Source organism: Yersinia massiliensis CCUG 53443 (assembly GCF_000312485.1).
Taxonomy (GTDB): domain Bacteria; phylum Pseudomonadota; class Gammaproteobacteria; order Enterobacterales; family Enterobacteriaceae; genus Yersinia; species Yersinia massiliensis.
The window spans coordinates 276238-327457 of record NZ_HE997646.1; the positions used below are offsets into that span (position 1 = coordinate 276238).

Here is a 51220-nt window from a genome sequence, read left to right on the forward strand (position 1 = left end):
TCACTAATTTATATTTGGATTTTTTAGGAAAAGATCGGAAAATGCATTTAATATTTTTTTGATAAAATTTTAATTTAATTAAAATTAAAAAGTAATAGACAAAAGAATAATTGAATTAAATCAATACAAAACAACAAGTTAATCACAACCACTCTAACTGAAAAATAGAATTAAAAATCAAATAAGTATAAATCAAAGTAATTAATGTTTTAATAACTAGGCTATAGACCTTTAATTCCTTATATTCCTCCCAACATTTTTACTTTGTTATTTTCATTAAGTCTTTCAAATTCACCTGTAAGTAGGAAATTATAAAACTATGTCTCATCGCAATACATTAAATACGCGCTTATTACCTTTATCTATTCTGATCTCTTCGCTGATAGCATCTGGAACAACTACGGCTACATCATCGATGCCTACAAAAAATAATATTTCTCCAAATGGCCCTCAGGTAAGTACAGGCAATGTCACTCAGGTGCCGACAGGCGGCTTTCAACGTATAGCTAATGGTGGAAGTTTCTTGCTTGGCTATAATCCGGTAGTGAGCACTAAATCTTCTACTGATGTACCAATGGAAGATATCTTCCCTGCCGGAGTGCCGATTACGCCCGAGATGATCGAAGAAGCTAAGCTTCAGATTGAGAAAGTAAAAGCGAGTAATGAGCGGACTATAAAAGATTATGAGAACCAATTATCCAAGTTAGCACCTAACGAGAAAGCACAAGCAACTAAAGACTTAGCCAAAATTAAAGATAGTCTTAATAAAAAAGTGGCGAATTTAGAAACTGCGCTGGCCTATGCAATAAATCCAAGCGATGAGAATAAAATTAAACTCACTGCAACTGCAAAAGATGTTTTTGTTGACAAAGTCAGTACCCAAGATGGGTTCACAACTGCAGAAGCAGAGTTGCTAGTTACCGCACACTTAGCCAATGATTTAACAGGACTTCCGTCAGAACTTAAACTGAAAGTAGAAGCCCTCCAAAAGCTGGATAACTATCTTAAGCAAGGTGTCATTACCCAAGAACAGAGAGAGAAGCTAGGCGCCAACTTAAATGATAAACAGTCAGCCATTGCAGATACTGTTGCCTTTGGTAAACAAGTTACCAGTGGTACCCACGATGTCGCGGATAAAAGTAAGATCATTGCCAGCGTTATTACAGACAATGGCAAAATAGACCTTGCAGCAGGTGCACATGCCTTTGAAACCGTGATCACCGAAGGCACCATGATTAGTCGCGGTGGTAAGGACTTCAACACGCTGGTTGGTGCTAAGGGCCTGTTAGAATTGGCAGGAACCGACAAAGATAACCTCGCTAAATCCATTGATGCGAAAGTACTTGAAGGGGGTAATGTCACGGTCGGTGAGTTTGCTCAAATTAATAGCCTGAGCAGTACGAAAGGTAAGATAGAACTTAAAACCGGTGCCAGTGCCTCTAATACCACTATTGATGGTGGTACGCTGACAATTGAAGCTGGTGCTAAAGCAGAAAAAACAACGCTAATTGACGCGGCTCTGGATTTGATTGAAGGCGCAACGGCTAACCAAACGATCATTGGCGCTGACAGTACTTTTACGCTTAAAAACAATGCGACCACCTCTGGAGCAATGTTGGAAGCTGACTCGAGTCAGTTTGTATTAGAGAGCGGTGCATCAGCCACTTCATCCACGCTAAATAACGGTACGATGACTGTTAAATCTGGCGCTAGTGCTAAAGATACGACTGTACAAGGTAGCGAAGGAAGTGAACTGATACTCGAATCAGGAGCCAAAGCTGAAAAGACGACAGTGCACGGTCGAGTGAACGCATTCATCATCCAAACAGGTGCAGAAGCACTTGACACTAGTTTGTATTTTGCCGAATTAAATCTAGAAAATGGCGCTAAAGCTGATGGTACCTTGCTGCTTGATGGCTCAAACTTCACTCTCTTCGACGGTGCAGAAACTAAAGATACCAAAGTTCATAGCGGGACGTTTACTGTTAATACGAATGCGACGGCCAACACCACCACGGTTAATCGCGGTAAGTTCGACCTTGCTGGTACGGCTAACGACACCCTACTCAACAACGGGGAGTTTAATGTTGCTGGTGGAGGCACTGCCAATAACACCACGGTTAAAGGCGGTAAATTCAGCGTGATGGAACGCGCTCAGGCCATGAAGCTTGAACTGGATGATGGTATTGCCATGATTGCCGGTCAGCTTAAGGACGCAACCTTAAATGGTGGTTCTGCTATCTTCGAAAAAACAGCGAAAATTAGCGGCACCATTGATAGCAAGGCAAACAGCGTTATTAGTGTGTATGAAGGCGCTAAAACAGCAGATGCCGACCTGAACTTAGGCGGTAACTTGCGGTTGATTGGCGCGAATGCACCACAGTCAGCGTTTCACCGTGCTGCAATGATAAATCCTGCACAGTTTGCCTTTAAAAATGTGACGCTGAACGGCGGCACGATTGATATGAGCAGTACCAATACTCAGTTGACCATGGCATCACTGGCAGGCAATGGTAACTTCACCCTCGCGTCATCACTGTACAACCAAGCAAATGCGCCACTGAATGTTTTGGGTAATGCTAATGGTACATTTGATATTCAGATTAAGGACAATGGGGTCGCACCAACTAACCTGAAACTTATTAGTGTACAGGGTGCAAACAATGCCCGCTTTACACTCGGCAACGGTGCAGTGAACTTGGGTAACTACCTGCACACACTCGTTAGCGATGGACAAGGTGGTTTTAAACTGGTGGCTGACCTCACCAAGTTGACGCCAAGTACTGCGGGTGTTTTGGCTGTTGCTAATACCTTGCCAGTTATCTTTAACGCGGAGTTAAGCTCGATTCAAAATCGTTTGGATAAGCAAAGCACCTCTGGCAATAAAAGTGGCGTATGGGTTAATTACCTGAACGATAATTTTAAAGTCAGTGGCACGGCAGCGAATTTCGACCAAAAACTCAGCGGTATGACCTTCGGTGGTGATAAAGCCATTGAAATTGGTGATTCAGTGCTAAACGTGGGCGGTTTCGGCAGCTACAGTAACTCAGATATCAAATCTGATTACCAAAGCAGCGGCAGTGTGAAAAGTAACTCACTGGGTGCTTATGCGCAGTATTTAACCAATAACGGCTATTACCTGAATGGTGTGTTGAAGGCAAACCAATTTAAGCAGAAGCTGAATATTGCCTCGCAGAGTCACAGCGCAAATGGTAATGCCAACATCTCCGGTCTGGGCATCGCGGTAAAAGCGGGCAAACATATCAATCTTGATGCAGCGTATATTTCGCCTTATGTTGCACTGAGCACCTTTACTTCAGGCAAGAGTTCGTCCGAGTTGTCTAACGGCATGAAAGTAGAGAATAAAGGTTCGAGTAACACAATGGGGACTATTGGTATGAACACTGGTTACCGCTTCGTATTGAACAACGGCGCTGAAATCAAGCCATATGCACTGTTGTCGTTTGATCAAGATCTGAAGGCGAGCAACGATGTGATGATCAACAACGAAATGTTTGATAACAGCCGTAAAGGAACTCGAATCAATGCCGGTCTGGGCGCTAACGTGAATGTGACGAAAAACCTGTCTGTCGGTTCTGAAGTTAAGGTGTCTAAAGGCAAAAACGTTGATACTCCGGTCACTATCAACCTCGGTGTCGCTTATACCTTCTAAATCGCTCACTAAGTTCTTCATGTAGCCATAAGAACTGAGTGTTGTCAGAACGATTGATTGTGATAAAACAATTTATTGTGATTAAAAAAGGGAGCCATGATGGCTCCCTTTCTATTGGCGCTTATTGGGCTAACCTATTTCTGATTGAAAATAGCACAGCCCTACTCTCCATTATTCCTAATGGCTAGTAGATGGAATCACATTCCTCAGCCAACTGCCCCATCTGCGTTGGTAAAATGCTTGGGTATGGGTCATCAGATAATGGCTGACACCACGCTCCTTCTCACTCACCAGACAAAAATCGACAGGGCTATCGTCCGGTGCGTGGTCGCTGGCAACATTGCCGGCCTCTTGAATCAACTGGTCAATCTCATCTTCAGGACCATCCACTTCTAGCCCAACCAGTAAGTTCGGTTTCTCGTCCACACTCTTATCATGCATCAGTGCCAAAAATGCTCGCCGCACAGGTTTACGCTGGCTGAATAGCTGTATTAGCGCGTCAACCATAGCTGAAGGGTACTCTTCTGGCTGCCCTAGCAGGATTTGACTCTCTTTATCGACAGTCATTTCAGCAGGCTGAGCGACACCACCATTTTCCAATAACATGGCGACTTCTTGCGGCCAAAACTCTTTGCCATGCTCTGATTTTGGATTCAAAAACAGGTGTGCGCCCTGTGTCATTTCGAATAACACTCGCACCGGCATCGCGATAAAAGGCTGTTTTTCGGCATTAAGAGGTTGGTCTTCGGCGAGATCCAGCGCCTGCTGCAACACCTCTATCGAAGTGAAGAAGGGAATGACAGATTCACCGTCCTGTTTTTCCCAATGCAAAATATTCACCCCATTAGCCGCCGTGAATGTCATCTCATCGTCTTCATCACTTTGCGCTGAGTTATCCACCAGCACTAAGACGGTGGCATCCAGTAAAGCGCGGAAAAAAGCGATGCGATGAATCGATGTCGTCGCGGCCAGTTTTAGCAGAGATTCTAAACTTTGGTCATCATCATGGTGGTGATGATCGTGGTTATCATCAATGGGGGGTTGCGGCAAACTCATGCTCTACTCCGGAGATTGACGGGGCGACTGCACCGATGGGCGCTCCGACGGCTCACGCCGTTACGACCCATCCGGCACATTTCCCCGCCGATTAACGTTGGTATCTGTCTGAGGGGCACAAAGCCGCCCCCGCTGATCTTTATAAAAAACTATTTTGCCTTCGCTAACAATAAATTGGCAATGGTACGCACCCCTAATCCTGTCGCACCGGCAGACCACTGATCAACTGCCCCTTTACGGTAAGTAGCTGAGCAATCAATGTGCAGCCAGCCTTGCTGGTAATTTTTCACAAAATGCGACAAGAAGGCTGCGGCAGTACTAGCACCAGCACTGTATGCGGCACCCGCCACATTATTCAATTCAGCAAAATTAGACGGTAACTGGCTACGATGGAATTCAGCCAAAGGCAAGCGCCAGAAGGGTTCATGCTCACTTTTCGCGCTGTTTAACAGCTCTTGCGCCAGCTCATCATCAAAGCTGAACAATGCATGATAATCATTACCCAAAGCGGTTTTCGCCGCACCGGTTAAGGTCGCTGCATCAATAATCAATGGGGCTTTTTGCTCAGAAGCATCAATCAGGCCATCGGCCAAGACCAAACGCCCTTCAGCATCGGTATTCATGATCTCGACCGTTTTGCCATTACGGTAACGAATGATATCGCCCAACTTAAAAGCATTGCCGCTCACCATATTATCTGCGCAACAGAGGTAGAGCTTCACACGTTCTTTTAGCCCGCGAGCCACCGCCAATGCCAATGCACCCGTCACGGTTGCTGCGCCCCCCATATCGGATTTCATGGAATCCATAAATGCGCTCTGTTTCAGGCTGTAACCACCTGAATCAAAGGTAATTCCTTTCCCCACCAAGCAGGCCATGACGGGCGCCTCTGGATTGCCGGTCGGGTTGTAGTCCAACGCCAAGAGTACCGGCGCACGATCAGAGCCACGCCCGACGGTATAAATCCCCGCGTAGCCTTGCTCGCGTAAATCTTCACCTTTAGTGATACGGTAGGTGACCGCATCGCAGGAAACAGCACACATCAAATCAATGGCATTTTTAGCCAGTTGCTCGGGACCTAAGTCTTCTGCTGGCGCATTAATGGTGTCACGTACCCAATCGATAATTTTAAGACGTTGTTCAAGTTCAGTTTTTTCATTCTCTGGCAGTTCTGCCCACTCAACGCTACGCTGACCTTTTGGTCCACGGAACCCTTGCCAAAATGCCCAGCTTTGCTCCAGCCCCCAGCCTTCACCGGCCAGCTTAACCTGCTTAATCCCTTGCCCATCAACCTTGCGGGCAGCACGTTGGATAGTACTTAACTTGTCGTTAGCACTCAGATGAATGGTCATGCCTTCTGTATTGGTACTGAGTAGCGCTTTCTCGCCCCAGCGAGCATCTGCTGGGCTATCGGATAAGGAGATTTGCATCATTTCTGTTGTCATAGACGACCTCGTCATTATTATTTTTTGCTGTTAGTCAGCTGATTATACGTGGCACTGTGTAAGCCACGGCGAAACAAAATTTTCTATCGAACGATCAAACTTTTCTAGCGAACACTTTACGCTAAAAAACGCCATCGGTTAGATATAAAGTAGCGGATAAAAAGTAACAGAAAGAAAAAAGTAGCAGAAAGAAAAAAGGCCGCTTACGCGACCCTTATCTGCTTACTCAAATTCATCTAACCAGACCAATAAGATAGCTTCTAGCACTTTTTCATTCGATCCCTGTGGATCGTCATCAAAATCTTCCAGATCACAAATCCACTGATGCATATCAGTAAAACGCACCGTTTTAGGATCGGTATCGGGAAATTGGTCGTACAGGGCTTCACCAATCTCGCGTGTATCTCGCCACGTTAAGCTCATTTTAGTGCTCCCGCGCATGGTTAATCGTATAGCGAGGGATCTCAACCACCAGATCTTCGTCAGTCACTCGGGCCTGACAGCTCAAGCGGCTTTCCGGTTCCAGACCCCACGCTTTATCCAACATGTCATCTTCCAACTCGCTGCTTTCTGGCAGAGAATCGAAACCCTCTCGTACCACACAGTGGCAAGTGGTGCAGGCACAAGATTTCTCACACGCATGCTCGATATCAATACCATTACGCAAGGCGACGTCCAGTATCGTCTCGCCTTGAGTTGCTTCCAGTACTGCGCCATCCGGGCAAAGGTCTTTATGGGGCAGAAATACTATTTTGGGCATGATTAAACCTCATCCACTGAATGGCCAGCCAAAGCACGGCGAATGGAGTCATCCATCCGGCGCGCGGCAAAATCTTGCGTTTGTGCATCTAACGCCTTGATCGCAGCTTCGATTGCGTTCGGGTCATTGCCCTGCATCTGCTGCTGTAATAACGTCATCGCTTGAGCGATAGCCGTACTTTCTTGCTCACTGAGTAATGCGGCGTCTTGCGCCAATGCGCCTTGCAAACTTTCCAGCACACGGGCGCCTTCGACGCGTTGTTCCGCTAACTTACGCGCACTGATATCTTCATGCGCATTCGCCATCGAATCTTTAATCATATTGGCAATTTCATCATCCGTTAGCCCGTAGGAGGGTTTCACCTGAATCGATGCCTCAACGCCAGTGGATTTCTCCATTGCCGTAACACTTAATAAGCCATCTGCATCCACTTGGAAAGTGACGCGAATATGCGCGCCACCCGCAGGCAGCGGTGGCAAGCCGCGCAAGGTGAAACGCGCTAATGAACGGCAGTCTTGTACCAGTTCACGCTCACCTTGCAGCACGTGAATCATCATCGCGCTTTGGCCATCTTTAAAGGTGGTGAATTCTTGCGCGCGGGCAGCAGGGATCGTGGTGTTACGTGGGATCACTTTCTCCACCAATCCCCCCATGGTTTCCAGCCCCAATGAGAGTGGGATAACATCCAGCAGCAGCATGTCGCTGTCGGGTTTATTCCCCACCAGAATGTCAGCCTGAATCGCGGCACCAATAGCGACCACTTTATCGGGATCAATGGAAGTCAGTGGCGTGCGGCCAAAGAACTGCCCTACTTGTTCACGCACCAGCGGAACACGGGTTGAGCCTCCCACCATAACCACTTGCAGTACTTCGTCAGCAGTGACACCTGCATCTTTCAACGTGCGACGACAAGCCATTAATGTACGTTTGACCAGTGAGGCGATCAAAGCCTCAAACTGTGCCCGCGTAACCTGTCCTTGCCAACCCGCCACAGAGACGTCGGCAACATCGGCATCACTCAAGGTAATCTTGGTCGCAATGGCCGCATCAAGGAGTTGCCGCTGGATACCATGATCAGCGCGGGAATCGATACCTGCTTGCTCACGTAGCCAGTCTGCCAATAGATGATCGAAATCATCACCACCTAATGCGGAATCACCGCCCGTGGCCAGCACTTCAAACACACCACGGCTAAGACGCAAAATAGAAATATCGAAGGTGCCGCCCCCGAGATCGTATACGGCAATCACCCCTTCTTGGCCTGAATCCAGACCGTATGCGATTGCCGCTGCCGTAGGCTCATTGAGCAAACGCAACACATGCAGCCCAGCCAAACGCGCGGCGTCTTTTGTGCCTTGACGTTGAGCATCATCAAAATAGGCAGGAACAGTGATCACGACACCATCAAGTAAGCCTTCCAACGCAGCTTGTGCACGCTGTGCCAACGCTTTGAGGATATCCGCAGACACTTGGATAGGATTGACCCATCCAGCCGCGGTCTGGATCATCGGTAAGCCGTTCTCGCTCGGTTGGAATTGATAAGGCAGATTAGGGTAACGCTGCACAATATCGGCCAAAGAGCGGCCCATCATGCGTTTGACTGAACTGATCGTATTGACGGGATCCTGCGCGGCGAACTCACGCGCATGCCAACCGACATCAATACCATTTTGTTGATAGTGCACCACAGAGGGCAAGAGGTCCCGCTGCTGTTCATCGACCAGCGTTTGCGCTTTACCGCTACGCACGGTGGCAACCAAAGAGTTGGTAGTGCCTAAATCTATCCCAGCAGCCAACCGACGTTGATGCGGGGCCGCCGTTAAACCAGGCTCACTAATTTGTAATAAGGCCATGTTGAGCTTCCATCAATCATGAGTCTATAGCTATACCGGTGATAAATTACAGGCCATATATAGCTATAAAAAAAACTGTCGCGACATGCTCTAATAAGAATTCATTCAGCATTTTGGTAACCAACAAATTGAATTTTATTTATTTTTATCAATATGTTGCATGCTATTTATGCATAAGCTGCTTACGCAAAATCATCAAACAACCGCTCTTCTAACTGTTCTACTTGCTGCTGCAGTTTATCCAGAAAACGTAATTTTCGGACTGTATCCGCCGCAGGTTCCCACTGCTGTTGAGCCAACTGCTCGACCATTTGCTGAGTACGTGTTTGTGTCATCAGAGCCAGTCGGTCGTTGAATGCCACGAGCTGGGCTTCGGCATCAGGTTGGCGTTCGATAGCATCAAGCTCTTCACGCAACTCCAACTGCTCCATCAAAAACGCAGTATCGCGCATGGTGTGCTGTTCGTTGCCTAAATCAAACCCCTGCAAAGATAGCATATACTCAGCCCGTTTTAACGGGTGCTTCAAGGTTTGGTAAGCATCATTGATAGTCGCGGCTTGTTGCAATGAAGCCAAACGCTCGCGTTCAGGCTGGTTTGCAAAACGGTCTGGATGGAATTGGCGCTGCAATTCTTGATAGCGGGTAGTGAGTTGGGTACCGTCAACCTGATAGCTAGCGGGTAACCCGAATAATGTAAAATAATCCATAGCTTGCTCTGGAGGTTGTCACTCTTCGTCATTAAAGCCGCAAGTGTTAGCTCGCGGCTTCACAGTCATACCAATGACGGCGAGTCGATGTAAAGCATCAAATGCCCGAGGCAGGAACGAAACCGAAATGAGGTTTTAACGCTTTCATGAGACGTTAAAGCATTGATTAGGCGTTAACGCTTTAATTAGACGTTAAAACTTTCGCCACATCCACACTCATTTGAGACGTTCGGGTTGTTGAACTTAAAGCCTTCGTTCAGCCCCTCTTTGACGAAATCCAGCTCAGTACCGTCAAGATAGACCATGCTTTTGCCGTCGATGATCACTTTCACGCCTTTGTCTTCAAAAACGATATCGTCATCGTTCATTTCATCAACAAATTCCAGCACATACGCCATTCCAGAACAGCCCGAAGTTCTCACACCCAAGCGCAGACCTAAGCCTTTACCACGGTGACTTAAAAAGGCGCTGACCCGTTGTGCAGCACTGTCGCTGATTGATATCGACATACAACAACCTCAACTCTGAAAACCCACTCATACCCTGCTCATCGTTCAAGTGACAGGTGTATTGGCGACTCTCGCAGCTCCGAATCACTGACTGATGCAAGCTCATCGGGTTATCTAACGTGTCGCCTTCCTGCCCCCTAAATCTTTTTGGGCATAGACTCAGTGAATGAATACTGAGTTAAGAATGAGCTAGTGATTAATGACCTATTTTACAACTACATGTTCGCAATTACTTTGCAGTATGTTTGCTTTTGTAGTCGGCGATAGCCGCTTTAATGGCATCTTCCGCCAGAATCGAGCAGTGAATCTTGACTGGCGGTAACTCCAGTTCTTCAGCGATCTGGGTATTCTTGATCGCTTCAGCCTGATCAAGAGACTTGCCCTTCATCCATTCAGTGACCAAAGAGCTGGATGCAATGGCGGAACCGCAGCCATAAGTTTTGAAACGTGCGTCTTCAATGATCCCGGCGTCGTTCACTTTGATCTGTAATTTCATAACGTCGCCGCAAGCAGGTGCACCGACCATCCCGCTACCAATCGTTGGATCTGCGTTGTCGAATGAACCGACGTTGCGTGGATTTTCGTAATGATCGATTACTTTTTCGCTGTAAGCCATGTGATTTCTCCTGAATCTTAAAGTCTGGAATTAATGGTGAGACCATTCAATGCTGCTGATATCCACGCCCTGCTTGAACATTTCCCACAACGGAGACAAGTCACGCAGACGGCCAATGGATTTACGTACCAGCGCAATGGCGTAGTCGATCTCTTCTTCAGTGGTGAAACGCCCCAGAGAGAAACGAATTGAACTGTGAGCCAGTTCGTCGTTCATCCCCAACGCGCGCAACACGTAAGAAGGTTCCAGACTCGCGGAAGTACAGGCTGAACCTGATGAAACAGCCAAATCTTTCAGTGCCATGATAAGCGACTCACCCTCAACATAGTTGAAGCTGACGTTCAGAATGCCAGGTGCGCCATTCTCTAAATCGCCGTTCAGATACACTTCTTCAATATCTTTAAGACCGTTCCACAGACGCAGACGCAGTGAACGTAAACGCGCAGCTTCGCTTTCCATCTCTTCTTTTGCGATACGGTAAGCTTCGCCCATACCCGCGATTTGATGCACTGGCAATGTGCCGGAACGCATGCCGCGCTCATGACCACCACCGTGTTGTTGTGCTTCAATGCGAATACGCGGCTTACGACGAACAAATAGCGCACCAATACCCATCGGGCCATAAACTTTATGGGCAGAGAAAGACATCAGATCGACTTTCAGTTTGCTCAGATCGATAGGTAATTTACCGACGCTTTGTGTGGCATCGACATGGAAAATGATCCCACGGCTGCGGCACATTTCGCCAATTTCAGCGATATCCTGCACCACACCGATCTCATTATTCACATGCATGATAGAAACCAAAATGGTGTCTTCACGCATTGCCGCTTCAAGCTGTTTCAGGTCGATAATACCGTTAGGCTGCGGTGCCAAATACGTCACTTCGAAGCCTTCACGCTCCAATTGGCGACAGGTATCCAGCACAGCTTTATGTTCGGTTTTACAGGTGATGATGTGCTTGCCTTTCTTCTGATAGAAGTTAGCAGCACCTTTGATGGCCAGATTATCGGACTCTGTTGCACCGGAGGTGAAGACAATCTCGCGAGGGTCAGCACCAACCAATGCAGCAATATCATTACGTGCAATATCAACAGCTTCTTCTGCCTGCCAGCCAAACTTATGTGAACGAGAGGCGGGGTTACCGAAAATGCCATCCAGAGTCAGATACTGCATCATTTTTTCAGCGACACGAGGATCAACTGGGGTCGTTGCTGCGTAATCCAAATAGATCGGTGTCTTTATTTTTGATTCGGTCATTGCTCTTATGCTCCGTACATCACTTCCAAAACGTAAAATTCCGCAGATTCTGCTTATGCGCGCAGATTGACGTTGATCGTCTCTTGCGGTCGGCCATTAGCCGTACGGCGCGTATCGTTATTCTGACGATCCGCAACCTCTAAGATATCTTGGTTATTCACCAGTTCTGCCAGTGTGATGTTATTGAGGAAGCTGCTGATGCGCTCGCTCAAATCACGCCATAATGTATGAGTCAGGCAACGATCACCGCCCTGACAACCTTCTTTACCCTGACAACGGGTGGCATCGACAGATTCGTCAACAGCGGTAATCACAGCACCGACTGCGATTGCTGATGCATCTTTACCCAGCAGGTAACCGCCACCTGGACCACGAACGCTGGCGACTAAGCCATTTTTGCGTAACCGTGAGAAAAGTTGTTCCAAGTAGGATAACGAAATCCCCTGACGTTCAGAAATATCGGCCAGAGGAACTGGCCCGTCATGGGAATGTAATGCCACATCAAGCATGGCGGTCACGGCATAACGGCCTTTGGATGTCAGTCTCATAGCTAAAATTACCTGTTGGCGAAAACAAGCCAGAAGTCTGACATTCTTGAGTGTTTTAGTCAACTATTTAACCTAGTAATTCACTCAAGTATTATTGACCTATTCCATTCTCAATAATATGCCGTGAAAATTATAATAACCATTTGATATAAGGCATTAATTTTTATTATTTTCAGCTGAATGATTGGCGTCACGCTGTGGGTATTTATCCTGCTTTTCAATTGACGTCAGCATGCCACGTAAGATATTCAGCTCTTGGGCCTCAGGGCGCGCGCGGGTAAACAAGCGGCGTAATTTGCTCATAATCTGGCCCGGATGTGCCTGGCGGATAAAACCAGTATGAGACAGCACCTGTTCCAGATGCAGATAAAAGCGCTCCAAATCATCCACCAATGGATATGGGGCTTCTTCTTCTATTATTGGTGCAGCCGCTTGTTGGCGATCAAGGAATGCCACCCGCACTTCATAAGCTAAGATTTGAACGGCCATCGCCAAATTTAGCGAGCTGTATTCTGGGTTTGCGGGGATCGCCACATGATAGTGGCATTTCTGTAACTCATCGTTCGTCAGACCGACTCGTTCACGACCAAACACCAGCGCGATAGGGGCATGTTCTGCTTCACGCGCACTGCGAACACCGCATTCACGCGGTTCCAGCATTGGCCAAGGTAGTGTACGGGAACGAGCACTGGTGCCGACAACCAAACTACATCCGGCGAGCGCCTCATCCAAAGTATCGACGATAGTGGCATTACCTATCACATCACTGGCACCGGCAGAAAGCGCGATCGCCTGAGAGTCCGGTTTTACCAAAGGATTGACCAAATATAAATTGGTTAATCCCATTGTTTTCATGGCCCTAGCTGTCGAGCCCATATTGCCAGTGTGTGAAGTCTCAACCAAAACGATACGAATATTGTGTAACATACAAACTCTGAGGATAACGGGTAATCGCCATATCTTAACACAGACATATACCCAAGCTACTTTGAGATTTAGGTAGGCGGCAACTGAATGAATCCCCGGGAACTCAGATAACTAAGTGACTGGGGTGAGTAAGGGCAGCCAACACCCCTGCATCTTGAAGGACAACGGGTATAGGCATTTATCGGATCCCCTGCTATACTATGCGCCGTTTCTCGTTCTTTAACATCCTAGTGGAAGATACCCATGCATCCGATGCTGACTATCGCCATACGCGCTGCGCGTAAGGCCGGTAACCTGATTGCCAAAAATTATGAAACTCCGGACGCTGTCGAAGCGAGCCAGAAAGGCAGTAATGATTTTGTTACTAATGTAGACCGCGATGCTGAGCATCTGATCATCGACGTTATCCGTAAATCTTACCCAAAACACACTATTATCAGTGAAGAATGCGGTGAGTTGCTCGGCGAAGATTATGATGTGCAATGGGTTATTGATCCACTGGATGGCACCACCAACTTCATCAAACGTCTCCCCCATTTCGCTGTTTCTATCGCTGTGCGCATTAAAGGCCGCACCGAAGTCGCTGTTGTCTATGACCCAATGCGTAACGAGCTATTTACAGCAACCCGTGGTCAAGGCGCTCAGTTAAACGGTTATCGTCTGCGCGGCACCAATGCCAAAGAATTAGACGGCACCATTTTGGCGACAGGCTTCCCATTCAAAGTGAAACAACACGCACCTGCTTATCTGCGTGTCGTGGGTAAACTGTTTGAGCATTGTGCAGACTTCCGTCGTACCGGCTCAGCCGCGCTGGATCTAGCCTATGTCGCTGCGGGCCGCGTTGACGGTTTCTTTGAAATTGGCTTGAAGCCGTGGGATTTCGCGGGTGGCGAACTGTTGGTTCGTGAGTCTGGCGGTATCGTGACTGACTTTGCTGGCGGCCATAATCATTTTAGCTCTGGTAATGTCGTCGCGGGTAACCCACGTATTGTGAAATCTATCGTTCAAGCGATGAACGATGAAATTAGTGATGCATTGAAGCGCTAATTCTCTTTATTCGCGGTTTCAGCTAAAAAGCCAGTCAGAATTGAATGACTGGCTTTTTTTATCGCCAAACTTAGCGGCCGAAAGGTCGGATTCCCCCGATAAATTCAGGCTGACTGGAAAGATAAAGCAGCCCTCCTGCAAACAGTAAAATAATCCCGCCAGTTAGCGCCAACGTCGACCAAGCAATTGCTCCCCATGCGGCTGGGGCGCGTTTTCGACTTAATTTCACGGCCAATCGCCGCGCATAATGGACAAACAATGCCAGCAAAGAAATGGTAAGAGATGTCCCGACTGCCATAGCCAGCGCGGATAGTATCCCCCACCAATACACGCCGATGACTTTAGCAAACAGCAACACCATGATGGCACCTGAACAAGGCCGCATCCCCATCGCCAATACAATGGCCAATCGAGTACGCCAATCATTACCCGCTTGTAGCTCTTGCGCACTGGGTAAGTGGTGATGCCCACAGCCACAATCATCGCTATGGACATGATCGGCGGTGAAGGGTTGTATGCGCTGGATAGCTATTTTTTGCGGTTTTAACGCTTTTACCTGAATATAAAGCCGTTTTATCGCGCGATAGCACAGTAAAACACCTAACGCAGCCACGAGCAGGAAGCTCCCCTTTTCTAGCCAGAAGCTGCTTTGATGCAAATAACGGGAAGAGAGTTGCATTATCCCCAACAGCAACGTCACCAACATGATGGCGACACCACCTTGCAGTATCGAAGCCGCAAAGGTCAGTTTCAGACTACTTTTTAGCTGTGCTGGGTGAGTCGCCAAATACGTGACAATCACCACTTTACCGTGCCCTGGGCCGACCGCATGCATCACACCATAAATCAAACTGAACAGCATCAGCGTTAAGCCGGTCTGATGTGGATTGGCCTTGACCTGTTGGAGTAATTGAGCCATCTGTTGGTGCATGTTTTTTTGCCAAACCACTGTTTTAAAAAGCAGTTCAGGCCAATATAGCCACGCCAAATGGGTCGCGCCAGCCAGTAGCAACAGAAAAAGCAAAAGTGGCCAAAGATTTATCAACCAATGCCGCTGACGGGAAGCTACCTTGATACCTACTGACATTGCACTGTTATCCGCTGTGCAAATTGTTTTCCAAGTTCCATATCTTCTCCAGGAGAATCACTTTTATCCAACGACAGCGCATAAGCCTGCAATGAAGCATTGGGATTCGGGGTGAATAAGGTCAATTTGCAGATTTTTTCCATTTCTGGCGACAGCCTGACCGATTTGTTATCGGCATAGGTCATATCGACAAAATACGTAGGGTCATAAGTTGAAATAATGAACGGTTTACCGGCTAAGGGTTGTGGTTCAGCCAATGGCATCACAAACGTTAAAACAGCTTGATGGCCCTTGCGTGCTAGATGGTATTCCGTTGGTAAATTTTTATATTTCACTGGGCTGCCATCACGATATATATCGGTGAAGTAGTGTTGCCCCAGTACGTTAGCCATGACTTCTGCCGCCAGTTTCTTCCAGATTTCAGAATCACTTTTGGCATTTTCAGCGTCATATAACAGATCGGCTGATGTAATTTCATCCATCGTCCAGACCATTTTCATGCCAACCAACATCTGTTTATCACTGACGAAGGTGGCATCCATATCAATAAAGCTGTGCGGGTGGGCCTCAGCAAAATGGCTATAAATGAACGCCCCTCCTGCAATGAGCAGAATCATCAGGCGGTTAACGGCGCTTGTTTTATCACTCACGGTCGATTTATCAATCACAGCCAAACTGTGATGATATAACATTTCTTGCATTAATCAATCCTTGGAAATCATCTGATAGCCCAATGTCATTGGCACAGCTAACAACCCTGTAGCGCCAAATACGCAGGGTATAACGTGATGCATGTTGAAAGTCGACACAAAACCACGCCGCCTCGCTAAACCGAAAAGAATCTCTTTTGCTATGCTTAAACCTGATGAATAACGGCACATCCATCATGGAATGTTATATGCGCGTAGACACTTCCTCTGAATCTCAGTTCTCAAGTCAACCGCTATCTGGCCAGCAACGACGCTGCCATATGGTGCTGATGATGTTTATGCCTGCGCGCAGAGTAGAACTGAAGAGCATCAGCCAACTGAATGGCGTCGAGCCATCCATTACCCGGCAAGATATAGCTGAGGTTGCAAGTGAAATCCAGCGTTTCTACCATTTGCACATCAGTACTGATAACAATGAGTACTTCCTCATTCAGGGCAACCATCTTGATAAAAGGCTTTGCTTGATTCATTGGCTACGACGTGGATTGCGGTATTGCCCGCATTTCGTTGAGAATCAGTTTAGCCCTAGCTTGTTTGAAGCATTATCTTGGGATAACTCAGTCCTATCGCAGCATTTGCCGCAAATCATTAGTCAGTGTGAACCTCACCTTAATCGTCAACTCAATGACAAAGATCGCCAGTTTTTACAGTTGTATCTGGCCTATTGCGCTTGGGAAAACCTTCAGCAGCCCCCACCAGAACTCACTCTCATTCAGCAGCAGTGGCTAAAATGTAAACCTGCGTTATCGGCGGCTGATAGTTTGTATGATGCCTTTAACCCATTACTAGGCCATCCGTTAGCGGGCCAACCGCTGGATATCATTGAGCGAGATATTCTGATCCTGATGTTGACGATGATAAAAGCGCACAGCTACCACACGACGAGATCAACGGAAGATATCCGTTTGATCAACGCTATTCATCGGTTGGTTGAGGATTTTCAGCAGTATTCAGCGATGACCTTGAGCAATAGTGAGACATTAGTCAGCCAGCTTTTCGCCCACCTTGCGCCGGCCATTGAGCGCTGTTATTTCAATATCGGTATTGATAACTCATTGCTGGACGAGGTCATTCGTAAGTACCCTCTGTTGCTGCGAACCACCCAGCAAGCGCTTGTTCCTTTTGAACAAGAATATCAAATTCAATTTTCTACCGATGAAGTGGGCCTGATCGCGATTAGCTTTGGTGCCTGTCTAATGCAGGATAATGCATTACAGGAAAAACAGATTTTGCTGTTAACGCAGAACAATCCAGCACTAGAAGAACAACTGGAGCAGCAGGTACGTGAGCTAACCCTGCTGCCGTTGCACATTAAATATTTGCCCCATGACGTCTATCTGCAATCCGGCGCGCCTGCCGGTACAGCCGTGGTATTGACGCCGTATGCTGTGCAGCAATCGGCATCAACACCGTCACTTATTCAGGTGCAATTGCCGCTGAGTACAAAACAAAACAAGCAATTGCGCCATATATTAGAATTGCCTTAACCGGTGGTTTCACTCTAACTCGCTACGACCCGAGGCCGGATAAACAGTGCAGGAACCGCCACCAAAGCCATCACCCAAAATACACCGCCCTGATAATGTTCGAATAAGAAGCCAGAAATGATAGTCATCACCGCAATCCCGCCTCCCATTGCCAGCGCAGAATAAACTGACTGCAGGCGGATCACATCTGAACCATGTCGCGCCGCAATAAACCGCATTGCCGCTAAATGGCAGACGGTAAAGGAGCCACAATGCAAGATTTGAATGAAAATAAGCCAAGGGAGTTCTGTGGTTGAAGCCATCAAGCTCCAACGAATAATCCCAGAGATGGCAGAAAGTAGCAGTAGACCGCGTGCAGTCCAGCGGCGAAACAGCACATTGCTGAACGCGAACACCAGAATCTCAGCCACGACACCCAACGACCATAAATAGCCGATAGTTGCGGCAGAATACCCCGCCTCATTCCAATATATCGAGCTGAAACTGTAATAACCGGCATGTGCGCCTTGCAACAAAGTCACGCAAAGTAAAAAGCGCCATACTTGCGAATCAGACAGTAACTTCTTCCAGCTCGTGGCCGCGACATTCCGGTGCCTCACCTCTCCTTGAGGCATGACATTCGGTTTCAGTAAAGCGCCTAACAACATGGCTGAAACACCGAAAATCAAACTATAGAGAATGGCTGGATGGCCCCAAACAGAGACTAATTTGCCGGTTAATGCCGAACCAATCACAAAAGCCAACGATCCCCACAGCCGAACTTTGCCGTAATCCATGGTGATCTGCTTTTGCCAAGTAGCCGCTAATGCGTCTGTTAACGGTACTAGTGGGCCAAAAAATAGGTTAAAACCGGCAATCACCAACATTAACCATGCCCAGCCATGACCAAAACAAAAACCGACGACAAAGACTAACGCCAGCAGTGCCAAGATTCGCATCGCGGTGACCAGATGAGAGGGATCTTTCACGCTGGGGGCAATCAGCAGACTACCAAGGAAGCGTGCAATTAAGCCTGCCCCCAACAAAATCCCGATGGTTTCAGGCGGTATCCCTTCACCTTGCAACCAAATGCCCCAAAAAGGCAGGAAAATGCCATATGAAAAGAAATAGGTGAAATAGCTGAGCGACAGCCAGCGTGTTGATTGTAATACCATGAATCCCTCCGAGGTCAGCCGTCACTGTGACAGAGGCCCCGTCGGCTAGCAACTCTGCCGTACTACAAACATAGAGTTTGAGATTGAGTTCACACTTAGGCTGCAAGAGTGACAAAATACGGACAAGCCCTGCGCTCAGCCGCGCATTGTGCAATGGCTTCGGTTAACTGAAAAAAAATAAAAAAACCCGCATTTTGCGGGTTTTTATTCAGCTAAAGCTAATCTGACGAAATTATGCGTAAACCGGTAAGCGGGCGCAGATTGCCAAAACTTTTTGCTTCACACGCTCAATAGTGGCTTCATCGTTGATGTTGTCTAACACATCACACATCCAGCCAGCCAATTCGCGAGATTCAGCTTCTTTGAAGCCACGGCGAGTAATCGCAGGGCTACCAATACGCACACCTGAAGTCACGAACGGACTTTTCGGATCATTCGGCACGCTGTTTTTGTTCACTGTAATGTTGGCGCGGCCTAAAGCAGCATCAGCATCTTTGCCGGTGATGTCTTTATCCACCAAATCAAGCAAGAACAGGTGGTTTTCAGTACCGCCAGAAACGACTTTGTAACCACGCTCCAGGAACACAGACACCATGGCTTTGGCGTTTTTAGCCACTTGCTGCTGGTAAATCTTGAACTCAGGCTCCATGGCTTCTTTCAACGCGACCGCTTTACCCGCGATAACATGCATCAATGGGCCACCCTGATTACCAGGGAATACAGATGAATTCAGTCTTTTGTACAGATCTTCATCACCACCTTTCGCCAAAATCAAGCCACCGCGTGGGCCAGCCAGCGTTTTGTGCGTGGTCGTGGTCACGATATGCGCATGAGGAACCGGGTTCGGGTAAACACCGGCAGCAACCAAACCAGCTACGTGAGCCATATCGACGAACAGCCATGCATCGATGCTGTCTGCGATTTCACGCATTTTTGCCCAATCAACGATCCCAGAATAAGCAGAGAAGCCGCCGATAATCATTTTTGGTTGATGTTTTTCTGCCTGACGCGCCAAATCGTCGTAATCAATCTGACCAGATTCGTCGATGCCGTAAGGCACGATATTGTAAAGCTTGCCGGAGAAGTTAACCGGCGAACCGTGAGTCAAATGGCCGCCATGTGCCAGATTCATCCCCAGCACGGTATCACCTGGTTGTAGCAAGGCAGAGTAGACCGCGACGTTAGCTTGTGAACCGGAGTGTGGCTGAACGTTAGCGTAATCTGCGCCGAACAGCTCTTTAGCACGGTCAATGGCCAGTTGTTCAACAACATCAACATACTCACAACCACCGTAGTAACGCTTGCCCGGATAGCCTTCAGCATACTTGTTCGTTAACTGAGAACCCTGCGCCTGCATAACACGCGGGCTGGTATAGTTCTCAGACGCAATGAGTTCGATGTGCTCTTCCTGGCGCACCACTTCTTGCTCCATTGCACGCCATAAATCTGCATCATAATCGGCAATGTTCATTTCACGCTTTAACATCCGGCTCTCCTGACTTAGCTAGCAAAATATACCTTGAAGGTCACCCGTTCGGGTTCTGGCACACAGTGTAAACTGTTTCCCCCTTGTGATGATAGGTCTTGACAGAGGTTTTTACGCAAACGATTGGCTACTGATAGCGTAAGGCTTTGAGCTGTTATGGGTTCATTCACGGCAAGGGAATTATCCTCATATTCATTATGTGATTTTTTCATATTCTGTGAACTGACTCGCCACAACAATCCCCCACATAAAGAAAGTGCATTTACAAATCAGCATGCAAATTATAAGATGCATATTAAATGCATGTATTGGCGTGCATATAATAATACCCAACGTTATTTGGCAGTTTCATGACAAATACCAAGGGATCAAACGACCAAGGAGTCACCATGCTGGACCACCAAACCATCGCTACCGTTCAATCTACCATTCCGCTACTTGCTGCTACTGGCCCCAAACTGACTGCGCATTTCTATGATCGCATGTTCGAACATAATCCTGAGCTAAAACACATCTTCAACATGAGCAATCAAGTGAATGGTGACCAGCGTGAAGCGCTTTTTAACGCCCTTTGCGCTTATGCGGCAAATATCGATAATTTGGCGGCTTTGCTACCCGCTGTTGAACGTATCGCACAGAAACATACCAGCCTGAACATTCAACCTGAGCACTATGCGATAGTCGGCCATCACCTGATCAGTACGCTAGATGAAATGTTCTCTCCAGGTGAAGAAGTATTAGATGCTTGGGGTAAAGCTTACGGTGTATTGGCTGAGGTGTTTATTCAGCGAGAAAGTCAGATTTACCAGCAGAGTGAAACCAGCACTGGCGGTTGGCGGACCTTGCGCCGCTTTAGCATCATTAAAAAAGAGATGCAGAGTGACGTAATTTGCAGCTTCGTATTAGCGCCTGAAGATGGGGGCCGAGTCGTCGATTTCAAACCGGGCCAATATTTAGGTCTTTACATCGAAGACGAGCAGCTCGAATATCAAGAAATTCGTCAATACTCACTGACCGCAGCCCCTAACGGGAAGACATATCGCATTGCCGTTAAACGTGAGGAACAAGGCACGGTTTCTAATTATCTGCACCAACAGTTGAATGAAGGCGATATCGTACGTATCGCGCCCCCTCGCGGTGATTTCTTCTTGGATATCACACCGGATACCCCCGTGGCATTGATTTCTGCAGGTGTCGGTCAGACCCCAATGCTAAGTATGCTCAATACGTTACATGATCAGCAACATTCTGCCCCGATACATTGGTTACATGCCGCAGAAAACGGCCGTGTGCATGCATTTGCCAATGAAGTGACCGCTATTGCAGAGAATATGGCGAATCTCAGCCACCACGTGTGGTACCGCGAACCTATAGCGAGCGATAATAAAGGGGTGGATTACCATAGCGAAGGGCTAATGGACCTAGGTGCATTTGAGGGTTTAGCAGCAGAACCTAACCGACATTATTACTTCTGTGGGCCGCTGGGATTTATGCAATTTGCAGGACGTCAATTATTGGCGCAAGGGGTCTCATCCGACAGAATTCATTATGAATGCTTCGGTCCGCATAAAGTCATTTAATTATTGAATATTATATATCGTGAGAGGCCATCCGGCCTTTCACCTATTTAGACCCCCAGTTCCCTTCTAATTATTCTCCTTAAATGTGGTAGAACGTGATTTAGATCTCATATATCCTTACTCGAAATTGCCACGATGAGAGATTCGAATGATTGTCTCAATATTGATATAACTAAATATTATTAATGTGGCTAAAATTTCCCTTTCTATTTATTCCCAGCAACGCTGGGTAAATTAAGGCTGAATTAACCTACCATGAGTAAGAAATTCATAAAAAAAGAAGGGTTGGCATTAGTCTCTATGGCGCGCTATTTAATTGGTGAGCGTCCCGGCAATCGGCTTAAAACCATCGATGAATTATCCGAAGATTTTAGTATTTCTGTCGGTGTGGTGCAGCACGCATTAAAAGTGTTGGAAGCCGATGGGGCTATCATCGTTGAGCGTCGTGGCCGTAATGGCACCTTGCTAGTTGATCTGAATATGCCACTGTTATTACAGCAGGCTGATTTGGGAAATATGGTCTGTGCCATGCCGCTGCCCTATACCAAACTTTATGAAGGTCTAGCCAGTGGCTTAAGGGAACAATTTACCTTACTCCCTCTTTATTTCGCACATATGCGTGGAGCTGAAGTTCGTATCGAATGCCTGATAGACGGTGTTTATGATATGGCTGTGGTATCGCATTTGGCGGCGAAAAGTTATCTGGCTCAAGGGAAAGTGGCACTCGCATTAAATCTGGGAAATGGTTCCTATGTGGATGGCCACCAGCTTATTTGCCGTCGTGGTGAACAGCACAATATTCGTCGAGTCGGATTAGACCCACGTTCACCCGATCAATGCTTACTGACTGAAATTAAATTTGCTGGGCAGCCTATCGAGTTGGTCGAGTTACCTTATAGCGACTGTATCACGCACATTAATCGTGGCGATATTGATGCTGCCATTTGGAACTTGGCTGACGATGTTCCCCATGAACATTTACAAGCACTCAAACTACAAGGCGATGAGCGTTATATTCAAGCTTCACAAGCCGTCATTCTGATCCGGCCAGATAACCATCCCATTAAGTTACTCTTGGAAAAAGGGATTAATGAGACATTATTGCTTAGTCATCAGCGGGCAGTACAAAAGGGTGAGATAGAACCTCGCTATTAGTCTCGCGCTGTTAATGGAAATCTAACCTGTTGTTTCAATGAGGCGAATTCATTGGAGATTTGTATTGATCCGCGGCTTAATATTCTTTGTCAGTCAGGGGTTATCGATGCCGATATTGGCCAAGGCCTGGATCAGGTTATCAAGCGATTAGAGCACTTTTGGCGGCTACCCGTTCACACCGATCAAGGAGCGATGGCGATAACTCACATGGCAAATGCATTGATGCGTACCCGCCGTGGTGAAGCGATCAATGCATTAGACCCAGTGATTCTTGCAGAGATTATTCAAAACGAACATATTCACTATATTCGTGAAATTAATCAGGATTTATTGGCATTTTTTTCACTAAAGCCTGCAGAAAGTGAAATTGGGTATTTACTCGCGAACATATACGGTCTATACCTTTCAAGTGACTTGCCACCACTGCGTTAATGATTTATACGGGGCTGTTATTAAAATACAACACCAGATTTTTTTCTTATTAAATATTCAAAAAAATAATAATTTAACAAAAATAATTATGTCTCAATCACTTAGGACATCAAATGTTTTTAAAAACACTTTTAAAGCAAAATACTTTATTGGTTGATGCGGCTATTTCGTTCTGGCATCAGGGAAAAATCAGCCCAGATAGCTATGTTATTGATGTTGAACAAACCGAAGCGAATGCTCGTTTATTGCTAGAAACTGCGCATCATAGCCAGATAAAACTGTATTTGATGAGTAAGCAATTTGGGCGTAACCCAGAACTCTGCCGCCGCCTACTCGCCTGCCGTTACGAGGGGACAGGCTACCAAGGCATGGTTGCCGTTGATTTCAAAGAAGCGCGGCAACTTTATCATCACGATATCCCTGTCGCTCATGTCGGTCATTTGGTCCAACCTCCTTCAGGTATGGTTGCGGAAATAGTACGCAGGCAACCGGAGGTCATTACTGTTTTCTCACTGGAAAAAGCGCTGGAGATCTCGCAAGCAGCACACCAATTGCATATTACCCAGCCACTCATGTTGAAGGTTTGTCAGACAGGCGACTTACTGTATTCCGGACAAGAAGCAGGGTTTGAATTATCACATTTGCCCGCAGTCATTGCCGCCATTCGCAAATTACCGGCAGTAAGATTAGTCGGGATTACCCACTTCCCTTGTATGCTTTATGACACTTCTTCGCGCCAAACCTTGCCGACGGCGAATATGCACACATTGCTCGCTGCACGGGATATTTTGCTCGCAGAGGGGGTGGAAATTGAACAGGTGAATGCGCCTTCTGCGACCAGTTGCACCACGTTGCCACAAATGGCTCAACTCGGCGTAACGCACAGCGAACCCGGCCATGCCTTAACGGGAACTATCCCCGCCAATCAACATGGTGACCAACCAGAACAGATCTCCATGCTTTATCTATCTGAGATTTCCCATCATGTTTCTGGCCGCAGCTACTTCTTTGGTGGCGGATATTATCGCCGTAGCCATTTAAAAAATGCGTTGATTTACCACAACAACCAATTCAGCCAAAGTACGGTATTCCCCTTCGATGATAGCAGCATTGATTACTGCCTGTGTTTGGCCAACGAGTTCCCTATTGGTAGCCCAGTTATCATGAGTTTTCGGACTCAGATATTTGTTACCCGCAGTGATGTGGTGTTGATTGATGGCATTCAAAGCGGCAACCCCCGCTTACTTGGTCGTTATGACAGCAGAGGTAATCTACTGTCATAGCAAAACCAGATAATTATCAGCAATCCAATGCGTTAGCCGATGTAATATGTTCTCATATAGACGTTATCGAACAATATGATGGATAAGTGATTTTTTACTGTACTGATTGATTAATCTGCCGATATATTAGTTGCCGCCATCATAAGCAGCACTAATGAAATCAATCGTACAGTGATAAGTGACCGTCAATATTGGGTAACATTTGCCCCTATATTTACTTTCTTCGGAGCCTGCCCGATGATCAATCCTAATGGATATACCTACGCTCACGAGCATCTGCACATTGATTTATCTGGATTTAAAAATAATCTGGACTGTCGCTTGGACCAATATCAGCCCATTTGTGACGAAATGCGTGAATTAGTCAGTAAAGGGGTCGCGAATATCGTTGAAGTCACCAACCGATACATGGGCCGAAACCCTCAATTCTTATTGAATCTGATGCGTGACAGTGGCATAAATGTCATCGCTTCAACCGGTTACTATACCGATAGTTTCTACCCGCCAATGGTGCGAGAGAGCAGCGCGCAACAACTTGCACAGACCATGATTGATGAAATTGAAATAGGGATCGATGGTACGGATCTGAAAGCGGGTGTGATTGCCGAAATAGGTACCAGTGAGGGCGTGATTACCCCTGACGAAGCAAAAGTCTTTCACGCCGCAGCCCTGACCCATCATGCAACTGGCCTCGCCATCTCTACCCATACCAGTTTCAGCACCATGGGCTTGCAACAAATCGCCCTGCTTAAACAACATGGTGTGCCGTTAGATCGCGTGGTTATTGGTCACTGCGACCTGAAAGAGCAGCCGGACCTTATTCTAGAAATGATCGATATGGGTGTGTACGTCCAATTCGATACTATTGGTAAAAATAGCTATTTCCCCGATGAACGCAGGGTTGCCATGCTTGTCACCTTAGCAGAGCGTGGGTTGTTGGATAGAGTTATGCTCTCGATGGATATCACCCGCCGGTCACATTTGAAAGCGAATGGGGGCAGCGGATTTAGTTATTTAGTTGATTCATTTATTCCCATGTTACTGGCCGCAGGGATTTCCCACGCTCAGGTGGAAATGATGTTGCGCCACAATCCTAATAAATTTTTCGCCACGCAAGGAAAGTGATTATGAAGAAGATTGGCATTGCCGGGCTGCAACGAGAATTAATTCGCGAAATGATTGAGCAGACGGCACCGAATACCTTTGAGACATTTATTCTCTCGGACATGGATGCCGCCGTCAAAGTGAAAGAAGGGCAGTTGGATTATTATATCGGTGCCTGTAATACCGGTGCTGGAGCAGCATTATCAATGGCCATCGCAATTATTGGTTATAACAAAAGCGCGACAATTGCCAAACCCGGCATCAAAGCAAAACCTGAGCAAATAGAAAAAGTGGTGGCGGAAGGTAAAGTGGCTTTTGGCTTATCCGTCGAACATATTGAACATGCAATCCCATTGCTAATTACGCAACTGCGCTAAGGGGCCACCGTGGATTATATTCATATTGTTGTGGTCGCTCTGCTGACAGGGATGACCGCCCTACTTTCCCACCGTTCTGTCGCCGTATTCCATGACGGTATACGACCTATTTTGCCGCAATTGGTTGAAGGGAACATGACTCGCCGCGAAGCAGGCAGTATCGCATTCGGCCTAAGCGTCGGGTTTATCGCCTCGGTCGGTATTTCATTTACGCTCTCAACCGGTTTACTTAACTCTTGGTTACTGTTTTTACCAACTGACATCATCGGTGTCTTGGCGATCAACAGCTATTTAGCCTTCGCGCTAGGCGCTGCTTGGGGCATCTTAGCCCTCACTAGCTTGCCAGCGGTCAACACCGCGCTGACCTCATTGCCCGTTAACTTTATCGGCTCGTTAGGGGAACTCAGCAGCCCGGTTATTTCAGCTTTCGCCCTGTTCCCGTTGGTGGCGATTTTCTATCAATTTGGTTGGAAAACCGCGATTGTCTCAGCCTTTATTGTGCTGCTAACCCGCCTGCTAATTACCCGTTTTACCGGGCTGTTCCCTGAGTCCATAGAAATTTTTGTCGGCATGATACTGCTTATTGGCATCGCCATCGCGCAGGACTTACGCGCAAAAACCCATCTCGGGGGTGGTGGTGGGCACTCTGTTTTCGAAGAGCGAACCCAGCGCATTATTAAAAACCTCCCCATGCTGGCGGTTGTCGGTGGACTCATCTCTGCAGTAGCGAGTATGAAGATCTTCGGCGGCAGTGAAGTGTCGATTTATACCCTCGCAAAAGCCTATGCACCGGGTATTACACCGGAAGAATCATTGGCGCTGATCCATCAAGCCTCATTGGCTGAATTTATGCGCGGTCTTGGCTTTGTGCCACTGATTGCCACCACAGCACTGGCAACGGGCGTCTATGCGGTCGCGGGTTTCACCTTTGTCTTTGTGGTGGGTTATTTGGTGCCTAACCCATTACTCGCGGGCATCATTGGGGCGATCGTTATCTCATTGGAAGTACTGATGCTACGTTCCATCGGCAAGTGGCTAGGCCGCTTCCCATCAGTACGTAATGCTTCGGATAACATCCGTAACGCCATGAACTTATTAATGGAGTACGCACTGCTCATTGGTGCTATTTTCGCTTCAATCAAGATGGCTGGCTACACCGGTTTTACCATTACTACCGCACTCTATTTCCTCAACGAAGCCATTGGCCGCCCAGTCATGAAAATTGCGGCTCCTGTGGTGGCGGTGATTATCGCCGGTATTGTGCTAAATCTGTTCTATTGGGTAGGGCTGTTCGTTCCGGCTTGATATGCTGTTCATCATGCAGTTAGTGTCTCTTGAAGCATAAAAAAAAGCCCGTTCGTGTCAACGAAACGGGCTTTTTTGTGACGAGTAGTCTGCTGCTATCTTCTTGGATTGCAGATACGCAGCGGATTAAATCGCTTCTTCGTCCTGCTCACCGGTGCGAATACGCACTACGCGGGAAACATCAAATACGAAGATTTTGCCATCGCCAATTTTACCGGTCTGAGCGGTTTGCATAATCGCTTCGACACAGGTATCGACAATATCGTCTGCAACCACGATCTCAATTTTAACTTTAGGCAGGAAGTCCACCATATACTCCGCGCCACGGTACAGCTCGGTATGCCCTTTCTGGCGGCCAAAACCTTTGACTTCTGTCACTGTCATCCCAGTGATACCCACCTCGGCCAGCGCTTCACGCACGTCATCGAGTTTGAATGGCTTAATAATCGCGTCAATTTTTTTCATGGTGAATCCCTGTTTTACCAATTCTTGCGGCCAAAGCCTGATGTAATCGGATAGCGTCTATCTTTACCAAAATTGCGGGCAGTAATTCGTGGCCCGACCGCAGACTGACGCCGTTTGTATTCATTGATATCTACCAGGCGGATGACCTTACGCACGATAGTTTCATCAAAACCGTCTGCAACCAAATCGGCCACGGACTTATCCTGCTCGACATAGCCTTCGAGAATGGCGTCCAAAATATCATAAGGCGGCAGGCTATCCTCATCTTTCTGATCAGGTGCCAATTCTGCTGATGGCGGACGAGTAATCACTCGCTGCGGGATCACATAAGAAACCGTGTTGCGGTATTCCGATAGTTTGAATACCAATGTCTTTGGCACGTCTTTCAGCACATCAAAGCCACCCGCCATATCACCGTACAGCGTCGCATAGCCCACGGCCATTTCGCTTTTGTTACCGGTGGTTAATACAATGCTGCGGCGTTTATTGGACAACGCCATCAACACCACGCCACGGCAACGCGCTTGCAAGTTTTCTTCCGTAGTATCGCGCGCAGTGCCAGCAAACATCGGTGACAACTGTCCCATAAAAGCATCGAACATGGGTTCAATAGAAAGTACATCGAATTCAATGCCTAAAATTTCGGCTTCTTCTTTGGCGTCAGCGATACTGATATCGGCGGTGTATCGGAACGGCATCATTAATGCCTGAACCTTATCTTTACCCAATGCATCTACCGCGATGGCCAGCGTTAATGCCGAGTCAATCCCGCCAGATAAGCCGAGAACTGCGCCATTGAAACCATTTTTAGTCACGTAATCGCACACGGCTAATACCAGTGCTTCATAGACTTGCGCCAAAGGCGGTAATTCTGCCGCGGGTGCCATCATTGGCACGACTTCACATTCATTAAGCTGTAGTAACGTTGTTTGCTCCGCAAATGCCGCTAAACGATGAGTCAAGTTACCTGCCGCATCAAAGACTTTGGAACAGCCATCAAAAATCAGCTCATCCTGCCCACCAATCTGGTTGAGGTACACCAGTGGTAAACCGGTACGCTGACAATGTGCTGCCATCAACGTTTTGCGGATATAAGGTTTTTCACGGTTATACGGGGATGCATTGATCGACAGCAGTACTTCCGCACCCGCCGCTTTCACAGCATCAACGGGGCCGTCGAACCATAAATCTTCACAAATAAGTAAACCCAGACGATAGCCTTTCAGCTCAACGACACAACTGTCATGTCCGGCAGAGAAATAACGTTTCTCGTCGAATACACCATAGTTAGGCAATTGCTGCTTAAAATAGCGCGCTAGCAATTTCCCCTCAGAAAACAGTGACAGGGCGTTATACAGGTTACCGGCCTCACGCCATGGATGCCCCACCAACACCGCAATATGCTGCGTAGCGGCTTGTAAGCGATCCAATTGGGCTTCACAGCGCTGATAAAAATCATTGCGATACAGCAAGTCTTCTGGCGGATAACCGGACAAAGCCAGCTCAGAGAACATAACCAGATCGGCACCCGCCTTCTGCTGCTCATTGAGGGTTTGCAACATGCGTTCAGTGTTGCCTTCGATATCGCCCACCAGCCAATTCAACTGGGCTAACGCAACGGAAAGTGATCTGCTCATTGTATTTAAACTCAGTTATCAGTTTCATACCCGCTATCGTTCAAACTGCTATTGGGTATATCAGGGATATAGTGACTAACAATAATGACTGTTACTGCCAGTTATTCTTTAAAATCATTGGCATCCAGTTCATGGCGTGACAACAATTTATAAAATTCAGTGCGGTTACGCCCCGCCATCCGCGCCGCTTGGGTCACATTACCCTTGGTGATTTGCAGCAGTTTACGCAAATAATTCAATTCGAATTGATTACGCGCTTCTACAAAGGTCGGTAAAGCGGTGTTTTCCCCCTCCAACGCCTGCTCAACCAGCGCTTCACTGATGACAGGAGCCGAAGTTAATGCCACGCATTGCTCGATGACGTTGACCAATTGACGTACGTTACCCGGCCAACTGGCCGTCATTAACCGTTTCATGGCATCAGTTGAGAAGCTACGGACAAAAGGTTTATGCCGTTTGGCAGATTCCCGTAGCAAATGATTCGCCAACAGCGGGATATCTTCTGAGCGCTCATGTAGCGCAGGGATTTTCAGATTCACGACATTCAAACGATAGTAGAGATCTTCACGGAATTCATTTTTCGCCATGGCTTTTGGCAAGTCACGGTGAGTGGCCGAGATCACTCGGACATCAATGCTTAAATCACGATTACTGCCCAGCGGGCGCACCTTACGTTCTTGTAGCACACGCAACAGTTTTACCTGCAAAGACAATGGCATATCGCCGATTTCGTCCAAGAACAACGTGCCGCCTTCTGCGGCTTGGAACAGCCCCTCTCGGCTACTGACCGCCCCCGTAAATGCCCCCTTGGCGTGGCCAAAAAGTTCAGATTCGAGTAACTGTTCGGGTAACGCACCGCAGTTAATGGCGATAAAGGCTTTTTTCGCTCGCGGACTGGCGGCATGGATCGCTTGTGCCAAGACTTCTTTACCAGTACCACTTTGCCCGTTTATCAGCACACTGACGTCGGATTGCGCCACCATTTTGGCTTGCTCTAACAGGCGTAGCATCACTGGACTGCGGGTCACTATCTCTTCGCGCCAAGAATCATCACCGGCAGGAATAGAAAGCTCCAAAGCAGCATCGATTGCTTTATATAAGGCGTCACGATCAACGGGCTTGGTTAGGAAGCTAAACACCCCTTGTTGAGTCGCAGCAACAGCATCAGGAATGGAACCGTGGGCTGTCAGGATAATCACTGGCATACCGGGTTGATGCTTCTGGATCTCAACAAATAGCGCCATGCCATCCATTTCATCCATCCGCAAATCACTGATAACCAGATCAATCTTCTCACGCATTAACAGACGCAATGCTTCCTGACCGCTCTCAGCGGTGGTGACATTAAAACCTTCACTGGTTAACCGCATCCCCAACAGCTTGAGCAAGCTGGGATCGTCATCAACCAGCAGTAGATTGGCCGGTTTGCGTTGCGTCATGGGATTCCTTATTTGTTGCAGGAGAGACATCAGCAGGTGGCACCACTGGCGGAGCTGATTGAGGTGTTACAGATTCCGTCTCTACTGGCTTAGTTTCTGCTGGTTTAGCCTCAGCAGGTTTTGCTTCCGCAGGCTTCGTTTCTGTAGGCTTAGCTTCTGCCGGTTTGGCCTCAGCAGGTTTCGTCTCTGTTGGCTTCGTTTCTGCCGGTTTAGCCTCAGCAGGTTTCGTTTCTGCTGGCTTAGTTTGCACCGGTTTAGATTCTACTGGCTTCGTTTCTACCGGCTTAGCTTCTGCGGGTTTCACCTCTACCGGCGCTGCTGGCTGAGGTTGAACTTCCGCCGGCTTAGGTGCGGCTACCGCAGGTTTGCTGTCGGTGTCTGTTTCCGGAATTTCATTTTGCAACTGTTTGCGCGATGAAAGCTGCCGTTCAATGTCGGTCAAGTTTTCCAACTTACGGGTGGTATCCAATAAGTTGTATTGCAACCGAACTTGGCTTTCCCGCAGACGGTCAATCTGTGTATCCGATTCGTCTTGTAAACGCTGATAACGGGTGCGCTCTTCAGCAAGAGAGATGCGTAAAACTTGTTGCTCACGCCACAACTGAATCAATGGGCGCACAGCGCCAGGGATGGTTTGACTGAAACTGTTCAGACGCTCAACCACCTGACGCCGCTCTGCAATGGATGGCTCGGCGCTACTGATTAAAATCCCCTGCTTAAAGGCCGTGGACCACGTAGTGACCGGTAATGCTTTGGCTAACGCACGAGCCTGCGTAGAGCCTAAACGCTCAGCGCAATCCATCGCACGCAACCAGTAAAGTGAGTTTTCCAACGTCTCTTTATCTTCAAGACCCCACAGCACATCACAAGGTAACGTACGATAATCTACGATTTTCGTCTCAGGGATAACCATTTGAACCGCTTGCGAAAAGCGGCTGCTTGCTGGGTTATCCGTACACCCTGTGAGTAAAAGTGGGGCCAGCAATAAGGCTCGCCAAAAAATACCCGAACCAAGGCTACCAGCAGGCATCGCTGCCGTAGCGGGTGTCGGGCGTGATAAAAAGGCGGTCTTTTTAATGATGCGACTCATCGACCATTTGTACATTATTTATTCATTCTCGGCAGTTAATGGCAATTCAACACGGAAACAGACTGCGGCGTAATCCACTGACACCAGTTGCAAATCGCCCTGCATCCTTCTGATGCAGTCCTGAGCAATACTCAATCCTAATCCACTGCCTTTGACGGCCCCTTTCCGCTGATGGCTCCCCTGGAAAAAAGGCTCAAAGATCATTGTCTCTTCTGAGTTCGGGATCGGTGCTCCGGTATTGGCAATATCAATTTGTACGCGGTTATCTACCTGACGGCTACGAATCCAAATGGTACCGGATTCCTCGCCATAGTGCACCGCATTGGAGTAGAGATTATCTAATACCCGCATTAATAATGTCGGATCCGCCCAACAAATGTCCGCCTGCAAATCTTGCTCGGTACGGATCATCTTGGCTCTTGCCGGTAAACTGTGCGCAGCAATCACCTCTTCAACCATGTTAGGCAATTCAACATTTTCAAGCTCACCAGGCCCATCCGCTAATTTACGGTTATAGTCCAGCAATTGCTCAATCAACAGTTGCAAGTGGCGGCTGCTATTATCGAGGATAGCCACCACTTCTTTTTGGTCTTGGGTTAATGGCCCCGCCACTTCGTCAGCCAGCAGTTCGGTTCCTTCGCGCATACTCGCTAATGGGGTTTTTAATTCGTGGGAGATATGGCGCAAAAACTCATGGCGCTGTGATTCCAACCAAGCTAATCGTTCGCTAAGCCAAATAATGCGCTGTGCCAGCGAGCGTAGCTCTCTCGGCCCTTTAAAGAGCGCGGTATTACCTAACGAGCGCCCTTCCCCCAAGCGATTAATCATTCGCTCAATACCTTTAACTGGCCCGATGATCATGCGGGTAAAAAGCACAACCAATAGCACACTTACTAAAAACAGTAGCAGAGATTGCCAGCCAAAGAATTGCCCACGTTCAGCGATATCTTTTTGCAACTGCTGACCACGAGAGAAAATCACATCGCGGGTGGCTTGTACCATCTCAACATTAGAGCGAGAAAATTTCTCTAATAGCGTTGCGGCATTTTGTTCTGGGCCACTATTTTTACATTTAATATCAGAAAGTTGCGTAAGAAGCTCTTGCAGAGTTTGGTAATAGCGGGCATCCGGTAAGATTGATGCATGTGCTTCGAGCATTTGCGCATACTGTTTGCGCTGATGCTGGTACAGCGTAGCCAATGTGGGATCATCTAATACACAGTATTGGCGGTAACTTCGCTCCATTTCGAGTGCCACACTGGTCATTGCTTCACTTCGCCGGGCATCTGCCAGCGTGGTGCGGTTAATATCCGCCGCTTGAGTGCTCAAGTGATCCAAACTTTGATATGCCTGATACGCCAGTACCAATAGCGGCAATAGCACCAACAGAAATGCCATGAGCACCAGTTGACGTAAAGATCGGGGGAATAAACGCCATCTTTTCAACGAAATCATCTCATTACCTATCATTCTGTTGTGATGCTAACTGACTTTGCCAGGATTACAATGCCTGATGCCAAATTACTGGTCATCTTCCACTTGGTAGGGGGTGGGCGACAAGCTTACTACCTATCCGCATCATGAAATCTATTGGGAATGTGGCAAGGTTTAGACCTCTTGGCTGAGGATAAAAAAAAAGCACTCGCCAGAGGCTAAGTGCTTTAAATTGAATTTTTTGGCTCAAAACCGTCAGCATCATTATCAAATCTACCTGTTATACAGTGACGAAATGGCTAACTAAGAATGAGACAACGGAGCAATAAATGCCCCGTCGCAGAATATGTGGATGCCCTTAAAAATCGTCTCCAGTTTGATGAAGCCGAGGCAATCATCGGGAGGATGAGACGAATAGCATCCAGACATGTCCAATATTGATGAATTGTTCATCACAGCAGGACATAGGCGGTGCCTCACTCAACGTGTCGTCCGATGTTTGATAATGTGCATTCACACAATATCGGTTTAGGTGGACGATAGGCACCAGTCTTAGGCATCATTCGGTGGCTTATGAAGCGCATATTCCGCTTAACAGCGGGACTATCATAAAAAGGTGAATGAGCAACTGTATAAGATAATGCAGCTTGCGTGCCAACTTTTATAATTTCAATTCAACTAATTGATTTTAAATAAAAAAATAATTATCACTCTCAAAATAAAAAACCGCACTCAACCAATAATTTAGCAATCATTGACTCTTTGTCGCTTAATCACGACAGCAAAATCCCCATAAAATAAAATCGATGTAAATCAATAAATTAAGTGTCTCCAATTTGAGACATTCATTTTATGGTTTGTCGCGATTTGCCGACAAAAAATTAAAATAGTTTAAATTCAATAAGATAATTTCGTGTCATTGCGGATTAGCATGAAGTTTTTATCAAAAAAAGTATTAGATCCGTTCGAAAATTTCTACGGTGTTATAAATTATGCTATTTCATTTCCAATACAGATGATTCACGATCCTGCTTGAACTCAAACGCGACGACCAAAAAGAGGAATCCATAATAGTCCATGGAACAAGGATGATGCCGTTTAATCTCAACTAGCAGGTAACATCCATGAAAATAACTGCCATTGTTTTCCTTTGTACCCTCTTTATAGCTATGCCTTCATCAGCCATGTTTTCTTTGACGCAAAAGCCCTATCTTGCTTGGTTTTCTACCGTCGACTATCAAGATAATGATAACTTTCCAGAGTTTTCCATTGAGGACTTTAACGTGCAACAAAATGTCCCCGGTAGAGAGGCCGAAATTAAATTCACATTAAAAAGTAGCGGATTGTTGTACTACCATGTTTATCTGAAGGATAAAGATAATGAAGAAATCAAGGATACATCAGGCTTCGTTAACAACAACAGCCAGTATGTATCACTAAAGAAAACCAGCACTCAGCCTGGAGAATATAAAGTCACGATTGAGTTAGTCGATAACAATAAAATGACAGTAACAAGAAATTATCCTATTACGCTGGATTAAAAAAACTCAGGGGATCGCTCCCCTGAGCCTGCTTTTTATCACTGAAGAGATTAGCCTAGTTGCTTACGCGCATTGCGGAACATGCGCATCCACGGGCTATCCTCGCCCCACTCTTCTGGGTGCCATGAGTTACTGACAGTACGGAAGACACGTTCAGGATGCGGCATCATCACCGTTGCACGGCCACTGGTACTGGTCACAGACGTAATACCGTTCGCTGAACCATTCGGGTTAGCGGGATATTGCTCAGTGACTACGCCGTCATTATTCACAAAGCGTATTGCCACCAAGTTGTTCTGTTCCAATGCCGCTAAATGTGCCGCATCGCGTACTTCGACCAACCCTTCTCCGTGTGAAACAGCAATTGGCATACGTGAACCCACCATGTCCTGCATGAACAGCGACGGGCTATCTGCCACTTCAACCAGACTGAAACGCGCTTCAAAACGATCTGACAGGTTACGGACAAATCGTGGCCAATGCTCAGCACCAGGAATCAGTTCGCGCAGATTAGACATCATCTGGCAGCCATTACAGACACCCAACGCCAAGGTTTCAGGACGATGGAAGAAAGCTTCGAACTCATCACGTACACGGTCATTAAACAGGATGGACTTCGCCCAGCCTTCACCCGCGCCCAGTACGTCACCGTAAGAGAAACCACCACAAGCCACCAAGGTTTGGAAGGCTCGTAAATCCGTGCGCCCAGCCAGAAGGTCACTCATGTGCACATCGACAGCATCAAAACCGGCACGGTGGAAAGCGGCAGCCATTTCAACGTGGGAGTTAACCCCCTGCTCACGCAACACCGCGACTTTTGGTCGTGCTTGCTTGATGATGTATGGCGCGGCAATATCTTGCGCAGGATCGAAGGTCAATTTCACATTTAAGCCAGGATCGCGTTCATCCTTTTTCGCTTCATGTTCTTGATCCGCGCAGGCGGGGTTATCACGCAAACGCTGCATTTGCCAGGTGGTTTCTGCCCACCACAAACGCAGAGTGCTGCGTTTTTCGCGGTAAACCACGTCAGTGCCACTGCGAATATCGAAAGTATCCCCTTCAATCGCACGGCCCAAGAAGTGAACGCAGTCTGCCAAGCCGTGGTCAGCCAATATTTTTTCTACTGCAGCACGCTGCTCAGCACGGACCTGAATAACAGCGCCCAGCTCTTCATTGAATAGTGCTGCCAATGAATCATTACCCTGAGACTGGATATCAACATCTATACCACAGTGACCAGCAAAGGCCATTTCTGCCAGGGTGACCAACAAACCGCCATCTGAGCGATCGTGATAAGCCAGCAACAACTGGTCTGCCACTAAACGCTGCATGGCATTGAAGAAGCCCGCAAGTTGTTGTACATCGCGCACATCCGCAGGTTTGTCCCCTAACTGGCGGTACACTTGCGTCAGTGCAGTCGCACCCAGTGCGTTGTGGCCTGCGCCTAAGTCGATCAACAGCAGCGCATTGTCGCCTTTATCTGTACGCAGTTGTGGTGTCACGGTATGACGCACGTCTTCAACACGAGCAAAAGCGGTAATAACGAGCGAGAGTGGCGAAGTCATTTCACGCTGCTCGTCACCTTCCTGCCAACGTGTTTTCATCGACATGGAATCTTTACCCACTGGAATGGTAATTTCCAGCGCAGGGCAGAGTTCTTCGCCGACAGCGCGTACTGCGTCATACAAACCAGCATCTTCACCGGGATGACCGGCAGCCGACATCCAGTTAGCAGAGAGCTTAATGCGTTTCAGTTCACCAATTTGGGTAGCGGCAATATTGGTCAGTGCTTCACCGACTGCCAAACGAGCAGAAGCGGCGAAATCGAGTAAGGCAACGGGGGCACGTTCACCCAACGACATAGCCTCACCATAATAACTATCAAGGCTGGCACTGGTCACGGCGCAATCAGCGACAGGGATCTGCCATGGCCCCACCATTTGATCACGGGTCACCATACCGGTGACGGTACGGTCACCAATCGTAATCAGGAAGGTTTTCTCTGCGACAGCAGGCAAATGCATCACACGTTTTACGGCATCCGCAATCGAGATATCAGCACGCGCTAGCGCCTCACCTGCTGCCTGCAAGGTTTTCACGTCACGCAGCATTTTCGGGGTTTTGCCCAGCAATACATCTAATGGCATGTCGATAGGTTGATTATCGAAATGGCGATCATTGAGTGTGAGGTGCAACTCTTCTGTAGCTTCACCAATCACCGCATAAGGGGCGCGTTCACGGCGACAAATCTCATCAAACTGAGCCATTTGCGCGGGGGCGATAGCCATGACATAACGTTCCTGAGATTCGTTACACCACACTTCTAATGGGCTCATGCCCGGTTCATCGTTGAGGATATCGCGCAGCTCAAAACGGCCACCACGACCGCCATCACTGACCAGTTCTGGCATGGCATTGGACAAGCCACCCGCACCGACATCATGAATAAACAGAATTGGGTTGTGATCACCTAGCTGCCAACAACGGTCAATGACCTCCTGACAACGACGTTCCATTTCAGGGTTATCACGTTGTACTGACGCAAAATCGAGATCGGCATCTGACTGACCTGAGGCCATAGAAGAAGCCGCTCCGCCCCCCAGACCAATATTCATTGCTGGGCCACCAAGCACCACCAGCTTAGCGCCGACGGTGATTTCACCTTTTTGCACGTGATCTGCACGAATATTCCCGATCCCACCCGCCAGCATAATCGGCTTATGGTAACCACGTAACTCCATACCGTTATGGCTGTTAACACGCTCTTCATAGGTACGGAAGTAGCCCAACAGCGCAGGACGACCAAATTCGTTGTTAAATGCTGCGCCGCCCAGAGGGCCTTCGGTCATGATATCCAGTGCGGTAACGATGCGTTCAGGCTTACCAAAATTCTCTTCCCATGGCTGTTCAAAGCCAGGGATACGCAAGTTAGAAACGGAGAACCCCACCAAGCCTGCTTTCGGCTTCGCACCACGCCCAGTCGCGCCTTCATCGCGGATTTCACCACCGGAACCCGTCGCAGCGCCCGGCCAAGGTGAAATGGCCGTTGGGTGGTTATGGGTTTCAACTTTCATCAGGATATGCGCCTCTTCCTGATGGTAGCCGTAAACACCATTTTCTGGCGCAGCAAAGAAGCGCCCAACCTGTGAACCTTCCATCACGGCCGCATTGTCTTTATAGGCAGACAGCACGTAATCCGGCGTGTGTTCAAAGGTATTTTTGATCATTTTGAATAGAGACTTCGGTTGAGCAACACCGTCGATGACCCAATCCGCATTAAAAATCTTATGGCGGCAATGCTCTGAGTTTGCCTGAGCAAACATGTACAGCTCGATATCCGTTGGGTTGCGCCCAAGCCCAGTGAAGGCGGCCAACAGATAATCAATTTCATCCGATGCCAGTGCCAGACCGAGTTTTGTATTGGCCTGCTCCAGTGCACTGCGGCCCTGCGCCAGAATATCCACCCGTTGTACCGGGGCTGGCTGGTGATGAGAGAACAGTTGCTCGGCCTGCTGCAAATCAGTAAAGACTGTTTCCATCATGCGATCGTGCAGTAGCGCCGCTAATTGTTGCCATTGGCTTTCAGTCAAACTTGAGCCTTGAATATAAAAGGCTAAACCACGTTCCAGACGCAGAACTTGCGGCAAGGCACAGTTATGCGCGATATCCGTCGCTTTAGATGACCACGGAGAAATCGTCCCCGGTCTTGGTGTCACCAAGAGTAGACGCCCTTCTGGCGCATGTTCAGGGAGAGATGGTCCGTATTTCAGCAGCCGTTGGAGTCTGGCGTGTTCATCAGCACTCAGTGGTGCGCTAACATCGGCAAAGTGAACATATTCGGCGTAGATATCACTCACCGGTAAGTGAGCATCTTGGCAGCGGGACAGCAGTTTGGTAATACGAAAAGCCGACAAAGCGGGCGAACCACGCAGTATTTCCATAATCTTAGTTTCTCTCGTCTTCGAAGCGACTGGAACAGCACTTCATTGGGCGCAACAGGGGAAAACGCGCGCCATTATAGTGAATCTAAGCCGTCGACGAAACCGTTTGCGTAGCTATTATTCATAATTGCGTCAGAAACTGTGGTCAGGGTTATCGGTGGAGTACCGGATAAATAAGCTCGTAATAAAGTTGCACACTGACGATTTGTTGCGCAAAATGCCACTCCACTGGGGATTTAACCATGTCGATTTACGTTTCACGACACACCTATAAAGAGCGCTGCCGAGAGATAACTATTTGACGCGCATAAAATTAAATTACTTTGTTATCGGTGTAGTTGCCATGCTTCTGGCCCTCGCGCTGTGGCCCAATATTCCTTGGCGCAGTGGTCAAGAGGGGCAACTCGATCGTATAAAAGCCCGTGGTGAGCTGCGAGTTAGCACAATTAGCTCACCACTGATTTACGCACCCGGAAAAGATGGTCCTTCGGGCCTTGACTATGAGCTAGCGAAACGTTTTGCCGATTATTTGGGCGTCAAACTGATCATGACTCCGCGTCATAATATTGACGATCTGTTTGATGCTTTAGATAGCGATGACGCCGATATGCTGGCTGCTGGGCTGATTTATAATCGTGAACGTCTTAATCGGGCGCGCACGGGTCCTGCCTACTATTCCGTCTCGCAACAACTGGTGTACCGCCTTGGCTCACCACGGCCAAAATCATTCAGTGACCTGAAGGGGCAATTGATCGTTGCTTCCGGCTCAGCTCATATGACCACCCTTAAGCAGCTCAAACAGAGCAAATATCCTGACCTGAATTGGGGTTCTTCTATTGACCGTTCAGGTAAAGAGTTACTGGAACAAGTGGCCGACGGCAAACTTGATTATACCCTCGGTGATTCCATCACCATTGCCCTGCTACAACGTATCCACCCGCAACTGGCGGTAGCTTTTGATGTGACAGATGAAGAACCGGTGACGTGGTATTTCCCTAAAGGCAAAGATGACAGCCTGTATGCTGCCATGCTCGATTTTTACAGTCAGATGGTGGAAGACGGCAGTCTGGCGCGGCTGGAAGAAAAATATATCGGCCATGTGGGGAGCTTCGATTATGTCGATACCAAAACCTTCCTGTCTGCCATCGACAATGTGCTGCCAACTTTCAAGCCTTTGTTTGAAAAACATGCAGGCGATATCGATTGGAAGTTACTGGCCGCGATTGCTTATCAAGAATCTCATTGGAACCCACAAGCCACCTCACCGACCGGCGTGCGCGGCCTGATGATGCTAACGCGCGCCACCGCAGATGGTTTAGGGGTCAAAGACCGAGTCGATCCGGAGGAAAGCATCAAAGGCGGCTCCGTTTACTTGCAGCGGTTAATGCAGAAAGTGCCGGATACTATCCCTGAGGATGAGCGAATCTGGTTCGCACTGGCCGCATATAATATGGGCTATGGGCATATGTTGGATGCTCGTCGTCTGACCAAAAATCAAAATGGCAATCCCGACAGTTGGGTTGACGTCAAAATGCGCTTACCGATGCTGAGCCAAAAACGCTACTACCCAAGTACGACCTATGGCTATGCTCGGGGTCACGAAGCCTATAACTACGTCGAAAACATCCGCCGTTATCAGGTGAGTTTAGTGGGGTATTTGCAGGAAAAAGAGAAAAAAGCAGCGCAGCATGCCGCTATCGAAGCCGAACTGGGGAAAGCTTATCCTGTCGTCGGCCCTGGCTGGTCAATCAATAACTAGACTACATCAGTCATATAGACATTCCGTCGCGGGCTAAGGCTTTTCAGGCATTGCCCGCTGCGCAAGTTTCAACGCCTTCTGCTGCTCGCGACGTAAGCGAAAGAATGCGCTTAACTGATGTGAGCATTCATCTGCCAGCACACCTGAACTGATTTCTACCTGATGATTCATCCCTGGATGGCGCAAAATATCCACCAGCGAGCCAGCCGCACCGGTTTTGAGGTCATTCGCACCATACACCAAACGGCGTATACGGCTGTGAATCATTGCACCAGCACACATCACGCACGGCTCTAGCGTGATGTACAGCGTGGCTTCCAGCAGGCGATAATTTTGTACCGCTTGTCCACCTTGGCGCAGCGCCATGATCTCTGCATGGGCAGTGGGATCGTTATCGCAAATAGAGCGATTCCAACCTTCGCCGATCACTTTATTATCAAGCACCAACACGGCCCCGACGGGGACTTCACCTTCCTCTTGCGCACGTAAGGCCAGACTCAACGCACGCCGCATCCAGTACTCATCACTGTATTCAGCCGTTGCACCACGCTCAGTAGACGAATCGTTTTCAGCAAACGACTTATTTTCAGCAGACACATTAACCTCTCTGGCTTTTTTTGCGGCCTGCATTATACACAGCCGATAGCCTCTACACCCGCTATCCGGCCACCATGACAATAGATTTCACTCATTAGGGGCCGAACCGAATAGTGAGGCAAATACAGTCATCCTTGTTACTCTAATTGCTGCAGCTCGCCCGCTTTACTGACTCGCCAGCGATGCTCACAGAAAAACAACAGCGGGTTATCCTGCTTACTGTCGCTATATCCACTGTACAGTTTTAATGGCGAGCCCAAGCGTTGCTCTAATTGAACAACTTTCTCAGGCCCTAAACAACGCATCGGCAATACCCAACCGCCATTACGCCGTGCCATACGGCTTCCCACCAGCCGTAATTGATGAATAAACATGGAGTCATGATATACCTGCTCAACCAACCGCTGTGGCGAACCAGTGATGAGCCAAACCTCTGCGTCATTACTCTCCAAATATTGACGCAACCGCATCAACACCACTGGAAACTCAGTCACTTTCTGGCGAAATTCATTCACGAAGCGCAATTCCAAATCTTTCAGGTGTGCTTCAGGTCGCCCAAACGTAATCGCCCAAAGTAGGAGGCTCATCGGCCATCGAGCGCAACGCCCGCCCACCAATAATCCCAATCCGATGACGGGCAGCAGTGGGATCACTAATAGAAGGTTCAATGGCAAATGACGTATCAAAAAACGGACAAAACTGCCAAACATATCCTGCTGATGCAAAGTGCCATCTAAATCAAAAAAGACAACACGTTTGTTATCAGCATTTTGCGGCTCGTTTACTGACTTTGGGTTAATGTCAGCCTGCTCAGTGGCGAATGTCGACTGCTCTACGCTCAAAGGTCACTCCTCAGGATCATTGAATCCCATAAACCAGATAAATAGAAAACTGGCCGATATGGTGACAACCCTTATCATTAAATACAACATTACTTTGCCCGTTAGGAAGAGAACAAGCTGATCGTTAAGACGCCGTTAAATCATCCCTGATGGCTCGAACCGTGCCATTTTCTTGTTGTAATCATCGGTTGATCACAAAAAAAGGGTGCTATGCTTCCTAACTTAGCTTTTACCCTCCAGACGCTTTCGTAAAGAACATGGCGTTGCCGATAGACGATGAGCAAGCACCAGTGCGGAAGATAATAGGTGGATGGGTACTCTTAACTAACACAGCAGAATTTCAGGAACTGATTTATGAGCAGTCTTTTACGCATCCGTCAGCTCTACCCAACTCTGGCACAAAATGACCGTAAGCTCGCTGATTTCCTACTGGCGAATCCTGAACAGGCGCGCCATCTGAGTTCTCAGTTATTGGCACAGAAAACAGGTGTCAGCCAGTCTGCCGTGGTCAAGTTCGCCCAAAAATTAGGTTATAAAGGCTTTCCTGCCCTCAAGTTAGCACTGAGCGAAGCTGTTGCCTCCCCAATGCAACCTGTCACTCTCCATAACCAAATTTTGAGTACTGACAGCTTAAAAGCAGTGGGCGAGAAGTTATTGAGTGAAAAAACAGCCGCGCTGCGGGCGACGTTGGACATCAATAGCGAACAGCGCCTCACCCAAGCGTTAGAGATGCTGCGAGCTGCGCGATGCATTATCCTGACCGGTATTGGGGCTTCTGGGCTGGTAGCCAAAGATCTGGCCTTTAAGTTGCTAAAAATTGGCGTGATGGCGGTATCAGAAACAGACATGCATGCACAGTTAGCGGCCGTACAAGCATTAGATTCGCGGGATTTACTTTTGGCCATTTCCTTCAGCGGTGAGCGGCGCGAGGTCAATCTGGCAGCGGAAGAAGCCCAACGATGCGGTGCCAAAGTACTCGCATTGACCAGTTTCTCCCCTAACAGCTTGCAACAACGCGCAGACCATTGCTTATATACCATCTCCGAAGAACCTGTCATTCGTAGTGCCGCTATCTCCTCAAGCACCGCGCAGTATGCACTAACGGACTTGCTGTTTATGGCGATGATTCAACAAGATCTTGAAAGTGCACAGGATCACATTAAGCACAGTGCGGCACTGATGAAAAAACTGGTCTAAGGACTTGAGAGGCGTATAATCCTCGGCTGTTGAGAATGCCCGACCTAAGGTAAGAGAACCATGGCCCTGTTGATCACTCGTAAATGTATTAATTGCGATATGTGCGAGCCAGAATGCCCTAACGAGGCGATTTCCATGGGTGCAGAAATCTATCAGATTGACCCGATGCGCTGTACTGAGTGCGTCGGTCATTACGAAACACCGACGTGTCAGTTGGTCTGCCCTATTGATAACACTATTGCTATCGATCCCGCGTGGGTTGAGTCAAACGAGCAACTGTGGGATAAGTTTGTCCAATTGCATCACGCTGATCGTCTGTAATACTCCCCCAGCGCCGCATAAAAAAGGCGGCATTTTCATGCTCGCCTTTGATGCTACTTTTGTCCCGAAAACAGCCCAAGCAACGTTAGCTTTCAATAATGACTGTCGCGCAAGCGTAACGCCGTTCATCCGCTAAAGTGACGTGCAAGGATTTAACCCCTAGCTCAGCAGCCAATTCAGCCGCACGTTGATGCAGATGGAGTGTCGGTTTACCCAATGCATCGTTAACCACTTCAAACTGATTGAATGCCAAGCCATTACGGATACCGGTACCAAACGCTTTGGCCGCCGCTTCTTTCACTGCAAAACGTTTAGCCAGAAAACGGATCGGCTGCTGGTGTTGTTGATAATGTTGCCATTCTGATGGGCTAAGGATACGCCGCGCCAGCTTGTCACCACTACGATCAACCACGGCCTCTATTCTTGAGATTTCAACAATATCAGTGCCTAATCCAAGAATAGCCATTAACGGCGCGCTTCCCGCATCAAGACTTTCATATCACTTACTGCGGCGGCAAGACCTGTCATCACAGCCTGTCCAATAATCGCATGGCCAATATTTAGCTCGTGAATTTCTGGCAAAGCCGCGATCGGTTGCACATTGTGATAAGTCAGACCATGGCCAGCATTAACTTTCAGCCCTTTATTCGCCGCATAAGTCACTGCTTTCGTGATTCGCACTAATTCAGCCTGACGCGCCAAATCGGTAGTGGCATCCGCATAAGCACCGGTGTGAATTTCGATGTAAGGTGCGCCAACGGTAACCGCTGCATCAATCTGACGCATGTCGGCATCGATAAATAAGGACACCAAAATACCCGCGTCAGCTAATCGGCTGATCGCGACCGTCATTTTATCGATTTGCCCTGCGACATCCAAACCGCCTTCTGTTGTCACTTCCTGACGTTTTTCCGGCACCAAGCAACAAAAATGGGGTTGTAACTCACAGGCAATCCCTACCATTTCATCGGTCACTGCCATTTCCAGATTCATACGAGTCTGAATAGTTTGACGTAAAATACGTACATCGCGATCTGTAATATGGCGACGATCCTCACGTAAATGCACCGTAATACCATCGGCACCAGCCTGCTCAGCAATAAAAGCGGCCTGAACAGGATCAGGGTAGATAGTCCCACGTGCATTTCGTAATGTCGCAATGTGATCGATATTAACGCCCAACAACAAATCAGCCATGACAGCCCTCCAGTTATGGATGCATCTTGAATAGGTCAATAAGCACGCAAAAAGCCTGCTATGAAACGCATTAGTGCTTCGAGTTTACACTGAGTGAGCGGCTTGCGGATAGGTTGCAATAAGTGAAAATTGACGAGGGACAGCTTAAATATGGGAAGGTTGCCCTAAGTTAAGGGTTCCGCTGGCGGCTTAATGACAAATTGACGGAATAGTTCACGACTTTTTAGCGGTTTCCCGCCCAGATAGGGTTTCAGCGCGATACGAGTAAACCGCTTAGCGGCACGTAAAGTATCAGCATCAGGAAATTCGCGGTTAGCCAACGCTAACAATTGCCGGCCAGTAAAGCTGTAATGGTCAATAACCAGACTGGCGATAAAACCTTTTTCTTCTCGATAGCGGTAAGTCATCGTCTCCGACACGGGCTGCCCACTGCCAGCACAATGAAGAAAATCAACGCCATAACCAAGATGAGCCAATATCGCCAATTCAAATTGGCGCAAGGCATATTCAGGCGTCCCCTCGCTGCCCGCTAAGGCCTGCAAACAATGTAGGTAATCGAAGAATAAAGTAGAGTAATTAGTTTGGTGTTCCAACACGCGAGAAAGCAACTCATTGACATATAAGCCGCTGTATAACATAGAACCGCTTAGCGGAAGCGCTAACGACACGGCCTCGGCACTGCGTAAGGTTTTCACTTCACCACGCCCAGTCCAACGGACTAATAGTGGCGTAAAAGGCTGCAAGCAGCCTTTTAAATTAGAACGGCGACCTCGCGCACCTTTTGCTAACACCCGCATGCGGCCTTCCCCTTCAGTGAATAAATCCAGCATCAAGCTGGTTTCACTGTAAGGTCGCCCATGCAGGACAAATGCGCGTTGCCAACCGTCCATCGGCAGTCTTACTTCAAATCGTCGGTATAGCCTAAGCTGCGCAATGCACGTTCATCATCTGCCCAGCCTGATTTCACTTTCACCCACAACTCAAGATGCACTTTAGCCTCGAACATTTTTTCCATGTCCAAGCGAGCTTCAGTACCAATCACCTTGATTTTTGAACCTTTATTACCAATAACCATTTTCTTTTGGCCGTCGCGCTCAACCAAAATCAGGCCGTGAATGTCATAGCCGCCACGGTCGTTTGATACAAACTGCTCAATTTCAACCGTCACTGAGTAAGGGAGTTCCTCACCCAAAAAGCGCATCAGCTTTTCACGGATGATTTCAGACGCCATAAAACGCTGTGAACGATCAGTGATGTAATCTTCTGGGAAATGATGTTCCGCTTCTGGCATATGCTTGCGCACAATGCTGGCAATGGTATCAACATTCATCCCTTTCTCAGCCGAGATTGGCACAACATCCAGAAAGTCCATCTGCTGACTTAAGAACTGAATATGTGGCAACAGTTTGCTTTTGTCAGTGACGTTATCAACTTTGTTGATCGCCAATAAAACGGGGCAATTCAAGCTGCGCAGCTTATTCACCACCATCTCGTCATCGGGTGTCCAATTGGTGCCTTCGACGACAAAAATAACTAACTCCACATCACCCAGTGAGCTGCTGGCCGCACGGTTCATTAAGCGGTTAATGGCGCGTTTTTCTTCTATATGCAGCCCTGGGGTATCAACATAAATAGCCTGATAAGGCCCTTCAGTATGAATCCCCATAATACGGTGACGTGTGGTTTGCGGCTTACGTGAAGTGATGGAAACTTTTTGCCCCAGCAATTCATTTAGCAAGGTAGATTTGCCCACATTTGGGCGGCCTACAATTGCAATAAAGCCACAATACGTTTTTTCTACTTCGCTCATTCAAGCTCCAACTGTTTCAGCGCTTGTTCCGCTGCCGCCTGCTCGGCTTTACGTCGGCTTGAGCCAGTACCAATGACTGGTTCATTCAAGCCACTGACCTGGCAGTGGATAGTAAATTCCTGGTCATGTGCTTCTCCGCGAACCTGCACAACCAGATAAGAAGGTAATGGCAGATGACGGCCCTGCAAATATTCTTGCAAGCGCGTTTTCGGATCTTTCTGCTTATCACCAGGGCTGATTTCTTCTAAACGACTGCGATACCAGTCGAGAATCAGCCGTTCAATCATATGTATATCGCTATCTAAAAATATACCGCCAATCAAGGCTTCTACCGTATCCGCTAAAATTGATTCGCGGCGGAAACCACCACTCTTCAATTCACCCGGCCCAAGGCGTAAACATTCACCAAGGTCGAATTCACGGGCCATTTCAGCGAGTGTATTGCCTCTGACCAAGGTTGCACGCATCCGGCTCATATCCCCTTCATCAACACGAGGGAAACGGCGGTACAACTCATTGGCGATAACAAAACTTAATATAGAGTCACCCAGGAACTCCAAACGCTCATTGTGTTTGCTACTGGCACTACGATGAGTCAGTGCTTGCAGCAAGAGCTCCTGCTGTTGAAAAGTGTAGCCCAGCTTCCGCTGCAGCCTGTTTATTACGATGGGGTTCATGAGTTACCAATAGATCAAGAATGCGTCAAAAACTACAGCAGACGGAACAGGTCTGATCCACCAAAGATATCAGGACAAAACTGTTTCGTTTGCAGTGGCCCCCATAAAAGAGCCAACTCTTATCGCTCGAAAAGTTATTCTACAACGAGTGGAAATATAATGCTGCGTTTAAATACCCTGCTCACCTGAACTCGCCGTGAGCTTAATGATATTGACGCCCCCGAATCACAGACGTTTGCCTGTGATTCAGGATGTGTTAAATGACGACTTTGCTGCGATAACCATAAATCTAAGTATGGTCATCGTTATTAATGAATGCCACCAATTCGACTTAAACGTACGCCTGTAGGCCATTCACCTTCTTGTTTCTCAAAACTCATCCAAATCGCTGTCGCTTTACCAACCAAGTTACGCTCTGGTACGAATCCCCAGTAACGGCTATCTGCGCTATTATCTCGGTTATCGCCCATCATAAAGTAATGGCCTTCTGGCACGACCCAAACCCCTAAAGGCTGATTCGGTTGCTGATAATAGCTACCAATCTGGTCCTGGCGCCCTGGAACAGTCAGAATGTGATGCGCCACAGTCCCTAGCGTTTCACTACGCTCACGCAAGCGTACCCCGCCATCAGGTACTGCCTGATCGGTTGGGATCTGGAAGAAGCCAGCAGAAGCCTCACCATTACCGCTATAGCGGAATGTCTGCACAAAATCACTTGGCTCAGAAACACTGTAAGTAATCGGCAACGCGCTATCACAAGAAGTCCCAGTATGGCACGAAGGTTGAACCGTAACTTCTTTGCTGATTGGGTTATAACTCACCCGATCACCCGGTAATCCGACAACCCGCTTAATATAATCCACTCGTGGATCTAAGGGATATTTAAAGACGGCGATATCGCCACGTTTAGGATGGCCGGTAGGAATAAGGGTCGTTTGCGTTATTGGATCTTTAATGCCATAAGCAAATTTCTCAACCAATATAAAATCGCCGATCAATAGCGTTGGCATCATTGAACCAGAGGGGATCTGGAAAGGTTCGTAAATAAACGAACGCACAATAAATACCAGTGCCAACACTGGGAAAACAGAGGCACAAGTCTCTATCCAGCCAGGTTGCCTTGCCGCCTGCGATAACGTTTTATTATCAGCACCACCAACCGCTTGAGCATTAAGCTCCGCCGCTTGCGCATGCACTGCCGCAATTTTCGCTTTACGGGCAGGGCCCCATTTAAACCGCTCGAAGCACCAAATAATCCCTGTAAACAGCGTTGCTATCGCTAAAATCAAAGCGAACATGTTAGCCATCAAAACTCCTTATTTACTGTCTTTTCCGACGTGCAGAATGGCCAAGAAAGCCTCTTGCGGTAATTCAACGTTACCAACCTGCTTCATACGTTTCTTACCATCTTTCTGTTTCTGCAGAAGTTTTTTCTTACGGCTAACGTCACCACCATAACACTTCGCCAGTACGTTTTTACGTAACTGCTTCACTGTTGAACGGGCAATGATGTGGTTACCGATAGCGGCCTGAATCGCAATATCAAACTGCTGACGTGGGATCAGCTCTTTCATTTTCTCGACCAGATCACGACCTCGATATTGCGCATTATCGCGATGGGTAATCAATGCTAAAGCATCAACTCGTTCGTTGTTGATCAGTACATCAACACGGACCATGTCTGAGGTTTGGAAACGTTTGAAATTGTAATCCAGCGAAGCATAACCGCGTGAGGTTGATTTCAAGCGGTCGAAGAAATCAAGTACCACTTCAGCCATTGGAATTTCATATGTCAATGCAACTTGGTTACCGTGGTAAACCATGTTGGTCTGTGTTCCGCGCTTTTCGATACACAATGTAATGACGTTACCCAAGTATTCCTGTGGCAACAACATATGACATTCAGCGATGGGTTCGCGCAGTTCTTCAATATTATTCAGCGCAGGCAACTTGGAAGGGCTATCAACATAAACCGTTTCCTTATTGGTGGTCACGACTTCATACACTACCGTTGGCGCTGTGGTAATAAGCTCGAGATCGTACTCTCGCTCCAAACGTTCCTGAATGATCTCCATGTGCAGTAGGCCTAGGAAACCACAACGGAAACCAAAGCCCAATGCTGTGGAGCTTTCTGGTTCATAGAACAAAGAAGCATCATTTAGACTTAACTTACCCAACGCATCACGGAAGGCTTCATAGTCATCAGAGCTAATCGGGAACAAACCGGCATAGACCTGCGGCTTCACTTTTTTAAAGCCCGGTAATGATTTCTCAGCAGGATTACGCGTTAGCGTCAAGGTATCACCGACCGGTGCACCCAAAATGTCTTTGATCGCGCAAACCAGCCAGCCTACTTCACCACAGTTCAGGACATCGCGGTCAATGCGTTTTGGGGTAAAGATACCTAGGCGCTCAGCGTTATAGCTCTGGCCGGTACTCATCACCTTAATTTTATCGCCTTTACGCAATGAACCATTCTTGATGCGGATTAATGATACAACGCCCAAATAGTTATCAAACCATGAGTCAATGATCAGCGCCTGCAATGGCCCATCAGGGTCACCTTCAGGTGCTGGGATGTCACGTACCAAACGCTCAAGGATATCAGGGACGCCGACACCCGTTTTAGCCGAGCAACGGACGGCATCTGTCGCATCAATACCGACGATATCTTCGATTTCTTCCGCTACACGTTCAGGATCAGCGGCAGGTAAGTCGATTTTGTTCAGAACCGGAACAACTTCCAGATCCATTTCCATTGCGGTGTAACAGTTTGCCAGCGTTTGTGCTTCAACGCCCTGCCCTGCATCTACCACCAACAAAGCCCCTTCGCAAGCCGCCAAAGAGCGGGAAACTTCATAAGAGAAGTCAACATGACCAGGGGTATCGATAAAGTTAAGCTGGTAGGTTTGGCCATCTTTAGCATGATAATCAAGAGTCACACTCTGCGCCTTGATGGTAATACCACGCTCACGCTCCAAATCCATGGAGTCCAGTACTTGAGCGGCCATTTCACGCTCAGTTAATCCACCACAAATCTGAATAATACGGTCCGACAGGGTCGATTTACCGTGGTCAATATGGGCAATAATAGAAAAGTTTCTTATGTGCTTCATTTATATGAATTTTCTCTAGTCGTTGTCTTTAATTAATTATTGGTGGACACAGCGATGGACTCAAACCCAAAACTACCCACATAAATATGCAGGCATCTTACACTGTAAGTTAGCCTCGTGAAAGGCATCACCCTTAGCTTGTTAGCGGATTTACGCTGTTAAAATGTATCCATACCCTACTGTTCGCAGTAACAATGCGACCTGAACTTGACGTCCTTTGTGTCTGACATCTGATAAAAACAGGCAATAACCATGATATTAATAGGTATATAACTTTAATTTATTAATCTCTAAAATTGTCTTTACTGAAAATAATCAGTGCCGTAGCGGGTATCGTCCACTTGGTTAAGTAATTCCTAATTTATATCTTTTCTTCCATTAACTCACTTTAGGAAAATACTTATTTACCTCGCGTATAAAAAATCTAGAGTATTTATCAACCCAAGTGAAATATTCTCTTGGCGGCAGAAAGGAAAATATTATGATTGATGAAGGAAAAATAATTAGCCGCCATGAATTTAAAAGAGATAACGCATGGTTAACTATCTCAGCAATAACACTTTTATTATTTCTTATATTTTTAATCCTTATATCAT

Annotated in this window: 43 protein-coding genes and 2 pseudogenes; 14 read left to right on the plus strand and 31 right to left on the minus strand. The window is 47.6% G+C overall.

Going from position 1 to position 51220, the window contains the following annotated elements; all coding sequences use genetic code 11:
* Positions 1-319 precede the first annotated feature (319 nt).
* Positions 320-3673: an autotransporter outer membrane beta-barrel domain-containing protein gene (locus BN68_RS15975; RefSeq protein WP_019212176.1), complete on the plus strand. Its 3354-nt coding sequence runs from the start codon at positions 320-322 to the stop codon at positions 3671-3673.
* Positions 3674-3850: 177 nt separating this feature from the next.
* On the opposite strand, the gene sseB is transcribed toward BN68_RS15975, so the two are convergent.
* From sseB to trmJ, 11 genes are all read right to left on the minus strand, one after another.
* The gene (gene sseB, locus BN68_RS15980; protein WP_019212177.1) at positions 3851-4729 is read right to left on the minus strand and encodes an enhanced serine sensitivity protein SseB; all 879 of its coding nucleotides are present in this window, start codon (positions 4727-4729) and stop codon (positions 3851-3853) included.
* A 149-nt stretch (positions 4730-4878) separates the two neighbouring features.
* A complete protein-coding gene (gene pepB, locus BN68_RS15985) occupies positions 4879-6174 on the minus strand; it encodes an aminopeptidase PepB (protein WP_019212178.1) in 1296 nt (431 codons plus the stop codon).
* 222 nt (positions 6175-6396) lie between these two features.
* Positions 6397-6597, minus strand: coding sequence for a Fe-S cluster assembly protein IscX (iscX, locus tag BN68_RS15990; RefSeq protein WP_019212179.1), 201 nt, complete (start codon positions 6595-6597; stop codon positions 6397-6399).
* Position 6598: 1 nt separating this feature from the next.
* Entirely contained in the window at positions 6599-6934 is a 336-nt protein-coding gene (gene fdx / locus BN68_RS15995) for an ISC system 2Fe-2S type ferredoxin (RefSeq protein WP_004713939.1), read from the minus strand.
* Positions 6935-6936: 2 nt separating this feature from the next.
* A complete protein-coding gene (gene hscA / locus BN68_RS16000; RefSeq protein ID WP_019212180.1) occupies positions 6937-8787 on the minus strand; it encodes a Fe-S protein assembly chaperone HscA in 1851 nt (616 codons plus the stop codon).
* Positions 8788-8969: 182 nt separating this feature from the next.
* Positions 8970-9494 (minus strand): co-chaperone HscB, encoded by a 525-nt coding sequence (gene hscB / locus BN68_RS16005; protein ID WP_019212181.1) that lies wholly within the window; start codon positions 9492-9494, stop codon positions 8970-8972.
* A gap of 185 nt (positions 9495-9679) precedes the next feature.
* Positions 9680-10003 (minus strand): iron-sulfur cluster assembly protein IscA, encoded by a 324-nt coding sequence (gene iscA / locus BN68_RS16010; protein WP_004874655.1) that lies wholly within the window; start codon positions 10001-10003, stop codon positions 9680-9682.
* Between the two features lie 229 nt (positions 10004-10232).
* Positions 10233-10619, minus strand: a complete 387-nt coding sequence (gene iscU, locus BN68_RS16015) for a Fe-S cluster assembly scaffold IscU (RefSeq protein WP_019212182.1) — start codon at positions 10617-10619, stop codon at positions 10233-10235.
* Positions 10620-10649: 30 nt separating this feature from the next.
* Positions 10650-11864 carry an IscS subfamily cysteine desulfurase gene (locus BN68_RS16020; RefSeq protein WP_042806900.1) on the minus strand — a complete coding sequence of 405 codons (1215 nt, stop codon included), beginning with the start codon at positions 11862-11864 and terminating at the stop codon, positions 10650-10652.
* Between the two features lie 68 nt (positions 11865-11932).
* A complete protein-coding gene (iscR, locus tag BN68_RS16025) occupies positions 11933-12427 on the minus strand; it encodes a Fe-S cluster assembly transcriptional regulator IscR (protein ID WP_004393583.1) in 495 nt (164 codons plus the stop codon).
* 156 nt (positions 12428-12583) lie between these two features.
* Positions 12584-13354 (minus strand): tRNA (cytosine(32)/uridine(32)-2'-O)-methyltransferase TrmJ, encoded by a 771-nt coding sequence (gene trmJ / locus BN68_RS16030; protein ID WP_019212184.1) that lies wholly within the window; start codon positions 13352-13354, stop codon positions 12584-12586.
* Positions 13355-13597: 243 nt separating this feature from the next.
* Here trmJ and suhB point away from each other — a divergent pair, with 243 nt between their 5' ends.
* The gene (gene suhB, locus BN68_RS16035) at positions 13598-14401 is read left to right on the plus strand and encodes an inositol-1-monophosphatase (protein ID WP_019212185.1); all 804 of its coding nucleotides are present in this window, start codon (positions 13598-13600) and stop codon (positions 14399-14401) included.
* 70 nt (positions 14402-14471) lie between these two features.
* Here the strand turns inward: suhB and BN68_RS16040 are convergent, their stop codons facing one another.
* Together BN68_RS16040 and BN68_RS16045 are read right to left on the minus strand one after the other, a co-directional pair.
* On the minus strand, positions 14472-15488 hold the full coding sequence (locus BN68_RS16040; protein WP_019212186.1) for a nickel/cobalt transporter: 1017 nt from the start codon (positions 15486-15488) through the stop codon (positions 14472-14474).
* Positions 15479-16105 carry a DUF1007 family protein gene (locus BN68_RS16045; protein WP_051144575.1) on the minus strand — a complete coding sequence of 209 codons (627 nt, stop codon included), beginning with the start codon at positions 16103-16105 and terminating at the stop codon, positions 15479-15481. The genes BN68_RS16040 and BN68_RS16045 overlap by 10 nt, the downstream gene beginning before the upstream one ends.
* 281 nt (positions 16106-16386) lie before the next feature.
* Here BN68_RS16045 and csiE point away from each other — a divergent pair, with 281 nt between their 5' ends.
* A complete protein-coding gene (gene csiE, locus BN68_RS16050; RefSeq protein ID WP_019212188.1) occupies positions 16387-17685 on the plus strand; it encodes a stationary phase inducible protein CsiE in 1299 nt (432 codons plus the stop codon).
* A gap of 14 nt (positions 17686-17699) precedes the next feature.
* Here csiE and BN68_RS16055 read toward each other — a convergent pair whose 3' ends face one another.
* Both BN68_RS16055 and glyA read right to left on the minus strand, forming a co-directional pair.
* Positions 17700-18839 (minus strand): 3-phenylpropionate MFS transporter, encoded by a 1140-nt coding sequence (locus BN68_RS16055; protein WP_019212189.1) that lies wholly within the window; start codon positions 18837-18839, stop codon positions 17700-17702.
* A gap of 232 nt (positions 18840-19071) precedes the next feature.
* A complete protein-coding gene (glyA, locus tag BN68_RS16060) occupies positions 19072-20325 on the minus strand; it encodes a serine hydroxymethyltransferase (RefSeq protein WP_019212190.1) in 1254 nt (417 codons plus the stop codon).
* A 389-nt stretch (positions 20326-20714) separates the two neighbouring features.
* Here glyA and hmpA point away from each other — a divergent pair, with 389 nt between their 5' ends.
* The 7 genes from hmpA (at position 20715) to BN68_RS16095 (ending at position 27561) form a co-directional block, all read left to right on the plus strand.
* On the plus strand, positions 20715-21905 hold the full coding sequence (hmpA, locus tag BN68_RS16065) for an NO-inducible flavohemoprotein (RefSeq protein WP_019212191.1): 1191 nt from the start codon (positions 20715-20717) through the stop codon (positions 21903-21905).
* Positions 21906-22160: 255 nt separating this feature from the next.
* A complete protein-coding gene (yhfZ, locus tag BN68_RS16070) occupies positions 22161-23060 on the plus strand; it encodes a GntR family transcriptional regulator YhfZ (RefSeq protein ID WP_019212192.1) in 900 nt (299 codons plus the stop codon).
* 51 nt (positions 23061-23111) lie between these two features.
* Positions 23112-23492, plus strand: coding sequence for a PRD domain-containing protein (locus BN68_RS16075; protein WP_019212193.1), 381 nt, complete (start codon positions 23112-23114; stop codon positions 23490-23492).
* Between the two features lie 113 nt (positions 23493-23605).
* Positions 23606-24775, plus strand: a complete 1170-nt coding sequence (locus BN68_RS16080) for a YhfX family PLP-dependent enzyme (protein ID WP_019212194.1) — start codon at positions 23606-23608, stop codon at positions 24773-24775.
* A gap of 237 nt (positions 24776-25012) precedes the next feature.
* The gene (locus BN68_RS16085) at positions 25013-25900 is read left to right on the plus strand and encodes a phosphotriesterase-related protein (RefSeq protein ID WP_019212195.1); all 888 of its coding nucleotides are present in this window, start codon (positions 25013-25015) and stop codon (positions 25898-25900) included.
* A 2-nt stretch (positions 25901-25902) separates the two neighbouring features.
* Positions 25903-26256: a DUF2620 domain-containing protein gene (locus BN68_RS16090; protein ID WP_004874640.1), complete on the plus strand. Its 354-nt coding sequence runs from the start codon at positions 25903-25905 to the stop codon at positions 26254-26256.
* A gap of 9 nt (positions 26257-26265) precedes the next feature.
* The gene (locus tag BN68_RS16095) at positions 26266-27561 is read left to right on the plus strand and encodes a YhfT family protein (RefSeq protein WP_019212196.1); all 1296 of its coding nucleotides are present in this window, start codon (positions 26266-26268) and stop codon (positions 27559-27561) included.
* Between the two features lie 126 nt (positions 27562-27687).
* Here the strand turns inward: BN68_RS16095 and glnB are convergent, their stop codons facing one another.
* The 5 genes from glnB to BN68_RS16120 all read right to left on the minus strand — a co-directional run bounded on the left by glnB (position 27688) and on the right by BN68_RS16120 (position 33647).
* Entirely contained in the window at positions 27688-28026 is a 339-nt protein-coding gene (glnB, locus tag BN68_RS16100; protein ID WP_002231018.1) for a nitrogen regulatory protein P-II, read from the minus strand.
* A 14-nt stretch (positions 28027-28040) separates the two neighbouring features.
* The gene (locus tag BN68_RS16105) at positions 28041-29663 is read right to left on the minus strand and encodes an NAD+ synthase (RefSeq protein ID WP_019212197.1); all 1623 of its coding nucleotides are present in this window, start codon (positions 29661-29663) and stop codon (positions 28041-28043) included.
* A gap of 101 nt (positions 29664-29764) precedes the next feature.
* A complete protein-coding gene (glrR, locus tag BN68_RS16110) occupies positions 29765-31102 on the minus strand; it encodes a two-component system response regulator GlrR (RefSeq protein WP_019212198.1) in 1338 nt (445 codons plus the stop codon).
* On the minus strand, positions 31065-32192 hold the full coding sequence (qseG, locus tag BN68_RS16115) for a two-component system QseEF-associated lipoprotein QseG (protein ID WP_186375634.1): 1128 nt from the start codon (positions 32190-32192) through the stop codon (positions 31065-31067). The genes glrR and qseG overlap by 38 nt, the downstream gene beginning before the upstream one ends.
* Before the next feature lie 18 nt (positions 32193-32210).
* Positions 32211-33647 carry a sensor histidine kinase gene (locus BN68_RS16120; protein ID WP_019212200.1) on the minus strand — a complete coding sequence of 479 codons (1437 nt, stop codon included), beginning with the start codon at positions 33645-33647 and terminating at the stop codon, positions 32211-32213.
* 1103 nt (positions 33648-34750) lie between these two features.
* Here BN68_RS16120 and BN68_RS16125 point away from each other — a divergent pair.
* On the plus strand, positions 34751-35167 hold the full coding sequence (locus tag BN68_RS16125; RefSeq protein WP_019212201.1) for a hypothetical protein: 417 nt from the start codon (positions 34751-34753) through the stop codon (positions 35165-35167).
* 50 nt (positions 35168-35217) lie between these two features.
* Here BN68_RS16125 and purL read toward each other — a convergent pair whose 3' ends face one another.
* Complete coding sequence (purL, locus tag BN68_RS16130; protein WP_019212202.1) at positions 35218-39108, minus strand: phosphoribosylformylglycinamidine synthase; 3891 nt, start codon at positions 39106-39108, stop codon at positions 35218-35220.
* A 298-nt stretch (positions 39109-39406) separates the two neighbouring features.
* Here purL and mltF point away from each other — a divergent pair, with 298 nt between their 5' ends.
* Positions 39407-40867 (plus strand): membrane-bound lytic murein transglycosylase MltF, encoded by a 1461-nt coding sequence (gene mltF, locus BN68_RS16135; RefSeq protein WP_019212203.1) that lies wholly within the window; start codon positions 39407-39409, stop codon positions 40865-40867.
* A 33-nt stretch (positions 40868-40900) separates the two neighbouring features.
* Here the strand turns inward: mltF and tadA are convergent.
* From tadA to BN68_RS24370, 3 genes and pseudogenes are all read right to left on the minus strand, one after another.
* A pseudogene (gene tadA, locus BN68_RS16140) lies at positions 40901-41504 on the minus strand (tRNA adenosine(34) deaminase TadA).
* A 97-nt stretch (positions 41505-41601) separates the two neighbouring features.
* A complete protein-coding gene (yfhb, locus tag BN68_RS16145) occupies positions 41602-42264 on the minus strand; it encodes a phosphatidylglycerophosphatase C (protein WP_071822470.1) in 663 nt (220 codons plus the stop codon).
* A gap of 45 nt (positions 42265-42309) precedes the next feature.
* Positions 42310-42411: pseudogene (locus BN68_RS24370) on the minus strand (PTS transporter subunit EIIC); the annotation flags it as partial.
* A gap of 249 nt (positions 42412-42660) precedes the next feature.
* On the opposite strand from BN68_RS24370, the gene BN68_RS16150 reads away from it, so the two are divergent.
* Together BN68_RS16150 and BN68_RS16155 are read left to right on the plus strand one after the other, a co-directional pair.
* Positions 42661-43503, plus strand: a complete 843-nt coding sequence (locus BN68_RS16150; protein WP_019212206.1) for a MurR/RpiR family transcriptional regulator — start codon at positions 42661-42663, stop codon at positions 43501-43503.
* Positions 43504-43563: 60 nt separating this feature from the next.
* Positions 43564-43824 (plus strand): YfhL family 4Fe-4S dicluster ferredoxin, encoded by a 261-nt coding sequence (locus tag BN68_RS16155; protein ID WP_019212207.1) that lies wholly within the window; start codon positions 43564-43566, stop codon positions 43822-43824.
* Positions 43825-43909: 85 nt separating this feature from the next.
* Here BN68_RS16155 and acpS read toward each other — a convergent pair whose 3' ends face one another.
* From acpS to lepA, 7 genes are all read right to left on the minus strand, one after another.
* Positions 43910-44290: a holo-ACP synthase gene (gene acpS / locus BN68_RS16160; protein ID WP_019212208.1), complete on the minus strand. Its 381-nt coding sequence runs from the start codon at positions 44288-44290 to the stop codon at positions 43910-43912.
* On the minus strand, positions 44290-45021 hold the full coding sequence (gene pdxJ / locus BN68_RS16165; RefSeq protein ID WP_019212209.1) for a pyridoxine 5'-phosphate synthase: 732 nt from the start codon (positions 45019-45021) through the stop codon (positions 44290-44292). Before pdxJ ends, acpS begins: the two co-directional genes overlap by 1 nt.
* A gap of 164 nt (positions 45022-45185) precedes the next feature.
* The gene (recO, locus tag BN68_RS16170; RefSeq protein WP_019212210.1) at positions 45186-45911 is read right to left on the minus strand and encodes a DNA repair protein RecO; all 726 of its coding nucleotides are present in this window, start codon (positions 45909-45911) and stop codon (positions 45186-45188) included.
* Positions 45912-45919: 8 nt separating this feature from the next.
* The gene (gene era, locus BN68_RS16175) at positions 45920-46831 is read right to left on the minus strand and encodes a GTPase Era (protein WP_019212211.1); all 912 of its coding nucleotides are present in this window, start codon (positions 46829-46831) and stop codon (positions 45920-45922) included.
* The gene (rnc, locus tag BN68_RS16180; RefSeq protein ID WP_019212212.1) at positions 46828-47508 is read right to left on the minus strand and encodes a ribonuclease III; all 681 of its coding nucleotides are present in this window, start codon (positions 47506-47508) and stop codon (positions 46828-46830) included. The genes era and rnc overlap by 4 nt, the downstream gene beginning before the upstream one ends.
* 308 nt (positions 47509-47816) lie before the next feature.
* Positions 47817-48815: a signal peptidase I gene (gene lepB / locus BN68_RS16185; protein WP_019212213.1), complete on the minus strand. Its 999-nt coding sequence runs from the start codon at positions 48813-48815 to the stop codon at positions 47817-47819.
* Between the two features lie 9 nt (positions 48816-48824).
* Positions 48825-50624 (minus strand): translation elongation factor 4, encoded by a 1800-nt coding sequence (gene lepA, locus BN68_RS16190; RefSeq protein WP_019212214.1) that lies wholly within the window; start codon positions 50622-50624, stop codon positions 48825-48827.
* Between the last annotated feature and the right edge of the window lie 596 nt (positions 50625-51220).

Excerpts from the sequence above, each read along its gene's own strand:
- BN68_RS15975 (WP_019212176.1), top strand. The coding sequence starts at position 320 with ATGTCTCATCGCAATACATTAAATACGCGCTTATTACCTTTATCTATT.
- sseB (WP_019212177.1), bottom strand. The coding sequence starts at position 4,729 with ATGAGTTTGCCGCAACCCCCCATTGATGATAACCACGATCATCACCAC.
- pepB (WP_019212178.1), bottom strand. The coding sequence starts at position 6,174 with ATGACAACAGAAATGATGCAAATCTCCTTATCCGATAGCCCAGCAGAT.
- iscX (WP_019212179.1), bottom strand. The coding sequence starts at position 6,597 with ATGAGCTTAACGTGGCGAGATACACGCGAGATTGGTGAAGCCCTGTAC.
- fdx (WP_004713939.1), bottom strand. The coding sequence starts at position 6,934 with ATGCCCAAAATAGTATTTCTGCCCCATAAAGACCTTTGCCCGGATGGC.
- hscA (WP_019212180.1), bottom strand. The coding sequence starts at position 8,787 with ATGGCCTTATTACAAATTAGTGAGCCTGGTTTAACGGCGGCCCCGCAT.
- hscB (WP_019212181.1), bottom strand. The coding sequence starts at position 9,494 with ATGGATTATTTTACATTATTCGGGTTACCCGCTAGCTATCAGGTTGAC.
- iscA (WP_004874655.1), bottom strand. The coding sequence starts at position 10,003 with ATGTCGATATCAATCAGCGACAGTGCTGCACAACGGGTCAGCGCCTTT.
- iscU (WP_019212182.1), bottom strand. The coding sequence starts at position 10,619 with ATGGCTTACAGCGAAAAAGTAATCGATCATTACGAAAATCCACGCAAC.
- iscR (WP_004393583.1), bottom strand. The coding sequence starts at position 12,427 with ATGAGACTGACATCCAAAGGCCGTTATGCCGTGACCGCCATGCTTGAT.
- trmJ (WP_019212184.1), bottom strand. The coding sequence starts at position 13,354 with ATGTTACACAATATTCGTATCGTTTTGGTTGAGACTTCACACACTGGC.
- suhB (WP_019212185.1), top strand. The coding sequence starts at position 13,598 with ATGCATCCGATGCTGACTATCGCCATACGCGCTGCGCGTAAGGCCGGT.
- BN68_RS16040 (WP_019212186.1), bottom strand. The coding sequence starts at position 15,488 with ATGTCAGTAGGTATCAAGGTAGCTTCCCGTCAGCGGCATTGGTTGATA.
- BN68_RS16045 (WP_051144575.1), bottom strand. The coding sequence starts at position 16,105 with ATGATTCTGCTCATTGCAGGAGGGGCGTTCATTTATAGCCATTTTGCT.
- csiE (WP_019212188.1), top strand. The coding sequence starts at position 16,387 with ATGCGCGTAGACACTTCCTCTGAATCTCAGTTCTCAAGTCAACCGCTA.
- BN68_RS16055 (WP_019212189.1), bottom strand. The coding sequence starts at position 18,839 with ATGGTATTACAATCAACACGCTGGCTGTCGCTCAGCTATTTCACCTAT.
- glyA (WP_019212190.1), bottom strand. The coding sequence starts at position 20,325 with ATGTTAAAGCGTGAAATGAACATTGCCGATTATGATGCAGATTTATGG.
- hmpA (WP_019212191.1), top strand. The coding sequence starts at position 20,715 with ATGCTGGACCACCAAACCATCGCTACCGTTCAATCTACCATTCCGCTA.
- yhfZ (WP_019212192.1), top strand. The coding sequence starts at position 22,161 with ATGAGTAAGAAATTCATAAAAAAAGAAGGGTTGGCATTAGTCTCTATG.
- BN68_RS16080 (WP_019212194.1), top strand. The coding sequence starts at position 23,606 with ATGTTTTTAAAAACACTTTTAAAGCAAAATACTTTATTGGTTGATGCG.
- BN68_RS16085 (WP_019212195.1), top strand. The coding sequence starts at position 25,013 with ATGATCAATCCTAATGGATATACCTACGCTCACGAGCATCTGCACATT.
- BN68_RS16090 (WP_004874640.1), top strand. The coding sequence starts at position 25,903 with ATGAAGAAGATTGGCATTGCCGGGCTGCAACGAGAATTAATTCGCGAA.
- glnB (WP_002231018.1), bottom strand. The coding sequence starts at position 28,026 with ATGAAAAAAATTGACGCGATTATTAAGCCATTCAAACTCGATGACGTG.
- BN68_RS16105 (WP_019212197.1), bottom strand. The coding sequence starts at position 29,663 with ATGAGCAGATCACTTTCCGTTGCGTTAGCCCAGTTGAATTGGCTGGTG.
- glrR (WP_019212198.1), bottom strand. The coding sequence starts at position 31,102 with ATGACGCAACGCAAACCGGCCAATCTACTGCTGGTTGATGACGATCCC.
- qseG (WP_186375634.1), bottom strand. The coding sequence starts at position 32,192 with ATGAGTCGCATCATTAAAAAGACCGCCTTTTTATCACGCCCGACACCC.
- BN68_RS16120 (WP_019212200.1), bottom strand. The coding sequence starts at position 33,647 with ATGATTTCGTTGAAAAGATGGCGTTTATTCCCCCGATCTTTACGTCAA.
- BN68_RS16125 (WP_019212201.1), top strand. The coding sequence starts at position 34,751 with ATGAAAATAACTGCCATTGTTTTCCTTTGTACCCTCTTTATAGCTATG.
- purL (WP_019212202.1), bottom strand. The coding sequence starts at position 39,108 with ATGGAAATACTGCGTGGTTCGCCCGCTTTGTCGGCTTTTCGTATTACC.
- BN68_RS16150 (WP_019212206.1), top strand. The coding sequence starts at position 42,661 with ATGAGCAGTCTTTTACGCATCCGTCAGCTCTACCCAACTCTGGCACAA.
- BN68_RS16155 (WP_019212207.1), top strand. The coding sequence starts at position 43,564 with ATGGCCCTGTTGATCACTCGTAAATGTATTAATTGCGATATGTGCGAG.
- acpS (WP_019212208.1), bottom strand. The coding sequence starts at position 44,290 with ATGGCTATTCTTGGATTAGGCACTGATATTGTTGAAATCTCAAGAATA.
- pdxJ (WP_019212209.1), bottom strand. The coding sequence starts at position 45,021 with ATGGCTGATTTGTTGTTGGGCGTTAATATCGATCACATTGCGACATTA.
- recO (WP_019212210.1), bottom strand. The coding sequence starts at position 45,911 with ATGGACGGTTGGCAACGCGCATTTGTCCTGCATGGGCGACCTTACAGT.
- era (WP_019212211.1), bottom strand. The coding sequence starts at position 46,831 with ATGAGCGAAGTAGAAAAAACGTATTGTGGCTTTATTGCAATTGTAGGC.
- rnc (WP_019212212.1), bottom strand. The coding sequence starts at position 47,508 with ATGAACCCCATCGTAATAAACAGGCTGCAGCGGAAGCTGGGCTACACT.
- lepB (WP_019212213.1), bottom strand. The coding sequence starts at position 48,815 with ATGGCTAACATGTTCGCTTTGATTTTAGCGATAGCAACGCTGTTTACA.
- lepA (WP_019212214.1), bottom strand. The coding sequence starts at position 50,624 with ATGAAGCACATAAGAAACTTTTCTATTATTGCCCATATTGACCACGGT.